Annotated in this window: 32 protein-coding genes and 1 pseudogene; 11 read left to right on the forward strand and 22 right to left on the reverse strand. The window is 62.5% G+C overall.

All coding sequences use genetic code 11. The features are described from left to right. Positions 1-226, forward strand: a pseudogene (locus CKO15_RS14135) (hypothetical protein); the annotation flags it as partial. A 507-nt stretch (positions 227-733) separates the two neighbouring features. Here CKO15_RS14135 and CKO15_RS08470 read toward each other — a convergent pair. The 7 genes from CKO15_RS08470 to queA all read right to left on the reverse strand — a co-directional run bounded on the left by CKO15_RS08470 (position 734) and on the right by queA (position 7537). Further along, a complete protein-coding gene (locus tag CKO15_RS08470; protein ID WP_200195030.1) occupies positions 734-958 on the reverse strand; it encodes an addiction module protein in 225 nt (74 codons plus the stop codon). Between the two features lie 470 nt (positions 959-1428). Continuing rightward, positions 1429-1695, reverse strand: coding sequence for a DUF2442 domain-containing protein (locus CKO15_RS08475; RefSeq protein ID WP_200195032.1), 267 nt, complete (start codon positions 1693-1695; stop codon positions 1429-1431). Positions 1696-1705: 10 nt separating this feature from the next. Then, complete coding sequence (locus CKO15_RS08480) at positions 1706-1969, reverse strand: DUF4160 domain-containing protein (protein ID WP_338036029.1); 264 nt, start codon at positions 1967-1969, stop codon at positions 1706-1708. Between the two features lie 260 nt (positions 1970-2229). Continuing rightward, positions 2230-3501 (reverse strand): hypothetical protein, encoded by a 1272-nt coding sequence (locus CKO15_RS08485; protein ID WP_200195034.1) that lies wholly within the window; start codon positions 3499-3501, stop codon positions 2230-2232. Positions 3502-3519: 18 nt separating this feature from the next. Next, positions 3520-4596 carry a phosphomethylpyrimidine synthase ThiC gene (locus tag CKO15_RS08490; protein WP_200195037.1) on the reverse strand — a complete coding sequence of 359 codons (1077 nt, stop codon included), beginning with the start codon at positions 4594-4596 and terminating at the stop codon, positions 3520-3522. Positions 4597-4623: 27 nt separating this feature from the next. After that, positions 4624-5478: a DUF6602 domain-containing protein gene (locus CKO15_RS08495; RefSeq protein WP_200195039.1), complete on the reverse strand. Its 855-nt coding sequence runs from the start codon at positions 5476-5478 to the stop codon at positions 4624-4626. A gap of 871 nt (positions 5479-6349) precedes the next feature. Continuing rightward, positions 6350-7537 carry a tRNA preQ1(34) S-adenosylmethionine ribosyltransferase-isomerase QueA gene (gene queA, locus CKO15_RS08500; protein WP_200195041.1) on the reverse strand — a complete coding sequence of 396 codons (1188 nt, stop codon included), beginning with the start codon at positions 7535-7537 and terminating at the stop codon, positions 6350-6352. A gap of 117 nt (positions 7538-7654) precedes the next feature. On the opposite strand from queA, the gene CKO15_RS08505 reads away from it, so the two are divergent. After that, entirely contained in the window at positions 7655-8191 is a 537-nt protein-coding gene (locus CKO15_RS08505; RefSeq protein WP_200195043.1) for a hypothetical protein, read from the forward strand. A gap of 303 nt (positions 8192-8494) precedes the next feature. Here the strand turns inward: CKO15_RS08505 and CKO15_RS08510 are convergent, their stop codons facing one another. Beyond that, positions 8495-9115, reverse strand: a complete 621-nt coding sequence (locus CKO15_RS08510; RefSeq protein ID WP_200195045.1) for a hypothetical protein — start codon at positions 9113-9115, stop codon at positions 8495-8497. Positions 9116-9474: 359 nt separating this feature from the next. Between CKO15_RS08510 and CKO15_RS08515 the strand changes: the two genes are divergently transcribed. The 4 genes from CKO15_RS08515 (at position 9475) to CKO15_RS08530 (ending at position 18776) form a co-directional block, all read left to right on the forward strand. Beyond that, positions 9475-10095 carry a hypothetical protein gene (locus tag CKO15_RS08515; RefSeq protein ID WP_200195047.1) on the forward strand — a complete coding sequence of 207 codons (621 nt, stop codon included), beginning with the start codon at positions 9475-9477 and terminating at the stop codon, positions 10093-10095. Positions 10096-10173: 78 nt separating this feature from the next. After that, positions 10174-14514 (forward strand): hypothetical protein, encoded by a 4341-nt coding sequence (locus tag CKO15_RS08520; protein ID WP_200195049.1) that lies wholly within the window; start codon positions 10174-10176, stop codon positions 14512-14514. Positions 14515-14521: 7 nt separating this feature from the next. Next, positions 14522-14875, forward strand: coding sequence for a hypothetical protein (locus tag CKO15_RS08525; RefSeq protein WP_200195050.1), 354 nt, complete (start codon positions 14522-14524; stop codon positions 14873-14875). Then, on the forward strand, positions 14868-18776 hold the full coding sequence (locus CKO15_RS08530; protein ID WP_200195052.1) for a PD40 domain-containing protein: 3909 nt from the start codon (positions 14868-14870) through the stop codon (positions 18774-18776). The genes CKO15_RS08525 and CKO15_RS08530 overlap by 8 nt, the downstream gene beginning before the upstream one ends. Before the next feature lie 18 nt (positions 18777-18794). Here CKO15_RS08530 and frdD read toward each other — a convergent pair whose 3' ends face one another. The 4 genes from frdD to frdA all read right to left on the reverse strand — a co-directional run bounded on the left by frdD (position 18795) and on the right by frdA (position 22559). After that, on the reverse strand, positions 18795-19151 hold the full coding sequence (frdD, locus tag CKO15_RS08535; protein ID WP_200195054.1) for a fumarate reductase subunit FrdD: 357 nt from the start codon (positions 19149-19151) through the stop codon (positions 18795-18797). Positions 19152-19170: 19 nt separating this feature from the next. Continuing rightward, on the reverse strand, positions 19171-19590 hold the full coding sequence (locus CKO15_RS08540) for a succinate dehydrogenase/fumarate reductase transmembrane subunit (protein WP_200195056.1): 420 nt from the start codon (positions 19588-19590) through the stop codon (positions 19171-19173). Between the two features lie 253 nt (positions 19591-19843). After that, a complete protein-coding gene (sdhB, locus tag CKO15_RS08545; RefSeq protein ID WP_338036030.1) occupies positions 19844-20593 on the reverse strand; it encodes a succinate dehydrogenase iron-sulfur subunit in 750 nt (249 codons plus the stop codon). Next, complete coding sequence (gene frdA, locus CKO15_RS08550; RefSeq protein ID WP_200195090.1) at positions 20586-22559, reverse strand: fumarate reductase (quinol) flavoprotein subunit; 1974 nt, start codon at positions 22557-22559, stop codon at positions 20586-20588. The genes sdhB and frdA overlap by 8 nt, the downstream gene beginning before the upstream one ends. A 530-nt stretch (positions 22560-23089) precedes the next feature. Between frdA and CKO15_RS08555 the strand changes: the two genes are divergently transcribed. Next, positions 23090-24220: a hypothetical protein gene (locus CKO15_RS08555; protein WP_200195058.1), complete on the forward strand. Its 1131-nt coding sequence runs from the start codon at positions 23090-23092 to the stop codon at positions 24218-24220. A gap of 122 nt (positions 24221-24342) precedes the next feature. Here CKO15_RS08555 and CKO15_RS08560 read toward each other — a convergent pair whose 3' ends face one another. Beyond that, positions 24343-26001 (reverse strand): DUF4139 domain-containing protein, encoded by a 1659-nt coding sequence (locus CKO15_RS08560; RefSeq protein ID WP_200195060.1) that lies wholly within the window; start codon positions 25999-26001, stop codon positions 24343-24345. A 185-nt stretch (positions 26002-26186) separates the two neighbouring features. On the opposite strand from CKO15_RS08560, the gene CKO15_RS08565 reads away from it, so the two are divergent. Then, a complete protein-coding gene (locus tag CKO15_RS08565; protein WP_200195062.1) occupies positions 26187-27266 on the forward strand; it encodes a ComF family protein in 1080 nt (359 codons plus the stop codon). Positions 27267-27293: 27 nt separating this feature from the next. Here the strand turns inward: CKO15_RS08565 and CKO15_RS08570 are convergent, their stop codons facing one another. Further along, positions 27294-28310 carry a bile acid:sodium symporter family protein gene (locus CKO15_RS08570; RefSeq protein WP_200195064.1) on the reverse strand — a complete coding sequence of 339 codons (1017 nt, stop codon included), beginning with the start codon at positions 28308-28310 and terminating at the stop codon, positions 27294-27296. 82 nt (positions 28311-28392) lie between these two features. Continuing rightward, entirely contained in the window at positions 28393-30342 is a 1950-nt protein-coding gene (locus CKO15_RS08575; protein ID WP_200195066.1) for an AMP-dependent synthetase/ligase, read from the reverse strand. Positions 30343-30676: 334 nt separating this feature from the next. Between CKO15_RS08575 and CKO15_RS08580 the strand changes: the two genes are divergently transcribed. After that, positions 30677-31906, forward strand: coding sequence for an ATP-grasp domain-containing protein (locus CKO15_RS08580; RefSeq protein WP_200195068.1), 1230 nt, complete (start codon positions 30677-30679; stop codon positions 31904-31906). Positions 31907-31944: 38 nt separating this feature from the next. Here CKO15_RS08580 and CKO15_RS08585 read toward each other — a convergent pair whose 3' ends face one another. The 6 genes from CKO15_RS08585 to CKO15_RS08610 form a co-directional block, all read right to left on the reverse strand. Next, on the reverse strand, positions 31945-32382 hold the full coding sequence (locus tag CKO15_RS08585; protein ID WP_200195070.1) for a hypothetical protein: 438 nt from the start codon (positions 32380-32382) through the stop codon (positions 31945-31947). Further along, a complete protein-coding gene (locus CKO15_RS08590) occupies positions 32379-33536 on the reverse strand; it encodes a PAS domain-containing sensor histidine kinase (protein WP_200195072.1) in 1158 nt (385 codons plus the stop codon). The genes CKO15_RS08585 and CKO15_RS08590 overlap by 4 nt, the downstream gene beginning before the upstream one ends. Continuing rightward, positions 33526-34170 carry a B12-binding domain-containing protein gene (locus CKO15_RS08595; protein WP_200195074.1) on the reverse strand — a complete coding sequence of 215 codons (645 nt, stop codon included), beginning with the start codon at positions 34168-34170 and terminating at the stop codon, positions 33526-33528. Before CKO15_RS08595 ends, CKO15_RS08590 begins: the two co-directional genes overlap by 11 nt. Before the next feature lie 247 nt (positions 34171-34417). Beyond that, entirely contained in the window at positions 34418-34864 is a 447-nt protein-coding gene (locus CKO15_RS08600) for a fluoride efflux transporter FluC (RefSeq protein WP_274600134.1), read from the reverse strand. Further along, entirely contained in the window at positions 34865-35266 is a 402-nt protein-coding gene (locus CKO15_RS08605) for a fluoride efflux transporter FluC (protein WP_338036031.1), read from the reverse strand. Positions 35267-35420: 154 nt separating this feature from the next. Then, positions 35421-36200 carry an ankyrin repeat domain-containing protein gene (locus CKO15_RS08610; protein WP_200195078.1) on the reverse strand — a complete coding sequence of 260 codons (780 nt, stop codon included), beginning with the start codon at positions 36198-36200 and terminating at the stop codon, positions 35421-35423. Between the two features lie 385 nt (positions 36201-36585). Between CKO15_RS08610 and CKO15_RS08615 the strand changes: the two genes are divergently transcribed. Continuing rightward, a complete protein-coding gene (locus tag CKO15_RS08615) occupies positions 36586-38982 on the forward strand; it encodes an FAD-dependent oxidoreductase (protein WP_200195080.1) in 2397 nt (798 codons plus the stop codon). Between the two features lie 31 nt (positions 38983-39013). Here the strand turns inward: CKO15_RS08615 and CKO15_RS08620 are convergent, their stop codons facing one another. Continuing rightward, on the reverse strand, positions 39014-39676 hold the full coding sequence (locus CKO15_RS08620; RefSeq protein WP_200195082.1) for a diacylglycerol/polyprenol kinase family protein: 663 nt from the start codon (positions 39674-39676) through the stop codon (positions 39014-39016). 93 nt (positions 39677-39769) lie between these two features. Between CKO15_RS08620 and CKO15_RS08625 the strand changes: the two genes are divergently transcribed. Further along, the coding region (locus CKO15_RS08625) for an AAA family ATPase (protein WP_200195084.1) at positions 39770-41648 on the forward strand (1879 nt) is incomplete at its 3' end.

Consider the following 41648-nt stretch of genomic DNA (forward strand, 5'->3'; position numbering starts at 1 on the left):
CTATGTGCCTCAGCCGGTGCGGCGCACCTACATTCCGAAGGGGGATGGCCGCATGCGGCCGCTGGGTGTGCCGGCTTTTGAAGATCGGTTGGTGCAGGATCGGCTCAGCCTTATTCTGCAGGCTATTAACACGAACGGACAGGCACCTGCTTATGCCTGCTTATCCCACCCACTGCCCCGCAGTGCGTGTCTCTCACCTCCTATCGTGATCATGGAACGAGGTTAGCATGATGCGCATCACGCAACTACCCAGCACAACCCCAGCCCCCTCTGCCAGATCATTGATCCACAACGACTGGTAGGCTAGAATCCTCTGACGTAGAGCAATAGCGGTGCCCCACGGCGTAACGAATCCCCGAAGTGCGTTTCTCTCATCTCCGTCATCTCGCGCGCCGGTTTGGAGCTGCGAAGCAGCGGAAAACCGGTCGCTGTGCAGCCGATTGTTAAAACCTGCCCAACCAGTACTGCGGACGCCGCCGGTCATGGGCAACTGCGAGAACCTGAAAGCCATCAGGCCTCTCTCGGTAAACGATAGACAAAGGAAATCTGTGAAGGGGCGCTCTGCGAATATCTAGTGGTAATTCGACCTGCCAGGCTTTTGGTGACTCGCCAACTAAATTTGCCAGGGCCTCAAACTCCTCCATGAAGGCACCACCCAATCCCGGAACTTTTGATTCGTAATAACCAACTGATTCCAGGAACTCGGCTTCCGCTGCCGGGTGAAAGGAATAATTCATTTGATGAGCGCTCTAGCCTTCTTCATGACATCCTCACCAGACACAGCCTGAACTGAGCCATTGTCGAGCTCCTCGCCTCTGCGGCGGGCCTCAAGCAACCAATCGGATCTGAGCTCCTCTTCTGACGGAGACTCCAGGCTCAATACCAGTCGCTGAATCAATTGAACGCGCTCCTCCATAGGGAGGTGGAGCGCCTCGTCTTCAATTTTCTGCAGATTCATGAAAAACCTCTCGTTCACGTATCGCTCAATTTTGACACGGATGGGCATACAGTGCCACGACTCGGTTTTTCGCTTTAACGTCCGGCTCACGCGCCGGTTTGGAGCTATCAGACACGAACGCAGACACGAACGGACAGGCACCAGCTTATTCCCACCCACTGCCCCGCAGTGCGTGTCCCTCACCTCCCACCTGTTCGAGGAGGTGCTCAAACGCATGCCGTGGCCGGCTCGACCGGCGCGGCGAAGACCTCGACCAGCGCGGCCGTCCTTCCTCGCGCAAGCGGCTGTTTAGCAAAGGTAGACCAATCGATGATCACCCCCGAAACAACCACGCATGGCAGCTCCCCAATCCCCGCAGTGCGTGTCACTCACCTCCTCGTCCTCACCTCCCCCTTGGCGGCCCAATGTAAGCGTCCAGCCAAACCCGCAGTGCGTGCTCAACTTTCGCACCATCTTCGCACTGCGCAGCTTCATGCGTCGGCTGGAGCGCCTTGTTGTGCCCCATTGCGCTTGCATTTTTCGTAAACAAACTCCGGATCAAGATCTATTCCAGAGTCCCACTGAACCGTATCAAAAGACACCCGGACGCGCTCAAATGCATTTCGATCTTTCAACCGCTGAAAAACACCGAAGTCGAGATACGGCTTCATATCCAGTGTCCCGCGCTCGCCATTATCAAACTCGATTTTCAGCGTGTAGTCGTCGGAAGGGGTAACATATGTGACTGATGGATGCATTTTATTCACCTTACTGAAGTGGCTGAATCTTGAATGGTTCCTCACCATTCATGACCAACTCCCAATCGGCCATCAAATCGTCTTGGCGATGCTCCGCCCATGCCAAGGCAAGTTTCGTTTGTTTCTTCGGAAGATTGCCTTCGATAACCTCGCACGTACGGATATCCACCGTGGCCTTGTATTCGCCGTAGTAAACATGAAAGTGTCGAGTCAACACGAACACGAACGGACAGGCACCGAACACGCCGAACACGAACGGACAGGCACCGAACACGAACGGACAGGAACCTGCTTATTCCCACCCACTGCCCCGCAGTGCGTGTCTCTCACCTCCATCACACGGTACAAGTACGCCAGCCCACACGCTGCGTGCGTTCGATAAGGAAGTTGACCGGGCCCATCAACAGCGTAGTGCCTGTCCGACAACCTCGTCTGCCATAAAGCGCACCTCTCGATGCCTGTCCCGATCCCTGTCCCCGATCCCTGTCTTTTTGCATTTCAACCGATTTATCAGCATTTGCATTCCAACTGTAATCAAAGCAAACCTAGCTCATGTAGATATTTCTTCAGGGTGCTGCGCATTCTCATAATCTCGAAGAAGGTTAACCCTTCGATTGATTTGTAACCATATTCGACTACTTGCCTAGCGGCACCCCCAAACATAAGCGGATTCTGCCCAAGCGCTGCCGCGCCCAGCCCAACAGACACTCCTGCCGCAAGTCCGTCAAATTTTCGATTTGGTAGGAAAGCAAGCTTTTCCATTAATTGCCACTCATCATCATAAAGCAGCTCTTTCCGTAATTGCTTAACAACCTGCCAATAAGTTGGGTTCCAACACTTGCTGGCCCAGCAAAACATCTTCTGCAGTAACAATTGAGTAAATAATTGAATAAATATGCGTAGCGGATTTATAGTATTCATGATCTGCGCCACCCTAAGAGTTGGAATATTGATCCAAGCCACTTTCTGAACGCCTAGCACACTGAGCACATCAGCGAATAGATATGGGTTAAGCGGAGATATTGAAAACCTACCGAGAACTGTCAAATTAATATGATTTGGTATTCGCTTAAGGATGCTTGGTGTTGTAAATAGTGCTCCCTCGTGAGCCAAACCATTCGCTGCTTGATAAAGCGCTGAAGTACGAGCAAGAACCTCATCCAGGTTTGTGAAATATGCGTCTTCACTTAAATATGAGTGCTCCACCATTGCGCGACTAAAGTGTCCATCGCATGCCTTTTCCCCAATATTACTCAATAGGCGCTCCGCCCTCGCTTTGCCCGCTCTACTATATTTTGCTCCATAGCCTATAGAAGTAGACTCCATAACACTTCCTGGCGCCGAAATGGCTTGAGTGTCATTGATGAATAAAGCGCGAAAATACTTCTCAACACTTCCGGGCCTTGGGTCTACTCTAACGTCTGGCGCGATTTTCCTGTGCCAATCTAAAGGTATAGACCCCGGCTTTTCGCTCCTAAATGCACTGTGGTCACGCAATAGTAGATGACTGGCTGCGCTTGTATCATTATCACGCTGTCTAAAGTACTCCGATGCATTTGTTACATTTGGCCTTCCGCCTAACCTCAGCCCTCCTTCTAAATCCAGCAATCCTCTCCTTTCTTCTATAGCACCAAGAGTTGCAGCGGATTGCCAAATAAATGGAGCACCGACGATAGGAGTGTATCCAAGAATACTTAACACCGTCATCTCTAGCGTCAGGCTTTGTTGTGACAGCTCAGAACCCTCTTGCAGGGCATTATCAGCAGTACCCAGATATATTGGTTTCGAAAAATCAAGGCGGAACATCTAGTGAATACTCCCGAGCTAAAGGTAGTTTCTACTTAACAAAGGACAGACATGACCGCATCGAGAGCAACCTGACTTCTTTGAGTCTAAAATGCAACTTTCTGACACTCCACGCATCTTGGATATATCTCCCTCCACTTGAAGCGCCTCCTTGGAGTAAGTAACTGAGGCTATTTGCGCCGCTAGTTTTGCGACCCTTAGCCCCTCGGTCAAATGTTGTTGACTTGGGACCCCTCCTTTATGCTCCACCGCTGTAATCGCATTAATTATTCCGCCTTTAGCAATCATCATGAATTCTGCGGCACCAATTGCTGAGGAAACATGATCAAAATCATCATCACTATCCGAAACGATCGGACCCAAAGGCATTGGCGGGACTTCGAACGCTTTTATTTCCTTATGATAATCCGCCAACTTATGCAAGGGCATGTGGCCCGGGCCTTCTAATATTACTTGTGCACCATAAGCTTTAGCCATTCGACAAAACTTTGCCTGGGCGACTAGCTCTTCTTTTGCTACCCGATCAAATCCGTCAGCTACGGAACCGGCCCTAAAGGAAGTCCCAAGGTTAATTACCCCACCATGCTGGGCTGCAATCTTACAGATGTCTTCAAATAACAATTCATAAATATTTACCTTCCTCTTATTCAAGCTCATGTCCCTAAGCACAATGCCGCCGCCCCTGCTTGTTACTGGAACTGCACGGTCCTTTTTTGCCAGTGAAAACAATTCATGACTGGGGGTGCAGTGAATGGTTATGAAATTAACACTACTTTTAAATAAATTTTCTATGCGTTCCAGAAGCTCCGCTTCGTCTAACCCCCCCCTTTCGTTGAAGATTGCGTAATGAGGAAGCACGCCGATAGGGCCGTCAAATTCTGCGCGCATCACCTCCCACAACTCTTTCTTCGCCAACAAAGAACTTAAATCCATCATCAAGTCCGGAGGGTTCTTTAAACTCAAAATACCTCGAACTTTTTTGTATTCACGATTGAAAGAATCGGCCCGCTCAACTCCGACACTTAGGTTTACCTTTACGGGAATACGGTAACCAACGGTCAATTTATTTGGTGAACCATATGTAACGCTATTCATCTGGTATTAGCCGCCCAACGTCGAGGCTCAGGGGGGCGGAGCCTGCGCAGCAGGCTGAGCGCCCTCTGGAGCGACTGGTTGGGCCGGTGCGGCAGGGTAAAACGCACCCTCTGAAAAAGCAGTGTTTCCGCTCTTAAGTAGATAACGTGCATATGGCAGAACCTCAGTTGTTCGCCCTCTGTTTGCTACCCTAGCTAGCTTATTGATCAAGAACGGCACTTCACCATCAGGTGTTCTTCCCAAGAAAATATCCGCAGCATTTACTCGATTTTCTAAAACCTGACGCTTTTCATTGGTGAACAACACTAGCCCATCCTTGAGCGACACCATCAAATTCGGAGATAGATGTCCAGGGTGACGACTACATGCCGTTGCATATCGGTCTGCACGCGTTGCAGGAACCAGAGGAGATTCGTTACAAAGTATGAAGGCATAAATTTGATCAAGTGGCTTGTGTTCAGGGTCAAATGATTCAAGACTGAAGCCTTGCATTGACGTTACGGAGCCGTAGCTGCGAAAGCATGTGGGATCGTTAAAGTAGCGTTGCAATGACTTCACTTTCGCAATCTTATCGACGGCATCGCTGATTTCCGGCGTTCCCAGCGAGCTCTTAATCTCACCAACTGCGATGACACTCTCGCACGGGATGTATGTTGCGGCAGGGTCTCCATTGATGGAGAACACGGGGCAATGATCTTTTTCGTAGAGAATCACATCACATTGGTTTGAAGTGTTCCCGAATGAGTCGATCACACATCCGGTGGCAACAGCGACTTTTTTCGGAAGAACGGATTGCAGCTTATTTCTCACTTCGTGTTCGCGTGCGCTTCCGACTAACCCAGGGGTGGTTCCGCCGCCAGCTCTCACGAAATTGAAGATCAACTCTTCTGCAAGTTCATCAAGAAATTTGTGTGGGCTGAAAGTCTTGTCGATTTCTATGACCTGCTACTCGCTTAGGCCCAACGGTTGCTTCACAAGACACGGCCCTTCCACGCGTTATACCGACGCCGTACAACACCATCCAGCTCTTGCATCTCGGTCTCCTCCTAGTGCATCCCGCTGGTGCATCCCGGCCAATCATCAAGCACAACTGAAGAGCAACTTACCATGCCTGCACCCAAGGACGCGAACTCTGTAGCCCGCTTCTGGGATCGCCACATCCATCAGCTTCAACCCCAATGCATCAAGCCAGCGGCGGCCACGTAGTTCGTGAAACGCGCCAAGCAGTCATCGCCGCCTTCCCCAAACAATAACCCCGTGACCTTGATCAAGATCAAAGCAATGAGTATCTGAAGAATCTGCAAGAACCTGGGACGGGATAACCCCCTTGAAGACTGGCAACGTTGCCTACGTTGCCATTGGGCAATGTTGCCAAGCCAAGCCGTCGATGCTATACGGACGCTGTTGAACACGATTCAATCCGCGTCTGTGAACGCCATCGACGGGAGTGATCATCCCTTGGTCCACTTTGCCAAACAGCACCCAACCTTTGCCCTCCGGGACTCAGTCACACTGCTAAAGCACGGCGGTACTCGAGCGCTTTTCCTGGGAACGCCGGCGTCCCCGCCGGCATTCTTCTCATGCATGCCGGCGAGGACGCCGGCGCTCCCAGGAACCAGCGCTCCCACAGAATGCCGGCTAGGACACCAGCACTCTCCGGCGACGGCCACTCCCCGCCGACGACCACCGCCCTCCCCTACGTGGCGGGCTTGTGGACCAATGAATGATCAAGGCCTTCCCAACAACGAAATCTCTACGTATCAATGATCAACATTGCATCGCCGTAGCTGAAAAAGCGGTACTGCTGAGCGACGGCGTGTCGGTAGGCCGCCATCACTGGGGCATGGCCGGCGAAGGCCGAGACCAGCATCAACAGGGTCGACTCAGGCAGGTGAAAGTTGGTCAGCAGTGCATCGACGACCCGGAAGCGGTAGCCGGGCGTGATAAAGAGTGCGGTCTCCCCGGTGAAGGGGTGCAGTGCCGCCTCGCCGGTAGATGGGGACGACGGCGCCCCACCATTAGACGGGGACAACGATGCCTCGCCGTTGGACGAGGACGAGGACGCCGCCGCCTCAGAGGACGCCGCCACCGCCTCCCCAGCACTCGCCTCCCCAGCAGAAGGCTGCAGCGCCGCCGCGCTCTCGAGGGCCCGCACGACGGTCGTTCCGACTGCGACGACGCGCCCGCCGCGTGCTCGTGTCTCGGCAATCGCGGAGACGGCCGCTGGGGAGACCTCGAGCCGTTCGCTGTGCATTTGGTGGGCCGAGAGCTCTTCGCTGGTGACCGGGGTGAAGGTGCCGGCGCCGACGTGGAGCGTTACCTGCGTCGTCGCGACCCCTTGGGCGGCAAGCTGTTCGAGCGTTGCAGCGTCGAAGTGCAGCCCTGCTGTCGGGGCGGCGACGGCTCCCGGGCGGCTGGCGAAGACGGTCTGATAGCGTTCGCGATCGCTGGCATCGGCTGTGCGCTGGATGTAGGGCGGCAGCGGCACCTCGCCGTGGCGCTCTAGGTAGGCAAGCAGTTCGGCTTCACTGCCGGCGGGCGGCTGGCTCAGATGCAGCTCGAACAGTCGCCCCTGACGCCCACCGACGCGCGCTTCGGCACCGCCCGGCAGCAGTAAAGAGGTTCCGGGGCGCGGCGCCCGATTGGCGCGCACGTGGCAGAGCAAATGCCCGCTCTCGGCGTTGATGATACGCTCGAGCAGGATCTCGACTTGACCGCCGCTGGCCTTGTGAGCCGCTAGCCGCGCCGGGATGACGCGGGTGTCGTTGAGCACCAGCAGATCACCGCTACGCAGATAGCTCGGTAAGTCGGTAAAATGGCGATCGGCCAGCGCGCCGCTGCTGCGGTCTAGTACCAGCATGCGGCTGGCGCTGCGCTGCTGCGCGGGGCGCTCGGCGATCAGTTGTGGGGGTAATTCGTAGTGAAAGTCGCTGCGGCGCACGCGCTGTAGGCTCCTCTGTTACGCTGTGGCTCGTATTATCGAGACGCGGATCGGCGAAGTCGTCTCTGAAGTCGTCTTTTGCGAAGTCGTCTCTTCACTGTGCGAGGACATTTTGTCATGAAACGCTTTTTTAGCGGTTTGTTACCGAGTCAAGGGAAACGCATCGTCGAAGATTTGCAGCAGGGGCGGATCTCGATCCCGATCCCGGAGAGCGCCCTAGCCAATGCGCTGAGCGAGGCGCCCGACCCTGGCGTGCGCGATCTGACCCTGACCTTGGGCGATCAAGCCGAGATCATCATCTCCGGCTACAAGCGCCTTGGAACGTGGATTCGCTTTGTCGCCACCTTTAAGGCCACCCCACCGCCGCTCTACGTCCCGGGTCCAGCCATCGATCTAGCCTTGAAGCGCGCCCGCCCCTTAGGCGCCGGCCCCTTCATCCTTAAGGCGATGCGCCGAATGGAGCAGGTTGAGGTGGTGCGCAGCAAGGCCCGGGTTCGGATCGACTACTGGGTCGAGAAACAGCGCTGGGCCTCTATGCTACCGACCGGCATGCTGGAGTATATCCGGGTTGCCGACATCAGCAGCGATCCAGACCGTGGTGTGCTTTTGGTCAGCCTGAGCCTGGCCATGCCGGAGGGGGAGCCGAAGGGCTGAAATCGGGGCGTGTCCCCCGATCTCACCCCGCCAGCCATCCGGCAGTGGTGAGAACCTCGCCGCTGTGCTTCGGTTGAAGGGGCCTTGATCATTCCTTGGTCCACCTGCCCGCCACGTAGCGGAGGGCAGCGGTTGTCGCCTGGGAGCGCCGGCGTCCCCGCCGGCATTCTTCTCATGCATGCCGGCGAGGACGCCGGCGTTCCCAGGAAAAGCGCTCAACCACCGCCATGCTTCAGCATGTGTGACAGAGGAGCGATGGTGCAGCTCATGCGACTGGCTTTACTTACGCAAAGTTTAGTAGCTCTACTGCGCCAACGCGCCGCTCTCTTCCAGGGCCGCTAGATCTTCGAAACTGATCCGCAGCCGGTAGCGCATCTCGCCGTCGTCGCCCTCTTCCATCGGTTCGACGTAGTCGAGCAGTTCGCTATGCTCGCTGAGCGCCTCGGCAGTGATGTTCTCGCGAACCAGCTTCCCATCCATGATCTGCCAGCTGCGTACATCGCCCGGAACGTCGTTCGGATCGAGGTAGCCGTGGACGATCATCTGCTCGATATTGATCGGCTGCTGGCCGTGCGCTTGGCTAAAGAGCAGGTAGCCTGCCGCCAAACCGGCCAGACCACCGACCAGCATCCCGGTGCTAGTCAGCGGTGGCACAGCGCCCATGCCACGCCGCGGTGCCGGCGCAGCCTGCTGCTGGCCTCCCGTATCGCGCTGCTGTCGCGGCGGCTGCTGCGACGGGCTGCTGCGCGGCCGGAAGAAACCACCGCCGCCCCTGCCTCGTCGCGCCTCGGCCTCGTTCAGACTCGCGCTCACGAGCGTAAGGCTGCCGTAGGGCGTCGGCACCGTCTTAGTGCTCACTTCACCGCCGATATAGAGCCCGACCGCGACAGCCGGAGCCAGTAACCAATAGCCGTTGTTACGCATCGCAACACCTCCCCGCACTCCGATAGAGCGTGCTATTCTCCCAATATCGACTGCAGACGCTTGGAGCGCTGCGGTCGCGGTGGTCCAGGCGTCGCTCCGCGCCTGGGAATCCGCCACCGGGGGTGGCTGCCTTTGACCAAGCCACCCGGCGCCAACGCCGAGGTAAGGGCGGCGATAGTGGCGGCAACGGTGGCGCCTCGGCTCGAGCCTCGGGCCGTTTCCCCGAGGCAGGCGACAGTTGGTGACGGAGACTGAGCCGGTCCGTGGCACTGAGCCGCTGAGCCGCCGGGCGTTGAGCCGCTGAGAGGCACCCACCGCCCAGCCCGAAAGAATATTTATTCTCATTATAGAGAAGAGCCATGACCATCTCCAGCACTTTCGCCCCTCGGCTGCTCAACTGTACACACCGCACTCCGCTCGGCTGGCTGGTTCGGGCGGGTGCGCTGATCGGGATTGCTGCAGCGCTAGTGCTTATTAGTGGTTGTGATAGCAGCGACGGTCCCAGCCTCGCTACCTCACCCTCCGGCAGCGAAGACTTAGGCGAGATCTTTGAGCACCATGAAGTTCTGCTGGACGGCTGCACCACCTGCCACGCTCCCGACGGTCAAGAGGCCGATGGCCCCGACCTGCGCACCGCCCGCTCCTTTCATCGTGATCTGGTCGGCAAGAACGCACCCGATGACTTCCCGAACTGGATCGTCACCTCCAGCTGCAACATGCACTACGACTTCGTTACGCCGAATCGGCCGGGAGACTCCACCCTCCTCGCCGCCCTCTCTGAAGATTGGCAGATTCCGAACTGTAACAGTGCCCTGAGCACTCACGAGACCCAGTATAGCTCCGGCGATCGCCGGCGGGCGCTGGCTGCTCTGGTCACCGACCTCGTCGCCTGGATTGAGGCTGGCGCCCCGCCGCCGAGCAACCCGGTCAACGCCTCGCGGGCTATGGCAGTGATTGAACACCCGGCGCTCGCTGAGTAACCGACCCAACAAGCGGACAACAGGCGAACCGAAAGAGCGGACCCAACAGGCCAACAAGCGGCGTCTACGGCAGCTTCTATGAACGAGCAGAGCCCCACTCCAACACAGCCCCCGGAAGCCGAGCGCACCGCGGCCACGAAGCCCCCGCTCGACGACCAGCGGCGGCGCCGTCGTCGCTGGCCTTGGTGGCTCGGTGGCACGCTGCTCGCGCTGCTGCTTCTCCCCGTACTGCTGCTCTTGGCCGCTTACGCCGTCGTCCGCTCCCCGCTGTTGGAGAGCCAGATCTGGCCGCGGCTGCAGCCGCTCATCGCTGAGCATAGCGGCTGGCAGGTCGAGCTTGAGCGTCTGCGCCTCGACCCGCTACGCAGCCTCGAGATCGCTGGGCTGCGCGCCACTCCGGTAGCGAAAAGCGACGCCCTCGGCGACGAGAGCGCTTGCGACAACCTCCAGTTCGAACTCGCGGAGCTCGATCTGCGCTTCGATCTATGGTCACTCATTCGTGAACGCCGCCTCCACGTCGAGCGGCTAAACCTGCATGAGCCACACTTAAACGGCTGCCAGACCCTTCATCTCGCTGAGGCGCCCCCAGAGGAGGAGCCGGAGACGCCGCCCGACGAGGCGCCCGAGCTCGACCCCCAGGCCTTGATCGGCGAGCTGCTGGCAGAACTCGAAGAGCTGCCGCTGGAGGTCGCGATTGATGCGATCACCGTCAGCGGTGGCCACGCGGCGATTGAGCTGCGCCTCCCCGAGCAGGGGACGCGGATCGCTTGGCACGGTGAACTCGACTTCAGCACCGCCCTGCACGCCCGCCCTGGGGCGCTTCACGGCCACCTGGAGACGCGTCTGCGCTCCTCCGCCCCGCTGACGCTGGTTCAGCAGCACGACGGCGCTGAACGCCTGATCCACCTCAGCCCGCAGCTCGACGCTGCCCTTGGTTGGCAGCTCGCCCAGGGCTCACCGTGGCACTTGGCGATCGACCCGCTGCAACTCGATCTACAACTGCAGCAACCCCACATCGAGAGCCGCGATGCCGAGCTCGAGCTGCACACCCACTGGCCCTACTACCGGCTCCACTTGGCCGAGGCGAGTCGCCTGCTGCTAAACCTCGAGCCGGGACACTGGCCGCTGCACATCGACCTGGAGTTGCACAGCGAGCTGCCGCAGGCGCAACTTGCCCTCGCGGGGCCGGATTGGGGCGCTCTGCGCACCGGCTTGGATCACCACCTAGCGATCGAAAGCCGCGGTTCGATCGATCTGCTGCGCCCCGATCTCACCGATCTACACCTGCACGTCGGTGGTCGACAGCAACTCAGCGATTTGTCGCTGACGCTGCTAGCGACTGCGGATGCGGATGCGGATGCGGATGCGGATGCGGATGCGGATGCGGCAGACGATGCAGCGGGAATAGGAGTGGAGGCAGGAGCAGGAGTTGCAGCTGGAGCTGGAGCTGGAGCTGGAGCTGGAGCTGGAGCTGGAGCTGGAGCTGGAGCTGGAACAGTAGCAATGGCGGGAGCCGTGGCCGAAGCTGAAGCGGGAGAGACGGCAGCGGAGACCGAAGCGCTGACCATCGGCCTCAAACAGGCCGCGCTGACCTTCAGTGCCACTCGCCCGGAGGCTCGCCCAAAACCTCGTCCAGAAACTCGCTTTGATACTGGCCTTGATACTGGCCCAGAACCTGCCCCATGGACTGACCGCGAGCCCCGCCCCGACCCCGAAAACGCCCTCGCCGCGGTCGGCGGGCTCGAAGTCGCTGCCGATCTCGCACTCGTCGGGCTCGACACCCCCTTCTTGACGACTGTTGTCGATCTCCACCCGCGCCTTCAGCTGCAGCTCGACGAAACGCTACAGCGCGTTGCCCTCGCCGCTGCCCTGCAGCTCGATGAGCACGAACTGCTGACCTTAGCGCTCGATCTCGACAACGCCCCGCACCAACTCACCCTGACGCCACGAGTGACGGTGAACCTGCCGCAGGCGCTAGCCGACTACCTCGCCGACTACCTACCGGCCGATCACCCGCAGAGCGCCGCCGGGACAAACGCCGACACAGCCAGCAGATTTGTCACTGAAGGGGTCACCGAAGGAGCCAACGGAGCGGCCAACGAAGCGGGCAATGAAAGAAGCGCCGGAATCGCCGGTGCAATGGGCGGTGCAATGGGCGATGAGATAGCCGCCGAAATGGCCGCAGCCGCCGAGGCCGCCGCGCTGCTCTACACCCTCGGCGATCTGCAGATTGAGTTCGGCGGCCCGCTGCGCTGGTCCCACCCCTTCGCCGAGCTGCTGCCGGCGCTGCTCGACGGCGCGGTGGCCGCGCCGAGCGACGTTGAGCCGTGGCAGCTGCACGCCGATCTGGCCACGACTCTGACCCAGCACGCCCCACCCCGCAGCGCCGAAGGGCTGCTGCTGCCCCACCCGCTGCAGATCACCACGCAGCTCGCTAGCCGCCTGCCGGAGGACGAGCACCGCCTCGCTCTGCACCTGCACAGCGACGGCATCCAGCATCCGCCGCTGCTCGAGCCGCTGCCGCTGGCCCTAGAGCTGCAAACGACGCTCGATAGCGCGCTGACTGCACTCGATCTACAGGGCGCCCTGACCCTCGCCAGGGAACCGGAACCAGCGCTGGCGTGGCAGGTAGCACTGGCGCAGCAGCCGCAGCGGACCGACCTTACCGGCACGCTACAAAGCCATTTCGATCCGCAGTGGCAACGCTACCTCAGCGATCTGGCCGCCCTGGAGCTGCTCGGCCGCGGTGCGCTCGATCTCGATTGGGGGCTTACATTGACCCACGGCGCCGACGATCTCTTCGCCTTCATCGAGACACTCGACCCGCTGCTGGAGTCACTGCCAGAGTCACTGCCAGGGTCACTGCCAGAGACGCTCGCCGCTGAGCTGCGGGTACAGGGCAGCCTGGCTCAGCACACCCCCGGTGCCGAAGCGCCGGCGCACTGGCACGAGCCGCTGCGCTTTCGCCAACACGTAACCCTCGATGGCAAGCGGCGCAGTGCGACCACCCGTGGGCGGTACGACATCCCGACCCTGCACCTGCTCGGTGAAGCGGCAGATGCAGCTGCCAATGCCGACACAGTCGACACGGTCAACAGCGACAGAGGTAACACGGGCAACGCGGGCAGCACGGGCAGCAGCGACCAACCGCCCGACCTCGTGCGCCTATCAGGGCTGACCGTCGACTGGCAGCTGGCTGCAGAGTGGGCCGAGGCGTGGCAAGAGCGCCTCGATACCCGCTTGACCGTGGAGTTCGACGGCGACAGCATCGATCTGCTGCTGGCCGCCCTGCTCGATCCAGAGGCCGAGCCGGAGCTGGAGCTGCCCGAGGAGCTGGAACTGCCCGAGCATCTTGAGCTAGCCCCCGCCACACTGCCGCTGCGGCTGCACGCCGACACCACTCTGAACTTGGCCAGCGAGTCACTGCAGCTGCACGATTTGGCCCTCTCGCTGGGGGCCGGCTGGCTGCGCCAACACGCTGCCGGCGAGGCCCGCTTGGACGGCTCACAAGCGAGCCTGAGTGGTCAGCTGGAGTTGCACCCGCACGATGCCCTGCTGCCGCCCTTGAGCGCTGCCGGCAGCCTGACGCTGCCGTGGGAGGTCCATCTGGCCGATGCCCAGCAGATTTCGCTGCAGGCCGTAGCGCTGGCCGATGGGCTGCGGCTAGAACTCCCCGGAGTGGCCGGTTTAACCGGCATGACGGGGCAGTTTAGCGTCAGCCAAGAGCTGGAGCTGCGCGACGATGGCCGCATCGCCTTCGCCCACCTGCTCACGCCGCACGCCTTTCAGCGGGTCGATTTTACCCGGGTCGAACCCTTTTTGGAGCGCCGCCGAGAGCTGCGTATCGAGTCGCTCTATCTCGATTCGCTCGCCCTCGGGCCGCTTGAGGCCACCCTGCCGATTGAGCAGAACCTCTTTCAGCTTCAGCATTTTAGCCTCAGCCTCTTGGGTGGCGAGATGGCCGGTCAACTCTATCTCGACACCTCACCGGAGGGGTGGAGCTTCGGTCTGCTGAGCCGCCTGACCCGGGTCGATCTGCGCCACCTGCTGCCCGAGACCTTAGCGGCGACCGGCTACGCCCCGGTCAACGCCCGCACCGCCATCGAGCTCGACTTCTCGCGCCGATTGCTGGAGGGGCGGATCGACATCACCGAGATCAATCGCGTACAACTGCTGCAACTGCTCGATCTGATCGACCCCGACCAAGAAGACCCGAACTTGAGTCGGGTGCGTTCGGCACTGCGCATCGGCCATCCGCAGCAGGTCAGCCTCGATATGGAGCACGGTCTGCTCGATCTCGAGATCCGTCTTTCGACCTTCCGGGAGCCGATTCGCATTCGCGGATTGCCCCTCTCACCGATTCTGGAGCGCTTTGCCGCCGAGGCACTGGCGCTGCCCGAGACCTTACCGCTGGAGTGAGTTCGTCATGCTACGACCGCTGATCATTCTCTTGTTGCTCTCATCGGCGCTGCTCCTCAGCGGCTGCGCCGGGATGCTCAACGCCCTAGTGCCGGATGTCCACATCGCCGACCGGCACACGGTCATGGAGGCCGACGCCGCCGGCGAGTGGCCCGAGCTCGAACAGCGACTGCGCTACGATCTCAACCGCGGCCCGCAGCCGCTGCCCGATCTCGTCGAGCCGCTGGAGCAGCAGGCGACCTTCCGTGTGCTCAACGACGAGTTCGTCATGCCGACCGGGGAGACGAAAGCGACCGAAGGGACTGAAGCGGCCGACGAGGCCCGGCAGAGCCAGCGTGCAACGGAGCGGGACGATGGCTAGCCTGACGCCTGAGCGCACTCCACGTCTTGTCCCACTCATGCCCGCGATCGTGGCCGCGATCGTGGCCTTGAGCGTCGGCTCCGTCACACTCGCCACGGTCGCACTGGCCGACGACGACGCCCCGCACTGGCACGGGAACCGCATCCTGCCGCCGGAGAAGGTCACCGTCGGCCCCACCGACAACTACCAGGGGCAGCTCGATCCGAGCGGCGATTACCTTGTCTTCACGCGCCATCGCCACCTGCTCTCTCAGGTGGTGTTGCAGCGGCTAAGCGACGGCACCCGCCGCGACCTGCTCGCCCCCGAGCACGACTCGAAAGATCCGGCGTGGTCGCCCGATGGCCGCTACTTGGCCCTAACCGCCTTTCAACCGAACGCACTCGGCAGCGTCTGCCTGCTGCCTGTCGAATCGACGACGGCGTCCACAACAGGGCGCCGCAGCGGTGCCCCCTGGCCGCTGCGCCGCGGCGGCGAAACATCGCAGCAGCTGGACTGCCTCAGCGAGCCGGGACAGCGCGCGTGGCTGCCCTTTTGGATCGATCAGGAGCGCATCGGCTACCTGCGCAGTGCCGGCGCCGGGCGCGGCAGCGAACTGGTCATCCAGCAGCTCGGTGACTCTCTGAACGGCGACGGCAGTGGCAATGGCAGTGACAGCGGCGACAGCGAGAACGACAGCAACAGCAAGCGGCCGTCGCCCGAGGTCGTGCTGCGCGGCGCCCTCTCCGCGCCCAGCGCCTCGCCCGATGGCCGCTTCCTGGTCTACCACCGCCAGGACGACCCGGAGCGGACCGGGCTCCACCTCTACGATCTGCAGCGCGAGCGTGAACACGGCCCGCTGCGCTTCGATCTGCCGGGGATGAGCAGCTACGCCGTGATCGACAGCGAGCGCGGCGAGCTCTACTTCAGTCACTACCTCAGCGACACCGATGGCGATCAGCGGATCGACGGCGAAGACCACAGCGTCATCTTTCGCCTCCCGCTTGAAAAGGCACTGGCGGCCGATGATGACGAAACGCGCCTGCTGCCTGAGCAGCTGACCTCCCTCGCCCACGACTGCAACTTCCCGAGTCTCCACGGTGAGAAGATCTACGTCACGTGCGCCCACGAAGGCTCGCTCGATATCTACCGGTTGCCGCGCAGCGGGCAGATCCCGGCGCACTGGGGCAAGACCGAACTGCTGCGCGCCCACGCGACCGCCTTTACCTACGAAGATCGCGCCTTCATTCTCAATGTGCTGCGCCATCGCCACGCCGCCTCGGCCTCGGCATCGGCATCGGCATCGGCATCGGCGACAGCAACGGCGGAAGCGCCGCGTGCCGCCGACTCGGCCAGTACAGCGAGCGCACCGAGCGCAACAGACGCAACGAGCGCGCAAGAGGCCGAGTGGCTGCTGCGGCTGCTCGCCAACCACTTGGCGATGGGCCAGTTTGTCGCCGCCCACTTCTACGCTGAGCGCTTGCAGCACTTCTACGCCGCGCACGAAGCGGAGGCCAATCACGGGGCGTACGCCGACTTCTTCGCCAACCTCGGCCACCTCGTCGAACTGCGCACTGAGGCCCGGGCGCAGCCGCGCGGTCTCGTCACGGCCCGTTTCCGCCAGCGCATCGAGGCGACCCGCGAGCGCCTGCAGCCGGCCCCCGACGCCCCAGAGAGTGCTCTCTTCATGGCGTGGCTCGACGCCTTACAGCAGCGCCCCGAGCAGGCCCGCAGCCGTCTGGCCGAGCAGCCCGAGCAGGCGCTGCCGCTGGCCCGCTATCTGCGCTACGAACTGCTGCAGCGGCTCGATGCCGATGACCCCGCGGCCCTGCTCGCTCACGCCCTGGAGGCGAGCCGCGACCCGATCATCGCCAGCTCGGCACGGCTCTTCTACACCCACCACTTCCTGAATCGACTCGCCGAAGAGGTCAGCGACCCGCAGCAGCGCCAAGAGCGGCTGCGCGAGGTGCAAGCGGAGAGCGACGATCGCCGTGTTCGCGATCTCATCGCCAACGAGATCGATCTGCTCGATCTCGCCGCGGCGACCGAGACGCGGGAGCAGCGCCAGCACTACGCCACCGTGCTAGAGCGGCTGCGCGCCTATCAGGACGACCCGCAGATGCATCGGGTCATGCACGTACGGGCGATCCGCTTGATGGCGCAGGCCGAGCTGCCCGACTTCATGGAGCTGATGTCGCGCCACTGGCTGATTAGCACCCCGGTGCGCGATATCCCCTTCGCCACCACCGCCGAGCAGTACGCCATCATCAACCTCAACCAGGCCTACGGCGACTGGGCGGCCGACGACGATCACAGCGCCCTGAACGCCTTCTACAGCGTACTGCGGCAGACCAACGACCTCGAAGCACTCTATAACCTGCTCGTCATCGGCCACCACCGCGACGCTCCGGAGGCGCGCAAGGAGCGTATGGAGCGGCTTTACGGGCAGCTGATCGACGAGGGCATCCTCGACGACCACGAGCGCTACGCCGACACTGTCCGGCTGCTGCTGACCACAGCCGAACCGTCACCGCGCGAGCTGCGCACTGCCATCGAGCAGCTCAGCCCGATGCAGCGCAGCGGCCTCGATGCCGGGGTCAGCGATCTGCTGCTCGGCTACCTCCACCACCGCCTGCTGCTCGCTGAGCAAGACGGCTACCGTCACGACCGCGAGCGCTATCAGCGTGCTCACCACCACTACATGCAGGCGCTCGATCTGGCCTTCGCCAACCCGCGGGTGCAGGCGGCGGTGCTCGAAAACCTTGGCCAACTCCACTTTGCCGTGCGCAACCACGGCATGGCAGCGGCCTTTTTTGGTCAACGCCTCACCCTGCCCGTGACCAGTGACGAGGCAGAATTGTGGCTGCGCCACCGCTACGCCCGCGCCCTCTTCTACACCAACCGCATGGCGGCAGCCGCCGCAGAGGCGGAACGGGCCGTCGCGCTGGCCCGAGCTGGCCACCCGGCCACCGTCAAAGACGACGAACTCGCTGCGCTGATCGAGCGCAGCGCCTTCTACGCCGTGCAGGCTGGCGACTACGCCCACGCCGATCGGCGCTACCGCGAACTGCTCGGCGAGACAACCGCAGAGGGTGAACCGGCGACTGCGGCGCCGCCGTGGGGGGAACTCAGCGCGCTCAACCGCGTCAAGGCGACCTTCAGCCACGGCTACGCCCTCTTTCGGCAGGGAGAGAACGCCGCGGCCACCGAGCGCTTCCAGAAGGTGCTCAGCGCCCTGCCCGATCTCGACGTCCCGGAGGCCCGCCCCGGACAGCCGGCGGTCTTTCACCCGCGCCGACTCCAGCTGCAAAGCTACGGCTTTCTTGCCCAGCTCGCTGCCGATGAGCCACAGCGCAGCGCCTGGCTAGAGCGGCGCATCGCGCTGCTCGAGGAGATGCAGAGTCGCCGACCGCGCTACGGCTTCGATGAGCTCGGGCGCTTAGAGCAGCTGATCCGCGCCCGGTTGCAGCTGGCCGCCAGCCATGAGGCCCAAGGCGAACACCGAGCGATGGCGCGCACCATGCGCCGTGCCCTGCGCGATCTGGAGGCTTACAGCGACGCCGGCGGTGCCTATAACAGCCAACCGGTGTTGCAGACCCTCTATAACTTCCTCACCCTCGGCGGCGCCCATCCGGAGGCCTTCGCTGAGCCGCCGGAGCGCCTCGCCGAGCTGATCGCAGCGACCTACGACGATCTTGAGATCGAGCCCTACACGCCGCCGCTCAATCACGCCCGACGCCTGCGTCTGGCACTGCTCGAGGCGTACTTCGCGTGGGGCCAGGGCGAGTGGTCGGCCGAGGAGGTGCGCGAACGGATCGCGGAGCTGCGCGCCGACGACGCCTGGCAGGAGCTAAAAAGGCGCCGCGCCGATCTTCACAGCGAGTTGGAGGCGTTGGCCGCAGGGATCGCGGCCCAGGCGGGGTGAGCAGTTCCCTCTAGAGCGCTAGAGCACCACCACGGCGAGGGTGGCGGCGATGCCGCCGGCTGCCGCTGCGGCGTAGCAGCCGCGGCGCGCTCGTGGGCCAGCGTCGATGCCCAGGTCGTGCAGCAGGTGGTAGCCGCGGTGGGCGCTGTGCAGCAGTAGCAAGGTGATGAGCACGACGATGGCTGCCGCTCCCACGCCGCTTTGCAGCAAGGCGTGCAGCGACTCGTAGTCGAGCAGTTCGACGCCGCGGCGCTCGGCCAGCGGCACCACCCAGCCGGTGTAGAGGATCAGGGCCGGGGCGATCAGGGCGGCCAGTGTCCCTCCGGCGCTGAAGAGGAGCCAGAGTGGCGGTTCGTTGGAGCGCTGCATCGACATTGTTCTTCCTCCCAGCGCGTTACGCCCACGTCAAATAGAGCAGCAGCGCCACCGAACTGACCCCAGAGAGTATCCAGGCCAGGCGGCGCCAGCCGACATCGTCGAGTCGTCCGCCGAAGAGAGGCGGCATAGTCAGTGGCAGCAGACGAATCCACGTCACTGCATGGTAGAGGGCGGCGGCGAAGGCCAGTAGGTGGGCCAGATACGACCACGGTGAGTGGTGGGCTGCGCGCCACAGCTCAAAGGCCGCCGGTCCGATCGCTAGGGCAAGCAGGCCGACGAGCAGCCACAGCGCATAGAGGCCCAGCAGCAGGCTGGTCGCCTCGCGCACCAAGTAGCGCTGGTAGTCGCGATCGCCCAACCACTCGCCGATGCGGCGCGGGGAGGGCTCGTAGGGTTCACCTTTGATCGGTTTTGTGGTCGAGACAGTCGTCGACACTTGAGTCGACCTTTTGGCCGATGTTGTTGCCGGCCCCGCGGTCGCCTTGCCGGTCGGCCGTGTACCCGAGCGTGTAGTCGGCCTGGTCGTCGGTCCGCTCACTGTCGTCACTCCTTACCAAAATGAACGAAGGGGTCGCCTATTTCGGGACGGCTGATGCCAGAATGTACCGCTGACCGACTTCTGGGGGCGCACTCGGCCTCACACTGCCTCATTTAGACTTGACCCCGACCGCGGCCAGCCTCGGTTGGCCTCACCCACGGCGACGAAAGAGCTTACTACCGAGCCAATCGAGTGCACTCGGCAGCTTGTTGCGATTGATCGCGCGCGCCGGATCGACGCCCTGCGGGCAGACCTGCGAGCAGGAGCCGACCAGGGTGCAGCCCCAAACGCCCTCTTCGCTGTTGAGCAGCGGTTGCCGAGCGTGGCGACCACCGTCGCGATCGTCGAGATTGTAACGCTGCGCCAGTGCCAGCGCCGCCGGACCGATAAAGCTGCGATCGCGGTCGTACTGCGGGCAGGCGGCGTAGCAGAGCAGGCAGTTGATGCACTGCGCATGATCGTAGTAGGCCGCCATCGCCGCTGGGCGCTGGCGATAGGGGCCATCGGCTGGCGTGCGCGCCTCTTGCGGTTGCAGATAGGCCTGGACGCGCCCCATCTTCTCAAGAAAGTCGCTCGGGTCGATGACCAAATCGCGCACAATCGGCAGGTGTGCCAGCGGCGCGATGCGCAGCGGCCCCGGGGCGAAGTCGCGCAAAAAACTATGGCAGGCGAGCGCCGGCTGATTGTCGATCATGCAGCCGCACGTCCCGCAGATCGCCATTCGGCACGACCAGCGAAAGGTCAACGTGCCATCGAGGCGGTCTTTGACGTACTGCAGCCCCTCCAGCACCGACATATCGTAGCTATACGGCACATGGTAAGTCTGCCAGTACGGCTGCGCATCGTGCTCGGGGTGGTAGCGCTGCACCTGCAGCTCGATCTCGCCACACGGTTCACTCACGCGCTGCACCCTCCCTGCTGCCGGCCGTCTCGCCGCGCTCCCCAGTCGCTCTCTCGCCGGTGGCTATATCACCGGTAGCCGCTGCGCTGCCACCGGCCGCCACAACGCTAGGCCCCTGATCGTGCGCCTCCTGGACCTGCTGAGCCTGCTGCGTCTGCTGCTCCGCTGCCGCACCGTAGACGCGGCTCTGCGGCAGACTGCTGGTGATCGTCACCGGCGCGTGACGAATCTGCGGCGGCCCCTGCCCCTGAGAGTACGCCAGGGTGTGGACCAAGAAGCGTTCGTCGTCGCGCTCGGTAAAGGCGTCGTTGCGCATGTGGGCGCCGCGCGACTCCTGCCGTGCCAGCGCCGAGGCCGCCATCGCCTCAGCCAGTTGCAGGGCGTACCCGAGCTCGATGGCGCTCAGCCACTCAGTATTAAACGCGCGGCTGCGATCGTCGAGGCGCACCCCGCGGCGGTAGCGCTCGCGCAGCTCGGCGAGCTCGTTGCAGGCGTGCTGCAGTCCGGCGCCGTTGCGAAAGATGCCGACCTCATGCTCCATGATCTGCTGCATCGCCTCGCGCAGTTCGGCCACGCGCATCCCCTCATCGTTGCGCAACAGCCCCAACCACCGCTCAGCCGCCGGCTCGGCAAGCTTGACCGTAGACCGCGCGCGCGCTGAACGCTCCGACGACCCGTGATCGCTCCTCTGCCACCCGGCTCCGGCACCGGCATCGCCGCCGTCCCGGACCCAGCGTGCCGCCGTCTCACCGGCGTTGCGACCGAAGACCAAGATCTCTGCTAACGAGTTAGAACCGAGGCGATTGGCGCCGTGGATGCCGGTGCTCGCACACTCACCGGCGGCGAAGAGGCCGGTGAGTTCGGTCGCCCCACTAAAGGCGGTTGGAATCCCGCCCATGGTGTAGTGCACGGCGGGGCGGACCGGAATAGGCGCGGTAACCGGATCGACGCCGACGAAGTGACGGGCGATGTGGGTGATCATCGGCAGCCGCTCAAGGATACGCTGCTCGCCGAGATGACGCAGATCAAGATGGACGGCGCTGCCCTGCGGTGTAGCCACGGTCCGCCCGGCTTGATCTTCGTGCCAGAAGGCTTGTGAGAGTCGATCGCGCGGCCCGAGCTCCATCGCCTTCGGTCGCGGCCACGGCTCCGCCGGTCCGAGCCCGTAGTTCTCGAGGTAGCGCTCGCCATCACGGTTGGTCAGGATACCGCCCTCGCCGCGGCACCCCTCGGTGATCAAGATGCCGCTGCCGGGCAGCGCCGTCGGGTGCCACTGCACAAACTCCATATCGCGCAGCGGCACGCCGTGGGCGTAGGCCATCGCCATCCCCTCGCCGGTGACGATACCGGCGTTGGTGTTCTGGGCAAAGAGCCGACCGGCGCCACCGGTGGCCAAGATCACCGCCGGCGCCCGCAGCACCACCGGCTCGCCGCTGGCAATGGCGAAAGCCAGGACGCCGCACACTTCGCCGTCGTCGACCAGCAACTCGGCGCAGAAGTACTCATCGAAGCGCTCAATGCTCGGAAAGCGCAGCGAGGTCTGAAAGAGGGTGTGCAGCATGTGGAAGCCGGTCTTATCGGCAGCGTACCAGCTGCGCTGCGCCGTCATACCGCCGAAAAAGCGCACATGGATGGAGCCATCGGCCTGGCGACTCCACGGGCAGCCCCACTGCTCCAGCTGCACCATCTCATCAGTGCAAGCGGCGACAAAGGGCTCGACGACGTCCTGATCGCTGAGCCAATCGCCACCACGGACCGTGTCGTCGAAGTGGGCGGCTAGCGTGTCGTCAGCGCGCGCTACCCCGGCCGCCCCACCCTCGGCGGCAACCGTGTGGCTGCGCATCGGCAGCACCTTTGAGACTAGGGCGATGCGCAGCCCTGGATCGCACTGAGCCGCGGCGATGGCCGCTCGCAGCCCGGCACCGCCGCCGCCAACGATGAGGATGTCGTGTCTTAAAGTCTGGATAACTGCCCTCCTGTTTCTGCTCTCCTGCCCCGCCGCGCTGCCATGATCGCTCTAGTCCTATAAGAGCTAGCCGACAATATACCAGCTCGCGAAATCAATTGATCAGCATATGCGCCGGATGGAGCAGCCCTCCTTGCGCTGCTTCCGTTACATACCCTATGAGCCGACGAGCACTTGAACGAGGCTCGAGCCGCGGCAAAGCGACGCAGACACACAAAAGCCCCACCCCGCCCCCTCGGGCCAATCAACTGGAATACTTCCAAGTCAAGTGTTTGCGCCACACAGTGTTTGCGCCACACACAGACCGGCGCGCGCCCCCTTCGCTTTTTCTGACCTTTTTCTGCGTAATCACCCATATGGGTGATGCTACCCGTAGACAAGAGGTCTATATTCCCTCAGAGGAGGCCGGTGTTTCAGCACTTGGCCGAGTACCATCCTCACGGAGGGCAAGAGCTATGAGATCCTACCCGTACCTCCCCCCACGGTTCGGTTTGGGTTACGCCCCAAAACGACTCGGCCAGGGGCTACTGGTGGCAGCGCTGGCGATCAGCCTCAGCGGTTGCCTAAGCGACGATAACGACAACGGCACTGCATCGGGCGAGATGCGCGTCGAGAACAACACGTCCCAACCCAGGGACAACCGCGGTGTCTACTTCGCACCAGTCTCCCCTCCGGGTACTCCCTTTGGAGGTGGAGCCACGTTCCTCGCCCCGGGCGGAGGTCCTGGTATCTCCCACCAAGGCTCGGTGATTCTCTCCCCCGGCGAGCACTACGTCTGCGTGGAGCGACATCAAGCCGACTCACTGACTGGTCCCGCTACTTTCCGAGGCAGCACGATCCTTCCGCACACCGTGGATATCCCTTCAGGCGGTGAAGGAACCTATGGGCCGAATCGCGAGCCCGTCTTGCGAATCGGTAATCTGAGCTTTGACAGCCAGGAGCGCTGCTCCGACCGCCAACCACCGATGACCGGCGGCCCCGGCACGGGGGTGGCCCTGCAAATCGACCCCGATGAGATCAACGACGGCAACAGCGGGCAGACCTACTCGTTCGATTTCAGGGCGGACCGGATTCCGTCTCACGTGCGCAGTGTGACCTTCAACATCTCTTGGGGCGATGGCAACTCCGATAGTGAAATCGTAACGGTCAGCAACGGTACAGCCCGCCACAGCGCTAGCAAGGCCTATGAACGCGACGGCATGTTCGGCCTAGTGGTGACGATGGACGATGAATCCGGACAGCAGCTCGCCAGCGCTGACGCCCTGATCACCATTGGCCAAGTGACAACCCGTCCGACCATCGACCTCAATGCCTGCGACACCTGGGTAGCAGCCAACAGCGGCGGCCAAGGCGGTACTCGAGATCCTTGGGATATCAGCTCCATTCCGAGGGGCGCAAAATTTGACATCAAGTTCGACGCGAGGAACATACCGGACAAGTACATCGTCCGCTACGAGGGGCAGGTTGTGCTCGATACCGGCTGGCGCGGTGCTGATAGCTATGAGGGGAACCCGCTTTATCCTGGCGGTATCGCTGGCCCGGGAGCGGATGAAGAGCACGATATCTTCCGCAAAGGGAGTACCGACAACTTCCACGTGACCGTCATCGGCCCGCAACGTAACACCGTCTGGTATTACAGCATCCGCTGCCGTACCGACTGAACCATCAGACAGGTCACCACTCTCAGAGTGGTCAGCCAGCAGGACGCAAGGCAACAGAGGGCCGCCCCGCTACCCAGCGGGGCGGCTCTTTTCGTACTAACACCCGTACACAGCCGCTCGCTCTACTGCCGTAACACCCCCGGGCCATCCAGCCCTTCGACCCGCTCGACCTCCCGAGTGTCCCACTCGACGGTGTAGGCCACTTGCCAAGTCACCTCTTCACCGGGCGCTAGCTCCTTCTCCCACGCCCCGAGACCACGCACCCCGCGGGCATCGGTCTGCGTCGGGGCATCGCCGCGCAGTCGCACGCGCACTCGATCGTCGTCAGCGACCGGCAGGGGCTCTAGTACCTGCACCGTGACGGGGATGTCGTAGCCGTTGCGCACCTTCAGCTCGATCACCCGCTCACGCGCTCGCGATTGGCGGAAGAAGCCACTGGCATCGACCTCTTGATCGCGCACCACGCGGCGGCGCAGTTCGACCTGATCGGCCTCGCCGAGGGCCAGCTCGACCGTCTCACCGGGGGCCACCGGTCGGCGCAGCCGCTCTTCGCCGACTTGTACCTGTTCGCGTCGGAGACTGATCAGGCCGGCCGGCCAGGCCGTCTCGCCGGTGTTGCGCAGTTCACCGACAAAGAGTGCGCGCTGCGGCTGCTGCGGCAGCCCCACCACGCGCAACTCGCCGGTCATCTTCGGTGTCGCCAACTCGACCTCGCTCGCGCGCCCGGCCGGTACATCGATCCGCCCAAGCGGCCAGTAGGCGTCGACACGCTCGGCAATCACCGCCTCCGGGGGCGCACTGGCGGCATCCATCTCCATCGCCGAAAGCACCCGCGATTCGCTGACGCGCCGCCGGGCATCGGCGGGTGCCTCGAAGAGCGGACGAAGGATCCACGGCCGCAGCGGCGGTAACAGCCCGACGCCGGGACCGCTAGCCTGGCGGCCAGAGAGGGTCGTGTCGACATCGGGCAATGGGTCATCACCGCGATGGTCAATGGCGGCTCGCAGCTGCCACGTCAGCGCCCACCCTGCCTCGTCGCGCTCCAGGTCAGCTCGATAGCGCGGCTCCCAGCGGATATCGCCGCGCTGGGCAATGACGGTAATCGTCTCGCCGGCATCGCCCGGATTGACGATCGCCGCCCCGTGCAGAGTGCTGCGGAGCGCCTGTTGGCGCTCGCGTAAGCTGCGCTGCGCCTGCGCCAACTCCGTCTCGAGCGCCTGGCGCTGCTGGCGCATCTCCAACCGCTCTTTACGCAGCCTCTGTGAGGTCTCCAGCAGTTGCGCAGCGAGCGCCTGCCAATCGGTGCGCGCGACCAGATCCTCCGGTTGCACCGCATCGATCCGCTCGATTGCGCGCGTCTGGGCGCGCTCGGCCTCTTGACCGACTTCGATCTCGTGCTTAAGCCGCTCGATCTCATCGCCTATGGTATCGAGGCAGCGGTTGATCGCTGCGGCCAACTCGGGGGCTAAGCGGGCCAAGGCCCCCTCCTGCGGCGGGCGCGCGGCACTATCGAGCTCGATCCGCTCCAGATAGGGGGAGCGAGAAAAGTCGCCGCTGGCTCGCAGCTCGACCGTGTTGTGCGCCACTCCACGTGGCAGGATCAGCGGCTCGGCGGCCGCCCCGGTCGCGACGATACGGGCGCCATCACGGTAGATCTCCGCTTGCTCGACGGTGGGAAAGGGCCACGGGTCGGGGAGATCGGCGCACGCCCAGAGCGGCGCCGCGCCACTTCCGAAGACCAGTAGCACGAGTGTTGAAATTGCTGAGCGCCGCCTGAACATATCGCCCTCTCCTCTTGAAACCGCGGTTACCGGGAGCCATCGTAAGCTAGAGTGGTGATCAACGCGACGGAGCTAGAGCGCACGGATTGCGCGCCGGCTCCACAGCGCGGAACTCAGGCGCGTACTCGCCACCCCTACTCTCTACTAGCGCAGACCGCGACAGACCGCAAGCAAGGAGGCTGACTTTGAAGCACACCGTGAAGCGCATCCCTTATTGTCAACGCATCGACTCTCTTCGATCCGCCTGGGCTGTTCAGGCCGCGTGGACCACTCAGACCGCCTGGGATCACTGGGCTGCTCGGATTGCCTGTACACAACCTCTTTACACCGCCCGCACTTGGTTCCGCCGCAGCGTCTTTACTCTGTACCCGCCGCTCTGCCGCATCTGCGCCGATCCCGGCCACGATCAGTTAGACCTCTGCTGCAGCTGCTACAGTGCACTGCCGTGGAATCGGAACGCCTGTCCTCGTTGTGCTCTGCCGCTCCCTGGGCCGCTCCCTGGGCCACTCACGGCCGCTGGCACAGGCCCTGACACCGGCGGCGACGCCAGCTCCAGCAACAGCAACAGCAACAGCAACAGCAACAGCAACAGCGAAAACAATTGCAATAGCGATAGCGACAGCTGCAACAGCAGCAATCTCAACCTTACTCTCAGCCGCAATCGCACCGCCCGAACGTGCCGCTGCCGCAACAGCACTTGGCCCTTCGCCAGTGCGCACGTGCCACTCCGTTACGAAGGGGTCATCGCCAAGCTCATCGGTCAATTCAAGTTCCGTGGCCGTCTCGCCGACGGTCAGCTGCTCGGGCAACTGCTCGGCCGCTCGCTGCTCGCCACGCTGCAACGCCGTGATACGCCTGATACGCCTGATACGCCGCTTGCCCCCGTTGTCGTGCCGTTGCCACTCCACCGCCAGCGCCTCCGGGAACGCGGCTTTGAGCAGACCGGAGAGCTCGCCCGCGCACTCAGCAGCCTCCTGCCGACGCTCCGCGTCGAGCCGCTGCTGGAGCGCCACCGTGCGACCCGCGCCCAATCCCAGCTAGAGGGCATTGAAGAGCGCCGCCGCAACGTTCGTGGGGCCTTTTCAATCGTCTCGCGTTCAGTCGTTTCGCGCCGGGGCATCCCGAGGCACGTCGCGCTGCTTGATGATGTCGTCACCACCGGGGCGAGCGCCGAGGCGGCGGCTTTGACGCTGCTCGAGGCCGGCGTCGAACGGGTCGATCTGTGGGCGGTCGCCCGCACCCCCGCAAGCCGCCCGATCAGCTAAACGCCACCGCCGCAGCAGGTATCGACCTCAGCGGGTATCGACGTCGCCGATCACCCGGCGCGGATAGCGGGTCTGGTAGTTCGCCCCGAAGAGCCGCTGGTGGATCCGGGTGTTGTGGTGCAGATCCCAGTCGAGCTGGCCAATCCGCCGATAGTAGAGCGTGACAAAGGACGAGGTGATGACGATGAAGGCCGAGTAGAGGATGGCGACCCAGAGCATCTCGCTTTGGATCGGCTCGGCAAAACTCAGCATAATAATAGCCAGGGCGATCGGTCCATTCTGGATGCCAGTCTCAAGCGAGATCGCACGCTTAAAGCGGGGCGGCAACCGAAAAGCGGTCGCGGTCCCGTAGCCGAAGAGAAAACCGACCAGACCGATACAGACCGCCGCAACGTAGATCTCCCACGGCGTCGCCAAGAAGTACTCAGTGCGCAGCAGCAGCGCCGAGACGAGCAAAAAGAGAATCACGATGATCGCCATAAAGCCGGCGGTATCTTCCGCTGTCTTCGCCCACCCCGGTGAGTAGCGGCGCAGCACCATGCCGCCGATCACCGGGACGATCACCAGCAGCAGCGAGGCGACAATATTGCCGTACGGGATCACGAAGTGGGTATCGGAACCGGCCTCCCGCAGCTGCGCATCGAGCTGTTCGGCAAAGCCGCTGGCGTAGAGGTCCAACAGTAGCGGCATCATGATCAGCGCCAGCATGGTCGAGGCGGCCGTCATCGAGATGCTCAACGCGAGCGAGCCGCGAGCAAAGTAGGCGAACATGTTCGAGGTGCTGCCGCCCGGCAGGCAGCCGATCAGGATCAAGGCGATCGCCTTAGCCGGCGAGAGCTGCAGCAGGTGAGCAAGGCCGAAGGCGATCAGCGGCATCAGGCCGAACTGCGACAGAAAGCCGATCAGCATGCCGCGCGGGCGCTGCAGGGCGTGGCGAAAGTCTTGCGGGGTCAGCGCCGCCCCCATCCCAAACATGATGATCAGGATCATCAGGGCGAGCAGGCCCTGCTGCATCGGATTGATCAGCTGCTGCTCGATCTCCATGCCGGATTGGCTCCTATCTCGTTCGCATCGATCTCGTTTGCATCGCGGTCACCATAGCCCGGTAAGACGCCTTCCTGCTTCCCTATTGGTAGAGCGACTCGATCTCATGAGCGTACTTCTGGGCCACCACGTGGCGTTTGACCTTGAGCAACTGAGTCAACTCCTCGCCGGTAGCAAAGCGCTGCTCAAGTAAACGAACACGCTGAATCCGCTCGTGCGCTCGAAAGCCGTTGACCGGCGCTATACGAGTCTTAATCTCGGCCTCGACCGAGCGGCGCGCCTGGGCATCGGCGGCCAACTCGGCCACTGAGCCCACCGCCCAACCGGCGTCGCGAAAGCCCTCCAGTGAGGGGACGATCAGGGCGGCCGGATAGCGCCGATCTTGGCCGACGACAACGCACTGCTCGATCAGCGGTGACTGGGTCAAGTTCAGCTCGATGGGGGCTGGCTCCAGGTTCTCGCCGTTGGCCAGGACGATCGTCTCCTTGCAGCGGCCGACGATCTGCAGACAATCACCGTGGCTCACCACACCGATGTCGCCCGTATGGAACCAGCCGTTGCGCAGCGCCTGAGCGGTGGCCTCGGGATTGCGATAGTAGCCCTTCATGACCTGCGGGCCGCGCACCACGACTTCACCCTTGAGCCCGCGTCCACCGTCGCGGCGCTGCGGATCGGGATAGAGTACGGCACCACTCTCCAGGCAGACGATGCGCAGCTCGGTCCCGCGGATCATCGGCCCAACCGTGCCGATCATCAGCTGCTCGTAGGTGCGCACTGCGAGCACCGGCGAGGTCTCGGTCAGCCCGTAGCCTTCGAGCACAGGAATGCCGAGGTAGTTGAAAAACCGGTCGATCTCATCGGGCAACGCGCCGCCGCCGGAGACCGAGCCCTTGAGATTACCGCCGACCGCTAAACGCACCTGCTCGAGCACGGCGGCGTTAAAAAAGCCGTACCACGGCAGCAGCAACAACCACCGCAAAACGTGAACGACACCGGCGAGCGCGACCCAAGCGCGCGGCTGGCGGTAGAGATCGGCGCGCCGCCCGGTTAAGAAGAAGACCGACTCTTTGTAGTGGTGACTGAGGAAGTAGGCGATCCGAAAGAGCGCGCGGCGCATCGGGTGGCGCTGCCGGATCGATTTCAGGATGCGCTGATGGAGGCTCTCCCAGAGGCGCGGGGCTGAGCCCATGAAGGTCGGCTCGACGTTGCGCAGATCCTCTTGCAGCGTCTGCACACTCGAGTAGTAGGTACAACAGCCTTGACTGATGGCGAACATCTCGAAGACGCGCTCGTAGACGTGCCAGATCGGCAGGATCGAAAGGACCCGATCGGCGCAGTTGATCTTAATCGGGATATTCTCGATCTGCGAGATCATGTTCGCGTGGGTCAGCATGACCCCCTTCGGCGCCCCGGTCGTGCCCGATGTATAGATCAGCGTGAAGAGATCGTCGGGTCGCAGGGCCGCAACACGCTCTTCGACACGGCGGTCACCGGCGGCACGCAGCGCCTCGCCGTCTTCGATGAGTTGATAGAGGTGGCGCGTCAGCGGCTGCTGCGGCTGCGCCTTGGGGTGCATCAGAATGAGCTGCTGCAGGTGAGGAAGACGCTCCCGGAGCGCCATTAGACGCTGCTCCAGCGCCTCGCTCTCGACAAAGGCGACCGTGACCCCGGCGTGGCCGAAGATCGTGACGATCTCTTCATCGGTGACATCACTGCCACGCGGCACATTCGCTGCACCGGCGAGCTGCGTGGCGCAGTCAGCGATGATCCACTCCACGCGATTATCGGCGAGCAGGCCGATATGGGCCTGCCGCTCCAGTCCCAGATCGATCAGCGCCGTTGCCAGCGCTTGTCCCTGGGCGTAGAGCTCGCGAAAGCTAAGCGGTGACCACTCATTCGCGGCACGGCGCGTTGCAAAGGCCGGCAGCTCGCCGAAGGTGGCGGCGGCGCGCGCATAGAGCTCGGCTAGGTGCGGGGCCGTCACACGGTGCGTCGTCGGCTGCCGGTGACGCAAGCGCAGAAAGTGGGTCATGTCGTGATCATGGCAAGGGCAAGGTCGGGTTTGGGTTCAGTCTTAGGCTCAGGTTCAACTCGGGTTCAGTTTCAGGTTCAAGTCCTAAAGCCACTAACAGAGCGCGGATAGGCGCGGACAGATACTAGCGCACCGGCGCAGCCGGACCAAAACAAAGGTACCCCAGGACACGATCAGGATTGCCGCAGGCGGCTATAAGCCCTAAACTGCGCGGCGGTGTGCCGTAGTTATACTGGCCAGGCCACCGTTCGAGGTATTGCGCATCAGCTCGTGTAGCACACCTGTTGAGTACCGCCGTTTGTAGTACCGCCATCTGTCCTGGAGACGCCGTCTGATGAGTACCGAAAAGGATCCCACCAAAGGGTACGTTGCAATTTTGGGTTGGAGCATCAATTGTATTGATGCCCTAGAGCGCTTTGACCGCCGCTACATTATCGTCGCCCCGCCGTGGGCCGAGGAGTACGCCCAAGAGCACGACATCCCCTTCGTCAGCTGGGACTTTGAACGACTCAACGATCGCTCTATGGAGATCGCTGAGCGCCTGCGCAGCCTCGGGGTCGATGTCGCGATTCCGCTCTTCGAGGAGACAGTCGAGTGGGCTGGCGCGATCAACGCTGTGCTGATGGGTGATCCACGCCTGCACGGTCAGGCTGTGCTCTTTCGCGATAAGGCGCTGATGAAACGGCGTGCGCAGCTCGGTGGCATCCGGGTCGGGATCTTCGAAGAGGCGCACGACAAGGACGACGTCATTCGCTTTCTCAAGCGGGTCAATCAGACGCTGCTCAAGCTCGATGGCGATCCGAACGACCCGATCCACCTTAAGGCCTTCGATAAGGCCGGCTGCCTCGGTCACCGCGTGATCCGCAGCCCCGACGAGGTCGACCTGATCCCCGAGGAAGAGTTCCCGGTGCTGATGGAGAGCCACCTCGATGGCTGGGAGTTCGCCGTCGAGGCGTGGATCCACGACGGCAAGATCCGGTTTTTGAATATCTCCGAGTACGTCACCCTCGGCTACTCGGTCTTCGTACCGGCGACCCCGGAGCTGGAGAGCTGGCGCGAGCTCATCACCCGTGAAATCGAGAAGCTGATCCGGACCTTCGATATCAAGTTCGGCTTCATCCACCCGGAGTACTTCGTCACTAGCGACGGCACCCTCTACTTCGGCGAGGTCGCCTACCGGCCGCCGGGGTTTAAGGTCTTTGAGCTGCTAGAGCGGGCCTACGGCTTTAACGCCTATCAGGCGCTGGTCCTCTCCTTCGACCCTTACACCACCGAGGAGGAGATCACCGCCTTTTTCCCGCGCGAAGTCGTCGACGCCCAGGGGTATGCCGGCTGCTTCGGGGTCTATCCACGCCGCCGCGTCGTCAGCCGCCTGGAGATGCCGGAGGAGACCGAGGAGCACGAGTACTTCGAGTTCCACGAACTGACGCCACCGGTTGAGGAGACGGTGACCAAGCGGACCGCCTTCGGCACGCACTGGGGGCTGATCTACTTCTTCGGCGACGATCCGCACCGCCTGCGCGATTTGCTCAAACGTCAGGAAGAACTCGACTTCTACATCTAGGTCAGTTGGCCAAGCACGTCGGCTGGGCAGCCAGCCGACTAGGACGAGTCGCCAAGGCGCGCCAGGTGTGGCTGGTGGGACAGGATAAAGGCGTAGAAGGGGTGAATCGCGGCGTAAGCCTCCGCTGAGAGGTGCCGCTGCAGGAGCCCCAGCCACGCCTCAAGCTGAACGTCCCAGTAGCGCAAGCTAAAGCCGTGCGCACGGTAGCTCTTCAGCACCCAAATGACGGTGTTGACGAACGCCTCGGGTTTGTAGTCGATGAGCAGCGATCCCATAAAGAGGGCGTGGTGCTGGTGATTGTCGCACATCATATCGAAGTTACCGGCACCAATGAGCTGCTCGATATCGGGCCGACCATTCATGAGGCGATTGAGCTCGGCCACCATGATCTCGCGGCAGGCCTCATACTCGCGGACGTGAGCAGCCCCGGGTTGGGTCAACGCCCCGGCCTGCTCGATCAGCTCCTCTCTGGTCATCGTAGCTCGCCCTTTTTTTCGGCTGGCTGCAGCGGGAGTGAAAAGTAGAAAGTCGAGCCCTTGCCAACGACACTCTCCACCCAAGCCTTGCCCCGGTGCTCCAAGACGATCTTATGCGCGATGGCTAACCCCAAGCCAGTGCTTTTCTCACCGTCGAGAGGTTTTACGCTCGTCCGGGAGAAGGGCTTGTAGAGTTTCTCAAGTTCATCCGCCGGGATCCCCGGACCGTGATCGGAGACGGAGACCTCGACAGCCTCACCGCGCATCGCGATCCCGACCGTGACCGTGGAATCATCCGGCGAGTAGCGGATCGCATTGGAGATCAGGTTATGGACAACCTGCTGGATTTTAACAGCATCCAAATCGATCGATGGCAGCGCTGCAGATGGGGCTAATAAATCAACAGTGATACCCCGCTTGCCCGCGAGCACGCGGTTGAGTTCTACACACTCTGCGACTAAGGCGGAGATATCGGACGGTCGTTTATTGATCTCTAATCTGCCGGCCTCAATGCGTGCAATGTCGAGCAGTTCGTCCAACAAATTCAGCATAAACCGGCTCGATTTCTGAATGGCAGCAATGAAATTCGCCTGCTTAGCCTCCAGTTTACCGGCTGCTTCATCGCTCAAAAAATCGCTCAGGGTACAGATCGCCGAGACGGGATTGCGCAGATCGTGGGCCGCCATACTGAGAAAGTAGTTTTTGACTTCGTTTACTCTGGAAAGCTCCACATTTCTCTTCTGTAGCGCCCGATTAAGATTACTAAAATCAGCATTAAGATCAATAAAGCTCTTGCGCAACTCTTCGACTTCCAGATGATTGTGCTCAGCGACAACCAATACACGACCGTGCTGCCGTAAGAAAGAAAAGTATAATGTCTGAGGCAACCCGTTAGAGGAAGTCATATTCAGGAGATGAACACGCTCATCAGGCTCAATAACCTCTTTGAAATCAAACCTCCCAGAAAAATCAATCACCACCTGAGAAAAGAGCCTGCCACGCAACTCCTGTCCAACGAGCTCACTCGCGTAGCGGTTGGCATCGAGTATGCGACCACTCTCATCCAGAATCATCAGCACTAGAGAGGCTTTTTCGTACAGATACCGACCCAGCGCCGATCCACAAAGGGTCGACAGCCCTTCTTCAGTGCTCATATTCTTTTAGGAGCGTTTCCAGGTGATGGATGGAGGGCACATAATCAACTCCCGGATACCTCTGTCCGATATCGCTCCCCCCCCATTGAAAGGCCTGCCCGCCGACGATAATCTTAAGCTCTGGATGGTCTTTCATGATCCGCTCTAGCGCCCCGTACAGCGCGCCCATATTGAAATAGACACTAACCGACAATGCCAAGATATCAGGCTCTTTTTCCTCGATCTCTAGCAACAAATCAGAGACGGGAGTATTGCCGCCGGCGAAATAGCCATCCCAGCCATTGAGCTCAAAGATATCGGCTACCATCTTCCCGCCCACCTGATGATACTCATTCACCATACAGGAGACCAAAGCACGCTTGCCCTTGCGTTCCGACATGAAAATCTTTGGATACGCAAGGGTCAATAGACCCTCGGTAATGGCGGTCGCCGTATGCTCGGTAGCCACCGAGATGCGGTTGGTCTCCCAGAGGTGTCCAACCTCGTAGAGCGCTCTCTGGAACAGATCCAGGTAGAGATCACGCACCGCAACGTCGTCGTCCTCCAGTAACCGCTTGGTCAGATCGACGCAGCGAGACCGCTCCCCGCGCAGCAACGCACCAAGATAGGCTTGGTACAACGCTTCACTGATCACCTGATAGAGCCCCTCCTGTCACCCGATGGCCGCCACCGCGCCAGGCTACCAAACGCTTACAGCCGATTGCCAAACGACGAACCGCGACCCCACCAGGGCACTTGCGCACCCCTCTGGCCCGTACAGTACCCCAATCCAGCCCTATTGCGCACGTGAATATACCGAGAAAACATAGCGCGAATTCAAGGCACATCGAGCGAGCACCTGTAACACAGCGCACGAGCAACACAGCGCACGAGGCACGCCGTCACACCGCACGCGCCCTCCGTCGCCCCCAACGCTGCCCCTGGCGATACCCGTACGCGACGGCCAACAGGCTGATCAGCAGCGTTGCCGCGATGTTCACAACGGCCAGCAACGGGGAACGCTCTATAAGTTGTAAGCTCTGCAGACTAAAGGCCGAGAAAGTAGTCAGTCCGCCACAGAAGCCAGCGACTGCAAAGGGATGAAACGCAGCAGGCAGCGGCGCACGCCGACTGCAGAGGGTCACCGCAACGATCACCCCGATCAGCCACGATCCCAGCGCGTTCGCTGCCAGTGTCCCCCAAGGGAAGTCGGTCACACCAGCCCGAATCAAGAGGCCATCAAGGGCAAACCGGCTCATCCCACCGAGGGCGCTGCCCGCGCCGACCCACAGCGCAGCTGACAGGGATAGCGAAGACGAGGGCGACTGACCGCTCTTCGTAGCACTCATCTAGAAGGCCAAGACTGCAGAGAGCAACGTGAAGGTCAACCAGGCACCTCCCAGGCAGAACAGCAGCGAGCCGAAAATATTCCCCACGACCATCAGCCACCGCGCGCCCTGTGCCAAGTCAAGGGTCTGCAAGGCAAACGTCGAGACAGTCGTGTAGCTGCCGCAAAACCCGATCAACAGCAATGCTGCAGCCCCATCCACATCGGCCTCATCCAAGGCGAACCACGGTGATGCGATAAGCAGGGCGGCCAGCGCACCCGCCGCCGCCGCGCCGCTCCCGTTCACCACCAGGGTTCCCCACGGGAAGCGTCGGCTCAAGCGCCGATCGACCGCATCCGTGACCCAATAGCGAGCCATGCCACCGAGCGCACTGCCGAGGGCGACCGCTACGAGTTGTTGCACAATGCTCGTCGAACCTGCCAACCTGAACCAACCTGTGCATCAGCAAAGCCAGCCGCACTGGGCTAACCGGGGGCTAACCAGGGGCCGAACGGGCACCAGCCAAAACCAAACCAACTGGCTGGCTGGCTGGCTGGCTAACTAGCTAGCTAGCTAACTAACTGGCCTGCTCCTCCTCAACGCGCCGCATCTGCCAGTAGATCTCGGTATCGTGGACACGCGAGTTGCGCCGCGCCCAATCGGCGGCGGTGTAGCCGTTCTCATCTTTGACCGTCGGATCGGCCCCCGCCTCTAACAGCGCCCGAACCACCTGCGGGGTATTGGCTACGGCGGCCTCCATCAGGCTGCTGATGCCACGCCCGTTTTGCGCTTGCACGTCGGCCCCGCCGGCGATCAGCGCCTCCACCACGGAGAGGTCGTTGCGCCGGGCGGCAAACATCAGCGCCGTACCCCCACGACGGCTGGCCAGATCGGGATCGGCACCCGCTTCGAGCAGCGCCTCAACAACCCCTGCCTCATTCCACGCTGCCGCCAGCATTAAAGCGGTCCAGTTCTCGTTATCGCGGAGATTGGGGTCGGCCCCGGCCTCCAAGAGCGCCTGCACCACCTCGGTACTGTTGTGCTCAGCGGCGATCATCAGGGCGGTGAAGCCGGTCGCCTCGCGCTGCTCATCGAGCTCGGCACCCGCGTCAATCAACGCCTGAACGACCTCGACACTATTGAGCTCGGCAGCCACCATCAGAGCGGTCCAGCCCTCCCGCAGCGCCTGATTGACATCGGCACCGGCGTCGACCGCCGCTTCGATATCAGCCGAATCGCCCTCAATGGCTGCGCGGACCAGGTCGTTCTGCGGATCGGCCTGCACGCTCCCTGCCGCCAGCAGCAGCCCAAGCCCCCAGCCGCAGAACGCGATCCGGCAAGATTGCAATCTCGACATGCTCTATCCTCCGTTGTCTTTTAAGGTCGTGCGTTGCGCATCGCCGTGCTCCGATTACCGGACGATTCTCTTATTCCGCGCCCGCATCGGCAATCCCAATTGACCCGCAGCGGGCGAAACCGTTCAATACAAGCCCCTGATCCGCGGTTTATTGTCTCGATTGCCCCGTTTCGTCGGGAGGCTTGATGACCATTTGGTGGCGCTTGCCACCACACCCGCGCCTCCTCTAGCGAGCAGCCGCCAACCGCGCTACCCTTAGCACCGCCGCGGGCCATGGCGCATAGCGATGGTGCATGACGGAGGCGTGCTCAAACCCTGAACAGCTGATTATTGGTTCACTAGCGAAACGATTGATCATCATCTAAACGATCCGGAGGCCGCACTGGTGAAAGATGCCCACTACTTGATCGTCGGCCAGGGGCTTGCCGGCACGCTGACGGCGTTTGCCCTGCTCGATCGCGGCGCTCAGGTCAGTGTCGTCGACGATGGCCAAGAGGCGGCCGCCTCGCGCATCAGCGGCGGTCTGGCCACCGCGCTGGCTGGCCCGCGCCTGACCTTCCCGGCACTCGGGGCCGCCGGAGTCACCCACTCCTGGCGCCGCTATCAAGAACTCGGACGGCAGTTCGGCCAAACCTTTCTCCATCGCCGCACGATGCTGCATCCGGTCGCCGAACGCGACGAGATTCGCCGCTACCGCAAACGCTGCGGCCACGACCCCTATCGGCAGTGGCTCGGCGCCTTCCACCAGCCCGGGGCCTACCGCGGCCTACTCGCCGACCCGCTCGGTAGCTTCGAGATTCACGGTGGCGTGGTCGATACCGCCGCCCTGATCCGGGTCGGCGCCGAGTGGCTGCGCGAGCGCAACGCGCTGCAGCGGCGATGCTTCGCACCGAGCGAGTTCAGTGTGACCGGCAGCGGGATCCGCTACCGCGAGCAGTTGTTCACAGGGATCATCTTCTGCGACGGCGCCAGCGCCCGCGACAACCCGTGGCTACGCGGCCTGGGGCTGACCACCATCCCCGGTGAGGTCTTGACCCTCACCCCGGAGAGCCCTCTGCCCTCTTACATCTTCCACTCACCGGGCGGCTGGCTTGCGCCCATGCCCGATGGCCGCGCCCGTCTCGGGGCGACCTACGGCCGGCCCGATACCCCAGCGCAGCCGACCGAGGCGGCACGGCGGCAGCTGCTTGCGCAACTACCCCGGTTGCTCGCCCGTCCTCCGGTCTGCAGCGTCAGTGCCCACCACGCCGGGTTGCGCCCGGCGACGACCAATAAGCGCCCGATCGCCGGACGTCTGCCCGACTCGCCCGTCGCCCTGCTCAACGGCTTGGGCAGTCGCGCCGTGCTGCAAGCCCCCTACTTGGCCGAGGCCCTCGCCGATCACCTTCTCTACAACCAACCCCTGCCGACCGGCTGCGATACGCCGGAGCAAAAGCTTGCGGCCCGCAGCACCACCAGACCCCGGAAGGCCAGTGCCGTCCGCACCACCCAGCAAGCGGCTGATACAGCTGATACAGCTCAGGCGACCACAACGACCCAACCCGCGTCGCCAACTCCACCACCCACTCCACCACTTGGCGACGACGAGCCCGTGCCGCACAGGCTCAAGCAGGGCGCGACGCGAACGAGCGCGCTACTTGCCAGCGGTACACTCTTGCTCGGCGCCCTCTTTGGCATCAGCCCATCGGTTCAGGCTGCGGAGGCGGCGGATGAGAGGCCGCAGGTTGAGGTTTACGGGCGCATCAATCTGTCGATCGACCGCTACCACGGCGGCGATGAGTACGACGCCTTCCACCTGGCCAGCAACTCGAGTCGCATCGGCATCCATGCAACGCACACCCTGGAGACCGGGCTCACCCTACTGGCAGAGGTCGAACAGGTCATCGACATCAACTACGGCCGCGGCGGCGATTGGGGCTCACGCAGCGCCTTTCTTGGGCTCAAGGACAACTGGGGCAGTATCAAGCTCGGCTACATGAACACCGTGCTTAAGGACTTGCGCGGGGCCTTCGATCTTTTCAGCGGCGAGATGGGTGACTCCCGAAATATCTTGCGCGGGGCGCATAACCCACACCTCGACGGTCGGATGCGCAGCGGTCTCCGCTACGCCAGCCCGAACCAACCCGGCTGGGGGGTGGAGCTCCAGTACAGCTTCGATACCGAAAAGCGCAGCGACAGTCAGCCCGACTATCAAACGCCGGCCGACGATAACGAGCTCAGCGCCTACAGTGCAGCCCTGCACTACCGCGGCGAGCGCTTTAAGATCGCCATCGGCCATGAACGTTTTTACGGCAGTGTCGGCACCGATCCAGAGCCGGTCACCGAGCGACGCGCCGGCGAGGGCTATCGGCTCGGCTTCTCCTTCGACCTAACCGAGCAAGTCCGCATCCTGACCTTTGGGCAGGTGACCCAAGACGCCTACCCCTACTTTTCCGCCGACGGCGACTTGATTGGCTACGCCGACGCAGTCGGTGCCGGCATCGGTTTGCGCTACCGCATCAGCGAGAACCTAGACCTGCGCAGCCAGTACTACGCCTTCGATGCCGATGAGAACGGCTACGGGGCGCGCATGGTCGCCTTCGGTCCGGTCTACCACGCCGATTCGCGCACCCGCCTCTACGTCACCTACGCGAATATCAACAACGACAGCGAGTCGTGCCTAGCGCCGTGGGTCCACGGCCGCACCGCCGGCCCCGACCGGGAGGCGATGCCCGATAAATCGCCCGCCGATCGCGGCTGTACGACTTGGGGCTTAGCGACCGGGATCCGCTACGACTTCTGATGGGCAGCGCCCAGCCGATGGTGCGCAGCGCTCAGCCGAGCCACAGGTAGGCCAAGAAGCCGGTGACCAGCGCCACCGTCAAGTTGTCTTCGCCGTTGCGCGAGACCGCCTCGCAGAGAGTCGCCGCCGCTGCGATGACCAGCGCCGGCAACGCCACCGCCGTCCAGCCAAAGAAGGGCACCAGAGTCAGCAGCACCATCACGGCGCTGACGACGAACATCGCCGCACTGCCCTCCAGGCTCTTCGTCGCCCCGCGAATGGTGTAGCGGTGACGCCCCAAGTAGTAGCCGACGAACCCGGCCAACCCATCGCCCCACGCCATGATCAAGATCCCCAGCACGGCGAAGACCTCGCCACCGAGTGGCCACAGCACCGCGATCAAGATGACGTGGCTCAGGGCGTAGTAGAAGAAACCGAGGTTGGTGCGGCGCGGGCCGTCGCGGCTGACTAAGAGATTCCAGCGGGTCAGCGAGAGGATCACCGCCGCGGTGACCAAGGCCGTCGTGACAATCGCCAACCACGCCGGCACACCGAGCCACCAGGCGATGACGATGATATGGCCGCCACCGATATGGGCGATCTTACGCGCCAACTCAGGCTCGGCGCCGAAGTAGCGGCGCACCCCTTCGGCTAGCGCAATCACCGCCGCTAAGGCGGTCGCCGCCAGGGCGGCATGAATCAGTTGAGTCCACATGGTCCTGTACTCTAGCAAAAACCGCTCACGGTGCGCTAATTTGGGGTTGTGAGCGCACCCTACAACACCACTACCGCAAAGGCCCTGGCCCTTATGGATGACGTGTCGCACCCTCCGCACGAAGCGCCACTCCCGCTGCCGAGCGAACGCCTCTACCACCACTGCGACGTCGCGCGCCTCGACTTCGCCACCACCGCCGAGCTCGAACCGATCGCCACTCCACCAGGGCAAGAGCGGGCCCTAGAGGCGCTGGAACTCGGCACCGAGATCCAGCACCGCGGCTTCAACCTCTTTGTGATGGGACCTGACGGCGCCGGCAAACTCGATATGGTGCAGCGTCTGCTAACGATACGCGCCGCGGCCCAAGCGACCCCTTCCGACTGGTGCTACTTAAATCACTTCGACGACTCCACCCGCCCTCTGCTGCTGCAACTCCCCGCCGGCAACGGAGCGCGCTGGCGCGCCGATCTCGAGGAGCTGATCGAGGAGTTGCGCAGCACGATCCCGGCCACCTTCGAAAGCGACGAGTACCAAAACCGCCTCCACGAGCTGCAGCAGCAGCTCAACCGGCGCCAGCGCCAAGCCTTCGAGGCGATCCAAAAGGAGGCCGAGGAGCACCGGATCACCCTGCTCCAGACCCCATCAGGGTTCACCTTCGCCCCCACTCGTGACGGCGAAGTGCTCGAACCGGAGAAGTTTCAGCAGCTCCCGGAAGAGGAGCGCAAGGCGATCCAGCAGACCATCGAGTATCTGCAGGAGAAGCTGCAGCAAGTGCTCCAGCAGGCGCCGAAGTGGCGCAAAGAGATCCAAGAGCAGGTGCGCAAACTCAACGAAGAGATGACCCTGCTTGCCGTCGGCCACCGCATCCAGGAGCTCCATCAGCGCTACGGCGAGTGGCCCGCCGCTGCCGCGCACCTCGATGCCATTCGCAACGATATCATCGAGCACGTCGAGGCCTTTCAGTCGAGTGACAATACTGAGGCGATGGAGGCCATTCTTGATCGCTATCGCGCCAACCTCATCGTCTGCCATGAGGCCGATCAGGGCGCCCCGGTGATCTACGAAGATCTACCGACCCACCAGCGCCTCGTCGGCCGTGCTGAACACCAGGTTCACCAAGGCGCTCTCTTGACCGACTTCAACCTCATCCGCCCCGGTGCACTCCATCGGGCCAACGGCGGTTATCTCATCATCGACGCTTACAAGCTTTTGACCCAGCCCTTCGCCTGGCAGTCGCTTAAACGCGCCCTCTTCGCCGGCGAAGTGCATATCGAGTCCCTCGAACAGGTCCACGGCTTTTGGAGCACGCTGACCCTTGAGCCTGAGCCGATGCCTCTGCAGACCAAGGTCATCCTGCTCGGCGATCGCACGATCTACTACCTGTTAGCCGCCTACGACTCCGATTTCCCAGAGCTTTTCAAGATTGAGGCCGACCTCGAAGACGACCTGCCGCGCAGTGCCGAAGCGGAACTGCTCTACTGCCGCATGATCGCCGGCATCGCAGCGCGGCGGCAACTGCGCCCGCTTGCGCGGGCCGCGGTCGCGCGCATGATCGAACACAGCAGTCGCATGGCCGAAGACAGCGAACGCCTCGCCGCCGGCAGCCGCGCGGTGAGCGATCTGCTGCACGAGGCCGATCACTACGCCCAGCGCGCCGGTGCCGAACTTATCGAGCAGGCGCACATCGAAGAGGCACTCGCCGCCCAAGAGCGCCGAGCCGCGCGCATTCGTGACCGCAGCCGCGAGCTGATTGAACGCGGCACATTAGTGATTCACACCGAGGGCCGCCAGATCGGCTCCGTCAACGGCCTCTCGGTGCTGCAACTCGGTGGCTTCGCCTTCGGCTGGGGATTCCAGTCAAGTGGGTGGCCTGTTCCACGTGATGAGGGGTGGCCATTCCACCGGATGTGGTGGGCCCGTTCCACGGGAAGTGGTGGGGCCATTCCACTAAGCTGGGGTGCCTCTGCAGGCA

The sequence above is a fragment of the Halorhodospira abdelmalekii genome (genome assembly GCF_016583625.1).
GTDB lineage: Bacteria > Pseudomonadota > Gammaproteobacteria > Nitrococcales > Halorhodospiraceae > Halorhodospira > Halorhodospira abdelmalekii.

Excerpts from the sequence above, each read along its gene's own strand:
- CKO15_RS08470 (WP_200195030.1), bottom strand. The coding sequence starts at position 958 with ATGAATCTGCAGAAAATTGAAGACGAGGCGCTCCACCTCCCTATGGAG.
- CKO15_RS08475 (WP_200195032.1), bottom strand. The coding sequence starts at position 1,695 with ATGCATCCATCAGTCACATATGTTACCCCTTCCGACGACTACACGCTG.
- CKO15_RS08485 (WP_200195034.1), bottom strand. The coding sequence starts at position 3,501 with ATGTTCCGCCTTGATTTTTCGAAACCAATATATCTGGGTACTGCTGAT.
- CKO15_RS08490 (WP_200195037.1), bottom strand. The coding sequence starts at position 4,596 with ATGAATAGCGTTACATATGGTTCACCAAATAAATTGACCGTTGGTTAC.
- CKO15_RS08505 (WP_200195043.1), top strand. The coding sequence starts at position 7,655 with ATGAAACGCTTTTTTAGCGGTTTGTTACCGAGTCAAGGGAAACGCATC.
- CKO15_RS08510 (WP_200195045.1), bottom strand. The coding sequence starts at position 9,115 with ATGCGTAACAACGGCTATTGGTTACTGGCTCCGGCTGTCGCGGTCGGG.
- CKO15_RS08515 (WP_200195047.1), top strand. The coding sequence starts at position 9,475 with ATGACCATCTCCAGCACTTTCGCCCCTCGGCTGCTCAACTGTACACAC.
- CKO15_RS08520 (WP_200195049.1), top strand. The coding sequence starts at position 10,174 with ATGAACGAGCAGAGCCCCACTCCAACACAGCCCCCGGAAGCCGAGCGC.
- CKO15_RS08525 (WP_200195050.1), top strand. The coding sequence starts at position 14,522 with ATGCTACGACCGCTGATCATTCTCTTGTTGCTCTCATCGGCGCTGCTC.
- CKO15_RS08530 (WP_200195052.1), top strand. The coding sequence starts at position 14,868 with ATGGCTAGCCTGACGCCTGAGCGCACTCCACGTCTTGTCCCACTCATG.
- frdD (WP_200195054.1), bottom strand. The coding sequence starts at position 19,151 with ATGTCGATGCAGCGCTCCAACGAACCGCCACTCTGGCTCCTCTTCAGC.
- CKO15_RS08560 (WP_200195060.1), bottom strand. The coding sequence starts at position 26,001 with ATGTTCAGGCGGCGCTCAGCAATTTCAACACTCGTGCTACTGGTCTTC.
- CKO15_RS08570 (WP_200195064.1), bottom strand. The coding sequence starts at position 28,310 with ATGGAGATCGAGCAGCAGCTGATCAATCCGATGCAGCAGGGCCTGCTC.
- CKO15_RS08575 (WP_200195066.1), bottom strand. The coding sequence starts at position 30,342 with ATGACCCACTTTCTGCGCTTGCGTCACCGGCAGCCGACGACGCACCGT.
- CKO15_RS08580 (WP_200195068.1), top strand. The coding sequence starts at position 30,677 with ATGAGTACCGAAAAGGATCCCACCAAAGGGTACGTTGCAATTTTGGGT.
- CKO15_RS08585 (WP_200195070.1), bottom strand. The coding sequence starts at position 32,382 with ATGACCAGAGAGGAGCTGATCGAGCAGGCCGGGGCGTTGACCCAACCC.
- CKO15_RS08590 (WP_200195072.1), bottom strand. The coding sequence starts at position 33,536 with ATGAGCACTGAAGAAGGGCTGTCGACCCTTTGTGGATCGGCGCTGGGT.
- CKO15_RS08600 (WP_274600134.1), bottom strand. The coding sequence starts at position 34,864 with ATGAGTGCTACGAAGAGCGGTCAGTCGCCCTCGTCTTCGCTATCCCTG.
- CKO15_RS08610 (WP_200195078.1), bottom strand. The coding sequence starts at position 36,200 with ATGTCGAGATTGCAATCTTGCCGGATCGCGTTCTGCGGCTGGGGGCTT.
- CKO15_RS08620 (WP_200195082.1), bottom strand. The coding sequence starts at position 39,676 with ATGTGGACTCAACTGATTCATGCCGCCCTGGCGGCGACCGCCTTAGCG.